54 protein-coding genes (2 of these 54 cut by a window edge) are annotated in these 56,502 nt (G+C 59.7%); 22 read left to right on the forward strand and 32 right to left on the reverse strand.

From position 1 onward, the window contains the following. The 5 genes from sufB to K0V07_RS15710 form a co-directional block, all read left to right on the forward strand. On the forward strand, window positions 1-307 hold the 3' end of the coding sequence (gene sufB / locus K0V07_RS15690; protein ID WP_220622336.1) for a Fe-S cluster assembly protein SufB. It extends 1,106 nt beyond the left edge of the window; only the last 307 of its 1,413 coding nucleotides appear in the window; its start codon lies beyond the left edge, outside the window; its stop codon occupies window positions 305-307. 40 nt (window positions 308-347) lie between these two features. Then, a complete protein-coding gene (locus K0V07_RS15695; RefSeq protein ID WP_220622337.1) occupies window positions 348-1,082 on the forward strand; it encodes a hypothetical protein in 735 nt (244 codons plus the stop codon). Between the two features lie 38 nt (window positions 1,083-1,120). Beyond that, the gene (sufD, locus tag K0V07_RS15700) at window positions 1,121-2,452 is read left to right on the forward strand and encodes a Fe-S cluster assembly protein SufD (protein WP_220622338.1); all 1,332 of its coding nucleotides are present in this window, start codon (window positions 1,121-1,123) and stop codon (window positions 2,450-2,452) included. Between the two features lie 6 nt (window positions 2,453-2,458). Beyond that, window positions 2,459-3,025 (forward strand): putative Fe-S cluster assembly protein SufT, encoded by a 567-nt coding sequence (gene sufT, locus K0V07_RS15705; RefSeq protein WP_220622339.1) that lies wholly within the window; start codon window positions 2,459-2,461, stop codon window positions 3,023-3,025. A gap of 211 nt (window positions 3,026-3,236) precedes the next feature. After that, window positions 3,237-3,887, forward strand: a complete 651-nt coding sequence (locus K0V07_RS15710; protein ID WP_220622340.1) for a DUF1573 domain-containing protein — start codon at window positions 3,237-3,239, stop codon at window positions 3,885-3,887. Window positions 3,888-3,896: 9 nt separating this feature from the next. Here K0V07_RS15710 and K0V07_RS15715 read toward each other — a convergent pair whose 3' ends face one another. Continuing rightward, a complete protein-coding gene (locus tag K0V07_RS15715) occupies window positions 3,897-4,247 on the reverse strand; it encodes a hypothetical protein (protein ID WP_220622341.1) in 351 nt (116 codons plus the stop codon). Window positions 4,248-4,533: 286 nt separating this feature from the next. On the opposite strand from K0V07_RS15715, the gene K0V07_RS15720 reads away from it, so the two are divergent. Both K0V07_RS15720 and K0V07_RS15725 read left to right on the forward strand, forming a co-directional pair. Beyond that, window positions 4,534-5,070, forward strand: coding sequence for an ATP-dependent Clp protease proteolytic subunit (locus K0V07_RS15720; protein WP_345778181.1), 537 nt, complete (start codon window positions 4,534-4,536; stop codon window positions 5,068-5,070). 289 nt (window positions 5,071-5,359) lie between these two features. Continuing rightward, window positions 5,360-6,901 carry an MFS transporter gene (locus tag K0V07_RS15725; protein WP_220622343.1) on the forward strand — a complete coding sequence of 514 codons (1,542 nt, stop codon included), beginning with the start codon at window positions 5,360-5,362 and terminating at the stop codon, window positions 6,899-6,901. A gap of 292 nt (window positions 6,902-7,193) precedes the next feature. Here K0V07_RS15725 and rplI read toward each other — a convergent pair whose 3' ends face one another. The 4 genes from rplI to rpsP all read right to left on the reverse strand — a co-directional run bounded on the left by rplI (window position 7,194) and on the right by rpsP (window position 9,147). Next, on the reverse strand, window positions 7,194-7,703 hold the full coding sequence (gene rplI, locus K0V07_RS15730) for a 50S ribosomal protein L9 (protein WP_220622344.1): 510 nt from the start codon (window positions 7,701-7,703) through the stop codon (window positions 7,194-7,196). Window positions 7,704-7,735: 32 nt separating this feature from the next. After that, entirely contained in the window at window positions 7,736-8,101 is a 366-nt protein-coding gene (rplS, locus tag K0V07_RS15735) for a 50S ribosomal protein L19 (RefSeq protein ID WP_220622345.1), read from the reverse strand. 41 nt (window positions 8,102-8,142) lie between these two features. Further along, complete coding sequence (gene trmD, locus K0V07_RS15740) at window positions 8,143-8,817, reverse strand: tRNA (guanosine(37)-N1)-methyltransferase TrmD (RefSeq protein ID WP_220622346.1); 675 nt, start codon at window positions 8,815-8,817, stop codon at window positions 8,143-8,145. 96 nt (window positions 8,818-8,913) lie between these two features. After that, window positions 8,914-9,147, reverse strand: coding sequence for a 30S ribosomal protein S16 (gene rpsP / locus K0V07_RS15745; protein WP_255568027.1), 234 nt, complete (start codon window positions 9,145-9,147; stop codon window positions 8,914-8,916). A 219-nt stretch (window positions 9,148-9,366) separates the two neighbouring features. Here rpsP and K0V07_RS15750 point away from each other — a divergent pair, with 219 nt between their 5' ends. The 5 genes from K0V07_RS15750 to ychF all read left to right on the forward strand — a co-directional run bounded on the left by K0V07_RS15750 (window position 9,367) and on the right by ychF (window position 16,258). After that, window positions 9,367-10,938 (forward strand): HlyD family secretion protein, encoded by a 1,572-nt coding sequence (locus K0V07_RS15750; protein ID WP_220622348.1) that lies wholly within the window; start codon window positions 9,367-9,369, stop codon window positions 10,936-10,938. Between the two features lie 22 nt (window positions 10,939-10,960). After that, entirely contained in the window at window positions 10,961-12,538 is a 1,578-nt protein-coding gene (locus K0V07_RS15755) for a DHA2 family efflux MFS transporter permease subunit (RefSeq protein WP_220622349.1), read from the forward strand. A 100-nt stretch (window positions 12,539-12,638) separates the two neighbouring features. Beyond that, window positions 12,639-13,010 carry a hotdog domain-containing protein gene (locus K0V07_RS15760; protein WP_220622350.1) on the forward strand — a complete coding sequence of 124 codons (372 nt, stop codon included), beginning with the start codon at window positions 12,639-12,641 and terminating at the stop codon, window positions 13,008-13,010. Window positions 13,011-13,133: 123 nt separating this feature from the next. Beyond that, window positions 13,134-14,738 carry a serine protease gene (locus K0V07_RS15765; RefSeq protein ID WP_220622351.1) on the forward strand — a complete coding sequence of 535 codons (1,605 nt, stop codon included), beginning with the start codon at window positions 13,134-13,136 and terminating at the stop codon, window positions 14,736-14,738. A 416-nt stretch (window positions 14,739-15,154) separates the two neighbouring features. Further along, a complete protein-coding gene (gene ychF, locus K0V07_RS15770) occupies window positions 15,155-16,258 on the forward strand; it encodes a redox-regulated ATPase YchF (protein ID WP_220622352.1) in 1,104 nt (367 codons plus the stop codon). A 65-nt stretch (window positions 16,259-16,323) separates the two neighbouring features. Here the strand turns inward: ychF and K0V07_RS15775 are convergent, their stop codons facing one another. After that, the gene (locus K0V07_RS15775) at window positions 16,324-17,067 is read right to left on the reverse strand and encodes a class I SAM-dependent methyltransferase (RefSeq protein ID WP_220622353.1); all 744 of its coding nucleotides are present in this window, start codon (window positions 17,065-17,067) and stop codon (window positions 16,324-16,326) included. A 33-nt stretch (window positions 17,068-17,100) separates the two neighbouring features. Beyond that, a complete protein-coding gene (locus tag K0V07_RS15780; protein WP_220622354.1) occupies window positions 17,101-17,982 on the reverse strand; it encodes a hypothetical protein in 882 nt (293 codons plus the stop codon). A 162-nt stretch (window positions 17,983-18,144) separates the two neighbouring features. Between K0V07_RS15780 and rplU the strand changes: the two genes are divergently transcribed. The 3 genes from rplU (at window position 18,145) to K0V07_RS15795 (ending at window position 19,222) form a co-directional block, all read left to right on the forward strand. Continuing rightward, window positions 18,145-18,459, forward strand: a complete 315-nt coding sequence (gene rplU, locus K0V07_RS15785) for a 50S ribosomal protein L21 (RefSeq protein WP_220622355.1) — start codon at window positions 18,145-18,147, stop codon at window positions 18,457-18,459. A 14-nt stretch (window positions 18,460-18,473) separates the two neighbouring features. Further along, window positions 18,474-18,734: a 50S ribosomal protein L27 gene (gene rpmA / locus K0V07_RS15790; RefSeq protein ID WP_220622356.1), complete on the forward strand. Its 261-nt coding sequence runs from the start codon at window positions 18,474-18,476 to the stop codon at window positions 18,732-18,734. 98 nt (window positions 18,735-18,832) lie between these two features. Next, window positions 18,833-19,222 (forward strand): hypothetical protein, encoded by a 390-nt coding sequence (locus tag K0V07_RS15795; RefSeq protein ID WP_220622357.1) that lies wholly within the window; start codon window positions 18,833-18,835, stop codon window positions 19,220-19,222. A gap of 157 nt (window positions 19,223-19,379) precedes the next feature. On the opposite strand, the gene K0V07_RS15800 is transcribed toward K0V07_RS15795, so the two are convergent. Genes K0V07_RS15800 through mce form a run of 5 tightly spaced genes read right to left on the reverse strand, consistent with a single transcriptional unit; the run spans window position 19,380 to window position 23,751 of the window. Further along, a complete protein-coding gene (locus K0V07_RS15800) occupies window positions 19,380-20,894 on the reverse strand; it encodes a sodium ion-translocating decarboxylase subunit beta (RefSeq protein WP_255568029.1) in 1,515 nt (504 codons plus the stop codon). Window positions 20,895-20,933: 39 nt separating this feature from the next. Beyond that, on the reverse strand, window positions 20,934-21,323 hold the full coding sequence (locus tag K0V07_RS15805; protein ID WP_220622358.1) for a biotin/lipoyl-containing protein: 390 nt from the start codon (window positions 21,321-21,323) through the stop codon (window positions 20,934-20,936). Between the two features lie 44 nt (window positions 21,324-21,367). Next, window positions 21,368-21,742: an OadG family transporter subunit gene (locus K0V07_RS15810; protein ID WP_220622359.1), complete on the reverse strand. Its 375-nt coding sequence runs from the start codon at window positions 21,740-21,742 to the stop codon at window positions 21,368-21,370. Between the two features lie 7 nt (window positions 21,743-21,749). Continuing rightward, a complete protein-coding gene (locus tag K0V07_RS15815; protein WP_220622360.1) occupies window positions 21,750-23,303 on the reverse strand; it encodes an acyl-CoA carboxylase subunit beta in 1,554 nt (517 codons plus the stop codon). 46 nt (window positions 23,304-23,349) lie between these two features. After that, the gene (gene mce, locus K0V07_RS15820) at window positions 23,350-23,751 is read right to left on the reverse strand and encodes a methylmalonyl-CoA epimerase (RefSeq protein ID WP_220622361.1); all 402 of its coding nucleotides are present in this window, start codon (window positions 23,749-23,751) and stop codon (window positions 23,350-23,352) included. A 178-nt stretch (window positions 23,752-23,929) separates the two neighbouring features. Here mce and K0V07_RS15825 point away from each other — a divergent pair, with 178 nt between their 5' ends. Next, window positions 23,930-26,068, forward strand: a complete 2,139-nt coding sequence (locus tag K0V07_RS15825) for a methylmalonyl-CoA mutase family protein (RefSeq protein WP_220622362.1) — start codon at window positions 23,930-23,932, stop codon at window positions 26,066-26,068. 46 nt (window positions 26,069-26,114) lie between these two features. After that, window positions 26,115-28,301 carry a methylmalonyl-CoA mutase gene (gene scpA / locus K0V07_RS15830; RefSeq protein ID WP_220622363.1) on the forward strand — a complete coding sequence of 729 codons (2,187 nt, stop codon included), beginning with the start codon at window positions 26,115-26,117 and terminating at the stop codon, window positions 28,299-28,301. Window positions 28,302-28,530: 229 nt separating this feature from the next. On the opposite strand, the gene K0V07_RS15835 is transcribed toward scpA, so the two are convergent. The 8 genes from K0V07_RS15835 to panB form a co-directional block, all read right to left on the reverse strand. Beyond that, a complete protein-coding gene (locus K0V07_RS15835) occupies window positions 28,531-29,274 on the reverse strand; it encodes a hypothetical protein (protein ID WP_220622364.1) in 744 nt (247 codons plus the stop codon). Between the two features lie 579 nt (window positions 29,275-29,853). Then, the gene (locus K0V07_RS15840; protein WP_220622365.1) at window positions 29,854-30,723 is read right to left on the reverse strand and encodes a hypothetical protein; all 870 of its coding nucleotides are present in this window, start codon (window positions 30,721-30,723) and stop codon (window positions 29,854-29,856) included. Window positions 30,724-30,757: 34 nt separating this feature from the next. Next, entirely contained in the window at window positions 30,758-32,284 is a 1,527-nt protein-coding gene (locus K0V07_RS15845) for a pyruvate carboxylase subunit B (RefSeq protein WP_220622366.1), read from the reverse strand. A gap of 119 nt (window positions 32,285-32,403) precedes the next feature. After that, complete coding sequence (locus K0V07_RS15850) at window positions 32,404-33,072, reverse strand: SET domain-containing protein-lysine N-methyltransferase (RefSeq protein ID WP_220622367.1); 669 nt, start codon at window positions 33,070-33,072, stop codon at window positions 32,404-32,406. Between the two features lie 185 nt (window positions 33,073-33,257). Beyond that, entirely contained in the window at window positions 33,258-34,664 is a 1,407-nt protein-coding gene (locus tag K0V07_RS15855) for an MFS transporter (protein WP_220622368.1), read from the reverse strand. A gap of 216 nt (window positions 34,665-34,880) precedes the next feature. Next, window positions 34,881-35,162: a hypothetical protein gene (locus K0V07_RS15860; RefSeq protein WP_220622369.1), complete on the reverse strand. Its 282-nt coding sequence runs from the start codon at window positions 35,160-35,162 to the stop codon at window positions 34,881-34,883. Then, window positions 35,162-36,166 (reverse strand): NAD(P)H-dependent glycerol-3-phosphate dehydrogenase, encoded by a 1,005-nt coding sequence (locus K0V07_RS15865; protein WP_220622370.1) that lies wholly within the window; start codon window positions 36,164-36,166, stop codon window positions 35,162-35,164. The genes K0V07_RS15860 and K0V07_RS15865 overlap by 1 nt, the downstream gene beginning before the upstream one ends. Beyond that, on the reverse strand, window positions 36,163-36,942 hold the full coding sequence (panB, locus tag K0V07_RS15870) for a 3-methyl-2-oxobutanoate hydroxymethyltransferase (RefSeq protein WP_220622371.1): 780 nt from the start codon (window positions 36,940-36,942) through the stop codon (window positions 36,163-36,165). The genes K0V07_RS15865 and panB overlap by 4 nt, the downstream gene beginning before the upstream one ends. 147 nt (window positions 36,943-37,089) lie before the next feature. On the opposite strand from panB, the gene K0V07_RS15875 reads away from it, so the two are divergent. Beyond that, window positions 37,090-37,350 carry a hypothetical protein gene (locus K0V07_RS15875; RefSeq protein WP_220622372.1) on the forward strand — a complete coding sequence of 87 codons (261 nt, stop codon included), beginning with the start codon at window positions 37,090-37,092 and terminating at the stop codon, window positions 37,348-37,350. Between the two features lie 274 nt (window positions 37,351-37,624). On the opposite strand, the gene K0V07_RS15880 is transcribed toward K0V07_RS15875, so the two are convergent. After that, complete coding sequence (locus K0V07_RS15880; RefSeq protein ID WP_220622373.1) at window positions 37,625-38,116, reverse strand: hypothetical protein; 492 nt, start codon at window positions 38,114-38,116, stop codon at window positions 37,625-37,627. Between the two features lie 80 nt (window positions 38,117-38,196). Between K0V07_RS15880 and K0V07_RS15885 the strand changes: the two genes are divergently transcribed. The 4 genes from K0V07_RS15885 (at window position 38,197) to K0V07_RS15900 (ending at window position 43,880) form a co-directional block, all read left to right on the forward strand. Next, window positions 38,197-38,871 (forward strand): metallophosphoesterase, encoded by a 675-nt coding sequence (locus K0V07_RS15885; RefSeq protein ID WP_220622374.1) that lies wholly within the window; start codon window positions 38,197-38,199, stop codon window positions 38,869-38,871. 21 nt (window positions 38,872-38,892) lie between these two features. Next, entirely contained in the window at window positions 38,893-39,456 is a 564-nt protein-coding gene (locus K0V07_RS15890; RefSeq protein WP_220622375.1) for an isochorismatase family protein, read from the forward strand. A gap of 10 nt (window positions 39,457-39,466) precedes the next feature. Next, window positions 39,467-40,828, forward strand: coding sequence for a magnesium transporter (mgtE, locus tag K0V07_RS15895; protein WP_220622376.1), 1,362 nt, complete (start codon window positions 39,467-39,469; stop codon window positions 40,826-40,828). 238 nt (window positions 40,829-41,066) lie between these two features. Then, entirely contained in the window at window positions 41,067-43,880 is a 2,814-nt protein-coding gene (locus tag K0V07_RS15900) for a thrombospondin type 3 repeat-containing protein (RefSeq protein WP_220622377.1), read from the forward strand. Between the two features lie 165 nt (window positions 43,881-44,045). Here the strand turns inward: K0V07_RS15900 and K0V07_RS15905 are convergent, their stop codons facing one another. From K0V07_RS15905 to mraY, 11 genes are all read right to left on the reverse strand, one after another. Beyond that, complete coding sequence (locus K0V07_RS15905; protein WP_220622378.1) at window positions 44,046-44,480, reverse strand: Fur family transcriptional regulator; 435 nt, start codon at window positions 44,478-44,480, stop codon at window positions 44,046-44,048. Between the two features lie 130 nt (window positions 44,481-44,610). Further along, window positions 44,611-45,909 (reverse strand): cell division protein FtsZ, encoded by a 1,299-nt coding sequence (locus K0V07_RS15910; RefSeq protein ID WP_220622379.1) that lies wholly within the window; start codon window positions 45,907-45,909, stop codon window positions 44,611-44,613. A 15-nt stretch (window positions 45,910-45,924) separates the two neighbouring features. Further along, window positions 45,925-47,136 carry a cell division protein FtsA gene (gene ftsA / locus K0V07_RS15915; RefSeq protein ID WP_220622380.1) on the reverse strand — a complete coding sequence of 404 codons (1,212 nt, stop codon included), beginning with the start codon at window positions 47,134-47,136 and terminating at the stop codon, window positions 45,925-45,927. 18 nt (window positions 47,137-47,154) lie between these two features. Beyond that, a complete protein-coding gene (locus K0V07_RS15920; RefSeq protein ID WP_220622381.1) occupies window positions 47,155-48,084 on the reverse strand; it encodes an FtsQ-type POTRA domain-containing protein in 930 nt (309 codons plus the stop codon). Between the two features lie 3 nt (window positions 48,085-48,087). Continuing rightward, window positions 48,088-49,017, reverse strand: a complete 930-nt coding sequence (locus K0V07_RS15925) for a D-alanine--D-alanine ligase (protein WP_220622382.1) — start codon at window positions 49,015-49,017, stop codon at window positions 48,088-48,090. Beyond that, entirely contained in the window at window positions 49,014-51,194 is a 2,181-nt protein-coding gene (murB, locus tag K0V07_RS15930) for a UDP-N-acetylmuramate dehydrogenase (protein WP_220622383.1), read from the reverse strand. The genes K0V07_RS15925 and murB overlap by 4 nt, the downstream gene beginning before the upstream one ends. Further along, window positions 51,191-52,291 (reverse strand): UDP-N-acetylglucosamine--N-acetylmuramyl-(pentapeptide) pyrophosphoryl-undecaprenol N-acetylglucosamine transferase, encoded by a 1,101-nt coding sequence (locus K0V07_RS15935; RefSeq protein WP_220622384.1) that lies wholly within the window; start codon window positions 52,289-52,291, stop codon window positions 51,191-51,193. Before K0V07_RS15935 ends, murB begins: the two co-directional genes overlap by 4 nt. Then, window positions 52,288-53,388, reverse strand: a complete 1,101-nt coding sequence (gene ftsW, locus K0V07_RS15940) for a putative lipid II flippase FtsW (RefSeq protein WP_255568030.1) — start codon at window positions 53,386-53,388, stop codon at window positions 52,288-52,290. Before ftsW ends, K0V07_RS15935 begins: the two co-directional genes overlap by 4 nt. A 52-nt stretch (window positions 53,389-53,440) precedes the next feature. Then, window positions 53,441-54,595: a LysM peptidoglycan-binding domain-containing protein gene (locus K0V07_RS15945; protein ID WP_220622385.1), complete on the reverse strand. Its 1,155-nt coding sequence runs from the start codon at window positions 54,593-54,595 to the stop codon at window positions 53,441-53,443. Next, the gene (murD, locus tag K0V07_RS15950) at window positions 54,565-55,890 is read right to left on the reverse strand and encodes a UDP-N-acetylmuramoyl-L-alanine--D-glutamate ligase (RefSeq protein WP_220622386.1); all 1,326 of its coding nucleotides are present in this window, start codon (window positions 55,888-55,890) and stop codon (window positions 54,565-54,567) included. Before murD ends, K0V07_RS15945 begins: the two co-directional genes overlap by 31 nt. Before the next feature lie 12 nt (window positions 55,891-55,902). Next, window positions 55,903-56,502, reverse strand: the 3' portion of a protein-coding gene (gene mraY / locus K0V07_RS15955) for a phospho-N-acetylmuramoyl-pentapeptide-transferase (RefSeq protein WP_220622387.1). The gene runs 501 nt beyond the window's last position; 600 of the gene's 1,101 nt are visible here — the last part of the coding sequence; its start codon lies beyond the right edge, outside the window; it ends in the stop codon at window positions 55,903-55,905.

A 56,502-nucleotide genomic window follows, 5' to 3' on the forward strand; every position in this document is an offset into this window, starting at 1 on the left:
GCACCTCAAGGGCTGCAAGAACAACACCGAGTGTGACGCGCTGCTGATCAACACCAACAGCCGCACCGACACTTACCCGGCCATCAATGTGCGCGGCGACCACAACAGCGTCCAGCACGAGGCCAGCGTCTCGAAGGTCAGCGCCGAGCAGATCTTCTACATGCAGCAGCGCGGCATGAACGAGGGCGAGGCCATGAGCCTGGCCGTGAACGGCTTCGTCAACGACCTCGTACGCGAGTTCCCGATGGAGTACTCTGTCGAGCTCAAGCGCCTCATCGACCTGGAGATGGAAGGAAGCGTCGGCTAACCCGGACTCATCAGCCGCAGTACTCTCTACTACCCATCGCATGAAAACATCCATCACCCTCTTGGCGCTGACCGCATGCCTGCTTTTTGCAGGCTGCGAGACGCGCTCGATCTCAGACTCAGGTTACCACCATGATCGTGGCTATCGAGGTGAGCTCAATGAGCTCTCTGTACTCGGAGTAAGCACCAGCGGAAATGAGATAACCGAGCAGGAAATCGCTGATGCCCTCAAAAACGGTTCCCCTGAGGTCGGGCTCAAACACGGTGATACGATCGTGTTGATTCAGTCTGGAGCATTATTCCCGGACGATGGCATGCTGGATGGGTTGAAGACTGCCTATGAGGTGATCCCGCTTAGCGGAGTTCCTGATAACGGCAATGGTCCAACATGGATGCGTAGCGACTCCAAACAAGAAGTCCCGCCGCTAGACAAGTCCCTTCGGCTGGTCGCTGCCAGAGGCGGCGCCTCCTACATGATCGTCTATTGGGGGCAACTCGAAATCTCGCAGGAAGCGTATGCGACCAAGGCCGTGTCATGGATCCCCATCGTCGGTGGAGTTCTGCTGGATGAGCAACAGGAGATGCGGATCCAGCTCAAAATTGCCATTATCGATGTACTCACAGGTGACTGGAATTTACTCACACCCGTTTCCTACGAGGACAAGACCAACACCGCCAGCTATACGCGCCATTCACAACATGACGATCAGGTCTCACTGCTGAAGACCCAAGCCTACGAGGAAGCTGTGAAGGACATCACCCAACGCTACAACTAAAGCCCAAAACAATTTTTCAAATTCTCAAAAAGTTAAAGATGCCAACCTTAGACAAACCCGCTTTTGACGCCGCCACCTTTGAGGCACACCTGGCCGAATGGGCCGACCTGCCGTGGCTGCAGGAGATCAAACGCAGCAACTGGGAAGCCTTCGAAAAGCTCCCCATGCCCTCCCGCAAGGATGAACGCTGGCGCTTCTCGGGCCTGCACAGAAACGGCTTCGACCTGGCGCAGTTCCGACCTGCCAGCGCGCCCGAAACCGAGCAGAAAGAGATCCTGCTGGAGCGCTCCAAGCTCGTCGAAAAGCCCGCCGGTCGCCTCGTCTTCGCAGACAACCACCTGATCGCCTTTGACCCGGCCTCTCAGGAGTTAATCGACAAGGGCGTCATCTGGATGCCGCTCAGTCAGGCCTTCAAGGAGCACCCGGAGCTGGTCCGCAAGTACTTCCTCGAAGAAGAGCAGAAGCTCGGCTCGGACAAGCTGCTCGCCCTGCACAACGCCTTTTTCCAGGACGGCGCGTTCCTCTACGTCCCCAAGGGCGTCGAGGTAAAGGACCCCTTTATCGCGTACTACTGGAGCAGCGACTGCGAGGAGACCGTCCTGCCGCACACCCTGCTCGTCACCGAGGACAACTCCAAGGTGGACTTCATGGACTACTACGGCTCGGGTAAGGAAGCGGCCTGCTGCCCGTCCCTCTCCATCGCCACCGGCACCATCCACGCCGGCGCAGGCTCCCAGGTCTTCCGCAAGATCGTACAGAACCTCTCGCCGACCGCGCAGTCCTTCCAGGTCGAGGCTAATGCCGCCGACCGCGACGCGCAGGTGAAGACCATCGCCGTCAACCTCGGCGCCAAGTACGCCCGTCTGGAGAACCAGACCCGCGTCGCCGGCTCTGGGGCAGACGTCAAGATGTACTCGCTCACCGTCGCCACCGGTGACCAGGAGTTTGATCAGCGCACGCTGCAGACCCACATCGGTGACCACGCCACCAGCGACCTGCTTTATAAAAACGCTCTCATGGACGACGCCCGCACGATCTTCTCGGGCATGATCCTCGTGGAGCCGACCGGTCAGCAGACCGACGCCTACCAGACCAACCGCAACCTGCTCCTCTCCCCCACCGCCGAGGCCTGCTCGCTGCCGGGGCTGGAGATCGAGGCCAACGACGTGAAGTGCTCCCACGGGGCCACCACGGGCGAGATCGACTCCGCACAGCTTTACTACCTGATGGCTCGCGGCATCCCTAAAAAGACCGCTGAGCAGCTGCTCGTCTTCGGCTTCTTCGAGGAGATCATCGAAAAGATCGACAACGAGGAATTGAAAGATAATCTCAGAAACCTCGTTCAGTCGAAATTCCAAGACATCTTATAAAACGCCATGTCTGCAGATAACCACCGTACCCTGACCCGCGAAGTCGAGGCCACCGTCATTCCCGCCGGTGACAAGATCAACCTGCCCGAAGGCATGGAGGTGGACATCACCCACCGCCTTGGCGGCAACTTTACCATCGTCTGCGACTACGGGATGTTCCGCATCCTCGGTAAGGACGCCGACGCCCTCGGCGAAGACAGCCCGGACGCTGCTGCTGCTGAGAGCGATGCAGCCGCCGCCAGCACTGAGCCCTCCGGCCCTCCCGAGGAAGGCACTCTGTGGGAGGCTCTCAAGACTGTTTACGACCCGGAAATCCCGGTCAACATCGTGGACCTCGGCCTCGTCTACTCGCTCGACATCGCCCCGCGCGAAGAAGGCGGCTACAAGGTCTCCGTCCAGATGACCCTGACCGCTCCCGGCTGCGGGATGGGCCCGGCCATCGCCGAGGACGCCCGCATCCGCTGCGAGTCCGTGCCCGGCGTCGGCGAGGCTCAGGTGGACATCGTCTGGGACCCGCCCTGGAATCAGGACATGATCTCCGAAGACGGCAAGATGGAGCTCGGCCTCATCTAGCAAACGCTCGGCGTTTGATCCGATTGATGGGGCTCTGCCCCATCGCTCACTGCAGTCGCTGCCCCGCAGGGCGAGGCTTGGGACCATGATCGTTCGGGTCACCTTAGTGTTTTCAGGGGAGAATACCGTAGCGCCTGTTCTGTAAAGCAGCGGCATTCACCTCTCCTCCCTGACTTGACGCTTTCCTCTGCCCGGCTTTCCTTATGTGCAGATGAAAGCTATCGCGTATCTACTGGCGTTGTGCACCGCCCTGCCTTTGTCGGCCGAACTCGAATGGGAGACGATGTCTCTGACGGTTCCGGCCTCGTTTGGGCAGGAGAGTCTGGAGGCGACCTACCCCTTTAAAAATACCGGCAGCACACCGGTCGAAATCCTGGAGGTAAAAACCTCCTGTGGCTGCACCTATGCCGCTGCCAGCCGCACGATGGTTGCGCCCGGTGAATCCGCCGAGATAGCCGCGTTTTTCGAGACCGAGGACCGCGAAGGTCCACAGCACTCGACCATCACCGTGCTGACGGACGAGAAAGACCATCCGGCCACCGTGCTGAACTTTCGCTCTGACATCCCGGTCGCTGCAAATCTGCCCACCCGTGTCGTCAAGTGGCGCGCCAGCGATACGGCCGAGACCAAGTCCCTCGACATCCCGGTCGAGCCCGGCGTGAGCCTTACCCTGCAAACCCCGAAGCGCCCGCTACCCGTATCGGCGGTACTCGAGAAAAAGCAGGACGGCGATCAGCGTAGCTACCACTTATCCCTGACTCCGCTCGGCGGCGAGACAGGCTCGGGGATTCTCCCCATCGAGGCCAACTGGGGCAGTGGCCAGTCGCGCGTTTATAATATCTACGTCCGCGTTGCTCAGTAGCGACGGCGCTCAGTCCACACAGGCCTGAACTTTGTACAGCTTCTCGCGACCGTTTGGCAACGTGGCGAGCAAACGCACCTCACCCTGCGCGAACTCACGCGTCGAATGCGGCCACACCTTGAGCTGGTAGTAGCCACGGGCGTCATCGAGCTTGCTGAGCTTCGCGCTGAAGCGGGGGTGGTCACGCTCCTGCAGCAGGTCCAGCTGCACACCGGGCCGGGTACGGACCAGTATCTTACGGGAGTGGACTTCTTCTCCCTCCTCCCAGCTGGTGAAGCGACTATCCAGTCGTACCCAGGGCTTCAGCCAGCTCAGTAAGCCTTGGGAGGTCGGGCCGGATGATTCTTGGGATTCGCTCACGGGAATGGCAGACGGGATCGTTGCTTGCATAGCCTATTATCGCCATAATCATCGGACCGTAAACCCGTCCGCTTATATATTCGTCCGTATTATATTAAACGCAAATGGCATTAGTAATGACTCCTCTGGACCATGCAGCGCGAGCAATCCACATTTTTGATTGGTAAATCCGCGCGTCATGCCTACATTTCAGCTCATTGCTATGAACAATCTCTTTAAAGATACGGTTAGCCCGAGCGCCGGGTGCGACGACAAGCCCAAGGAAGAGCCCAAGGGCGGCTTCCGCATGCTGGTGGAGAAGAAGTTTCTCGAGCAGCGTAAGATTTTTCTCTGGGGCGAGGTAAACGACGAGTCCATGCAGGAAGTCATGGAAAAGCTCCTCTACCTCGACTGCGATAAGCCCGGCGAACCGATCGACTTCTACATCAACAGCCCCGGTGGCTCGATCACGGCAGGGATGGCTGTCTATGACACCATGAAGCTCATCAGCTCGCCGATCCGCGCCATCGTCACGGGCATGGCTGCCAGCATGGGCTCTATCCTCCTCTGTGGCGCCGATAAGGGTAACCGCTTCATCTACCCGCACGCCCGCGTGCTCATCCACCAGCCGCTCATCATGGGCCGCATCGTCGCCCCGGCTGTGGATATCAACATCCAGGCCGAGGAAATGGAAAAGCTCCGCATCGAGCTCAACAACATCCTCGCCGCTTCCTCTGGCCAGCCGCTGGAAAAGATCGCCAAGGACACTGACCGCGACTTCTACCTGACCGCTCCCGAGGCTATCGAGTACGGCCTGGTAGACGAAATCGTCGAAAAGATCTAGGTCCCTGAGCGGACGCACCAGCGTCTTTCCCATTTCGCCCGCCGGTTGTCACACTGGCGGGCTTTTTTGTGCCTGCGCTAGCCGTTGGACCTGTTTTCTCCGGTTGTGCAAATGCATGATTCCCGGACAAATGCGAAAAGAGTAACGCATTTTTAATATGCACGAAAGATCGCAACATGCTTAGTGTCGGCTAATTACGATTAGAACTCGGAGTGTTAAGATTAGGTGACGCCACGGGATAAGGTTTGCGAAACGGCGGCAATCGCGCTGCTTATCAACCATCGCCGCTATGTCCGAAAATCCCGAAACACGTTTTCAGCCGGACCCGGGGCAGCCACAGCGGGCCCGCACCGTCCAAGAGTATATTGACGAATGCCCCCTGTGGGCAGACGGCACGCGTGCCCCCAACACGCCCATGACGCACATGCAGTGGCGCATCTGGTCGCTGGCCTGCGCGGGTAAGTTCTTCGAGGGGATGGTGGTCTTTATGACGGGGGTGGCCCTGCCGCTGATCTCGCGCGAGTTCGGCCTGAAGCCCTCGTCCGAGGGCTTCGTCACCGCTGCGACCCTCGCGGGCATCCTGATCGGGGCTACCGCACTGGGAGGACTGGCCGATGTCTTTGGCCGCAAGCGGATGTTCATCGCCGAGATGATTATCTTTACCGTGTTTCTCATCGCCCTGTCTCTGGCCCCGAGCTTTTTGTGGGTCGTGGTCTTTTTGCTGGGGATCGGGATCGCGCTGGGCTGCGACTATCCGACAGCCCATATGGTGATATCGGAGAGCATCCCCACCTCCGCGCGCGGCAGGCTGGTGCTGAGCGCTTTCGCCTTTCAGGCCGTGGGCGCACTGACCGGTACGGTCATCGGCTACGTCATTCTGGCAGAGAACCCGGTCGAATCCGCCTGGCGGTGGATGTACGCCAGCGCCGTGATCCCCGCCATCCTCGTCATCATCGGTCGCTTCTTCGTCACTGATAGTGGACACTGGCTGGTCTCGCGTGGGCGTATCAAGGACGCCGAAGAGGCCACCCACCGGCTGTTGCGCCGCCGCCCGCAGTATCCGCGCAGTATCCGCCTCGCCAACCCGAACAAAGACGGCCCCCGCCCTGCCGGCCACTACGGCGTGCTCTTCAGCAAGCCCTACCGCAAGGCCACCATCCTGGCCTCCGTACCGTGGTTTCTCCAGGATCTGGGCACCTACGGGATCGGGATCTTCACCCCGACGATTCTGGCCACGCTGATCGGAAAGAAATCCGTCACCGACACGCTCAACGAGGTCATCCACAACGACATTCTCGCCGCCAAGGGCTCCGCCCTGATGGACATCCTCTTTGTCATCGGCATCATTTTCGCCGTCCTGCTGGTGGATCGTCTGGGCCGGATCAAGCTCCAGATCATCGGTTTCGTCGGCTGCGCGGTCGGCCTGCTGCTCGCAGCACTCTCCATGCAGTCCGACGGCGGTAACAACATGCCGGTGCTCTTCATCGGGTTCATGCTCTTTTTCTTCATGACGAACCTCGGCCCCAACGCCATGACCTACCTCATCGCCGGGGAGGTCTTCCCGACGCACATCCGGGGTAAAGGCGCGGGCTTCGCCGCCTCCTTTGCCAAGATCGGGGCCGTCCTGACCGCATTCCTCTTCCCTATCCTGCTCAAAAGCATCGGCGACAAGGCCCTGCTCTTCGGGCTCGTCGGAGCCTTTGTGCTGGGGGCCATCATCACGACCATCTTCGCCATCGAGACCAAGGGCGTCAGCCTCGACAAGATCGGCCACCGCCCCACCGATGAGGAACTCGACGAAGACGATAAAGCCGACGCCGACCTCGCCTAACCAGGACCAGTCCTGGACCTGTGATGCTTGACCGCACAGGACATTGTTGGGGCTTTGCCCCATCGCTCACTGCGTTCGCTGCCCCTCTAAGATTGGTAAAGCCCAGCGAGCCTTTCGATACGGGGAAGAGTATCGGCATCAGGGCACCTTCACTTTCAAGACAACTCACTGTCGGGGTATTGGCATGCCGCGCCGTCATGGCTGCCCCCTCATTGTCTCCGGTGATCACCCACAAAAAAACCTCCGCCCGATACCGGACGGAGGTTTTTGGAAATTAATTCTGTCTCTCGAACTACTCAGCCTTGGGGGCTTCCTCTTCGGCAGCAGCTTCTTCGGTTTCCTCGATCGGATTTTCCGAAACGACTTCCCACTCGAACTCGACGGTCACCTCGGGGTGCAGCTTCACCTTGGTGGTGTGCTTGCCGAGGGCCTTGACCGGGGAGTACAGGTTGAGCTGCTTGCGGTCCAGCTCGACGCCGTCTTCCTTGAAGCGGTCGATCAGGTCCTGAGCGGTAACGGAGCCGAACATCTTGCCACCTTCGCCGGTCTTGACCGCGATAGCGATGCTGACCTTTTCGATCTTGGCGGCCAGTTCCTGGGCGTTACCGAGCTCCTGAGCTTCGCGCTCAGCGCGGCGCTTCTGGAGGGCGTCGATGTACTTCTGGTTGGCGCGGTTCACCGGCAGGGCCAGCTTACGCGGGAGGAGGAAGTTGCGGGCGTAACCAGCCTTGACGTTAACCTGGTCGCCTTCGCCGCCGAGTCCGGCTACGGGCTCAAGAAGGAGGATGTCTGTCGTTGCCATTGGGAAAGTCTGGGTTGTGGTGAATACGCGGTTTAGCGGCCGGCCTCGACGAGGCGCTTTTCCTTAACCTTGTTGGCCTGCTTACCGATACGGCCGCGCAGGTAGTACATGCGGGCACGCATGGTGATAGACTCGCGGTCCACTTCGATCTTTTCGATGTTGGGCGAGTTGACGGGGAAGACGCGCTCGACGCCTTCGCCGTAGGAGATACGGCGGACCGTGAAGGTCTCGGCGATGCCCCGGCCCTTGCGGCAGATAACGATGCCGGCAAAAATCTGGATGCGTTCCTTGTCGCCTTCGCGCACCTTCGTGTGAACGCGCACGCCGTCGCCAACCTTGAACTTAACGAGGTCGGTCTTGATTTGGTCTTTGGTGATGTTTTCGAGAATCGCTTGCATGGCGAAAGGTCTGTTAACGTGTATCCGGTCGGGTACAGAAATTATGGGTTAAGATCGGGCCTTCTCAGGCGGGTCTGTCTCCTTCTTTCTTCCTCTCTCCAGCGCTCGATGGCAGCGTGGTCGCCGCTCAGTAGCACTTCGGGAACCTTCATCCCACGGTACTCTGCCGGACGCGTGAATTGAGGAAAAGTGAGGAAATTGTCGTTGAAGCTGTCCTGCGTCAAGGATTTTTCTTCACCTAATACACCAGGAATTTGCCGTGCCACGCAGTCGATCAAGACAGCCGCCGGCAGGGTGCCGTTTGTCAGCACGTAGTCGCCGATGGAAACTTCGCGGTCCACGAGGGCATCGCGGACCCGCTGGTCCACCCCCTCATAGTGGCCACTGATCAGCAGCAGGTGCGGCAGTTCAGCCAGTTCACGCGCCATCGGGGTCGATAGCGGCTCGCCGTCCGGGCATAGGTAAATCGTTGTGGTATCGGGAGTTTTGATCTCCTCGATGGCCGCGAAAAGCGGCTCCGGCATAAGGACCATCCCTGCCCCACCGCCAAAGGGGCGGTCATCCACCTTGTGGTGCTTGTCCGTGGACCAGTCCCGCAGATTGTGGATATTGATGTCGAGCAGCCCATGCGTCGAAGCCCGTCCGAGGATACTCTCGGTCAGAAAGCCCTCCGCCATTTTCGGGAAGAGCGTCAGCAAATCAATTTTGCTCAACATGGGATTTTAAATAGATGGGCGAGATGCGCGCGGTCTGTAGAAACAAAAAAACGGCTCCTCGCGTGGAGAAGCCGTTCCTGAAAAACGTGCGGCTGCTTAGGCCTCGGTCTGCTCAGCGGCAGGGGCCGGAGCAGCGGCGGCTTCGCGGCGGGCGCGGTTGATCAGCGTCCGGGCGGTATCGGTCGGCAGAGCGCCAACGCCCATCCAGTAGTCAACGCGATCAAGCTTGAGCTTAAGCTCGACGTCCTGGCCACGTGCCTTCGGGTTGTAGTTGCCAATCACTTCGGAGTGACGGCCGTCGCGGCGGTGGCTGGATTCAGTCACAACCATGCGGTATACAGGCGAGTGGGAAGCGCCGTGACGCTGCAGTCTGATTCGGAGTGCCATGAAAAATGTGTCCTCTTATCTACGGGTTTTTACGGAAAAGCAGGAGAAAAAAGGCTTTTTACCCCCTCCTGTCAACCTTTCTTATATACCTTTTTCGCACAAGGCCTCTCATCAGGTATATAAGATTGCCTCTGAGGGCTTTGCCCGGCATGCGTATAGGTGATGGCTGAGAAAAACGAAAACGAGGCAAAGTCCAAGCCCAAACTGCATCCGCTGGTGGCCAAACTGCTCTGGCCGCTCGTCATCATCGGAGCCGCCGGCTTCGCTTGGTTCGCTTATGTGGAGGTCCAGCGCGCGCATACCCGCGTGACCACCGACAATGCCGAGGTCAAAAGCCTCGTGGTTAAAATTTTCTCCCCCGAGCAGGGCTATGTCACGGCGGTCGAGGCCCAGGAGAACGACCTTGTCAAAATCGACCAGAGCCTCGTCAAGCTCGACAACAGCTACTACCAGTGGGAGGTCGAGCGGGCGCAGGCGAACTTCGACCTCGTCCAGTCCAAGCTCGGCACAAACAGCCAGCCCGGGCTAAACGCCGCCCAGCTTCAGAGCGCGCAGGCCAACGTCCAACTGATCAACGCCCAGCTCTCCGAGGCTCAGGCCAATCTGAACGAAGCTCAGGAGCAGGTGAAGGACCTTGAAGCGAAAAAGGACAAGGCGGGCTTTGTCCAGTCCCAGCTCACCAAGGCTCAGAACAACGTAGAAACCTGGCAGGCCAGCGTAAACACCCTGCAGAAGCAGTCCCTCTTTTCCCAGAAACAGCTCGCCGAGCAGCAGGCCAACCAGCGCCTCAGCGGCTACAACCTCGACCAGGCCAAGGCCGAACTCGAGCAGGCCCGCCTGCGCCTTAATAATACCGACATCCGCAGCCCGATCGAGGGCTATGTCGCCCAGAACAACATCAGCCCCGGCGTCCTCGTCCAGTCCAACCAGTACCTGATGGCCGTCATCTCCAAGTCCGACACCTGGATAACGGCTAATATTAAAGAGAGCAAAATCGAGCAGATTCAGGTCGATTACCCGGTGATCATCTCTCTGGATGCCTTCTCGGGCGAAACCTTTTACGGCGAGGTCGAGAGCATCAGCCCGGCCGCCGGATCGGAGTTCGCACTCATCCCCCGCAACAACGCTAGCGGTAACTTTATCAAGACCGAGGCCCTTATCCCGGTGCGCATCCGCATCCTCGACCCCAAGCAAAAGGCCCGCATGCTTCCCGGCATGAGCGCAACGGTCACGATCATGACGGACCCGCTCGACGAAAACGACAAGCAGGTCGTCGCCTACCGCAAGGCCAAGGCAGCCATCGAGGCAGGTGAGAAAAAGGAAAAGTCCGCCACCCCGGCCCCCGAGGGCAGCCACTCCCCCACCTCGCAGGCCGCGGGTACCGCACCAGCCCCCACCGGGACCGAGGCCAAAAAAGCTGACGCTGCCGCCGACACGACCAGCCAAGATACTTCCCCCAAGGAGCCCGCCGATCCCGCCAAGACGGACACCTCTGCCGCTCCAGCCCCAAGCGCACCGGCCACCAACAGCTCTTCCACAACGGTACCGACACCGGCCCCCGCAGCCACGCAGGCTCCCGGTACGGGCTCGGATAATCAATCCCCTACCGATACCGCCCCGGCTGAAACTTCTACCACCGCACCTGCATCTACGGATGTCGCCACCACTACCAGCGCGGTGCAGGATGTGGCCGAGCGCAACAATCCCGGCTCCGTCGGCACCGACGGGCGCTAACCTTTGACCGACTCCAGGGGGTATGGAGAAACAACCGAAGCAGAACATCTACGGCGAGGACGGGCACCCGCTGCGCTACCTGATCGTGGCGGTGGTCACGCTGGCGTCCTTCCTGGAGGGACTGGACGCGAGCATCATTACTGTATCGCTGCCCGACATGATGGGCAGCCTCGATGCCTCGCTGGAGCAGATCAGCTGGGTCTCCAACGGCTACCTGCTGGCCAATGTCATCATCATCCCGATGACCGGCTGGCTCGCCCAGCTCTTTGGCCGCAAACGCTACTTCAACGGCTCACTCATCCTCTTTACGTTTGCCAGCCTGATGTGCGGCATGTCTGGCTCGCTGACGGAGATCATCATCTGGCGCGTGCTCCAGGGCATCGGCGGGGGCGCGCTCGTGGCCACCGCGCAGGCGATCATCTACGAGGTCTTCCCCCCGCGCGAGCACGCACGGGCCATGTCACTCTGGGGGCTCGGGTTAATGGTTGGCCCGGCCATGGGCCCGGCGATCGGCGGCTACATCACCGGTATTCTTTCGTGGCCGTGGATCTTCTACGTCACCGTCCCCTTCGGGGCTCTGGCCGTCGTGCTGGTCGGCCTGCTCGTACCGGACTCGGCCTACCGGGAAAAGGTCCAGAAGATCGACCTGCAGGGGCTGCTCCTGCTGACCTTTGCCATCGGCTCGCTCCAGTACATCCTGGTGGAGGAATCCAGCCTCGACTGGAGCTTCCTCGGTAACGGCATGAACCTCTCCGTCCTGTGCGTCGCGAGCATCATCATGTTTGTGATCCGCGAGCTGAATATCCCCTCCCCGATTGTTGACCTGCGGATTCTGAAAAATGTGCAGTTCACCGCCTGCTGCCTGTTCAGTTTCATGCAGGCGCTGTGTACGCTGGCCATCGTGTTTGTGACGCCGATGCTCCTCATCGACCTGATGGGCTTCTCCGCACTGGAGACGGGGATGATTATGTTCCCGGTGGCGGCGGGGACCGGGCTGAGCATGTACATCGCCGGTAAGGTCGCCCACCGCATCAACCCCTATGTCCTGATCCTGGCCGGGCTGGGGATTTTCTTTTTTGCCATGTTCAAGTACAGCACCTTCAGCGTCGAGACGCCGAAGGCCGACCTGTACATGCCCTTCCTGCTGCGCGGCATCGGCCTGGGGGTGATCTTCGTACCGCTCAATGCCCTGGCCGTGGCAGACCTGCGCCCCGATCAGCAGGCCAACGCCTGCGGCCTGCTCAACCTCACCCGGCAGTTCGGCAGTGGCGTGGGCATCGTGATCGCGGCCACCATTCTGGGTAAGGTGAAGGCGAACTTCGAGATGGTCCTCGCCAACGCGGTCGTCCCCAACGACCCGGCGTCCATCGTGACCATGAGTAATCTTGACCGCTACTTCGCAGACCAGGGTGTGCCCCTGGGCACCTCGAAGATGTACGCGATCAAAGTCATCGAGTACGTCAACAACGCCCTGGCCAGCAGCCTCGCCTTTGACCGCATCTTCGCTATCTTCGGGCTGAGTCTGGCCTGCGTCATCCCGTTGCTGTTATTCATGCGTAAGCGCCCCGATGCCGGTAAACCCGCTGCCGCCGGGCACTAGAGCACGGCAGCATGGGCGGAGATGAATCGTTCTGCCTATCCATATCGAAAAGCTGCATCTATCGATTGCAGCGGGGCCGCGATGCGTTAAAAATGCTCCCATGAAATTCTACAGCCGCAAATGGATCCGCCCGGCAGACCTCAACGCCCACGGGAACCTCTTCGGAGGCCAGCTCCTGCAGTGGATCGATGAGGAGGCTGCGATCTTTGCGATGTGCCAGCTCAACAATAACCCGCACATCGTCACGAAGTTCATCTCCGAGATCGACTTCAAGGCCTCCGCCAAGCCCCGCGACATCATCGAGCTGGGCATGGACGTGGTCGAGTTTGGCACCAGTTCCATCACCCTGTGCTGCGAAGTCCGCAACAAGGTGACCAAAGACACCATCATCACGATCGACCGCATCGTCTTTGTCGCCATCGACGCCGAGGGCCGCCCCATGCCCCATGGATGCAAGAAAGTGATTCCCTGAAATACACATAGCAGGGCATTTCCGCTCATTGGGGAAGCTGATTGTGTATTTTTCTCATATTAGCCATGACAATACCCCATAAAGGTCTTTAGAGTTAGCAGTACGTCATCTCCCTACTGCCCAATGAAGCCTTTCATTCACCTCCTCCTGCTCGGCTTACTGGCCGCGCTTGCGCCCTTAACTTCACGCGCCGAGACCTACGTCGCGTTGCCTAACAACAGCTTCGCTGTCCGCTACCCGATCAACCAGGGCAAGATTAAGCTCTACCCTTCGCAATCCTTCGAGATCGTCAGCGAGAACAAAGACGCGTACTACATCAAGTACGACTTCGGGGACGCCGTCCACATCATCGAGATCCCCAAGCGCAAGAACGGCCGTATCATCAGCACACGCGAGGGCAATACCGTCGACATCGCCGGGATGGTCGTCATCAACGCAGACAAGGGCATCATTCTGATCGAAAAAGGCAGCGCCTACCCCGTCACCGCCTCGCACGATAACAAGCTCGAGCTCATCGTCCCGGTCGGCAGCGGTCAGCGCCGTGTGCCTTTCCCGGCCAATCTTTTTCGCCTCGTCGAGGAGCAGCGCTACCGCGAAGCCACCGCCGAGGAGAACAAATCCGCTGTCGCTGCGGCGGACCAGGAGCCCAATCTTCCCACGCTTGATGTGGAAGAACTGGAAAGACTCGCCGAAGCCGAGAAGGCACGCGCGGCAAAGGTTCACGCCGCGGCCCGTATAGACAGCCACTCCCGCCCTCCTTCGCCCCCGGACGCCGTGGGGCTGGTTACCAACGCCCAGGGCTCCGGCACGGGCTTCCTCGCCCGCCTCAACGGTGTGGTCTACTTTTTCACCAACAGCCATGTGGTCGGCTCCGGGAGGGACCTGAAGATCCGCCTGCGCAACGGCACCGAGCTCAAGCCCCTGCTGGTCGAGCTGGCCGCCGACCGCGACCTGGCCCGCATCAGTATCGCCGAGCAGCCCCCGGCCCTCAACGTGACCGTCCATGCCGACATCGGCGACAAGGTCACCGTGTATGGCAACAGTGCCGGGGCGGGCGTCATTACCGAGATTCGTGGTAAGATCGTGGGCGATGCCTTTGACCGGATCGAGACCACCGCAAAGTTCGTCCCCGGTAACAGTGGCAGCCCCATCGTCAACAAGAAGGACACCGTCGTCGCCGTGGCCACCTATGCGATATTCAACCCCTCGGATAAGTTCGACTGGACCATGGCAGGATCCGGCTTTGACAAGGTCCGCCGCTTCGGGGTCAAGCTCGACCCGGCCATCACTTGGGTGCCCTTTCACCCGGAGGCGCTCGCCATGATCAACGCGCGCATCATCGCCGCCGAGGCCGCCCTGGAGCAGTCCTCGATGATCATGAGCTCCTACTACGACGACCCCTTCGCGCCCATCGTCATCCCCGGCATCGACAACCCACGACTGGCCCAGTGGATCACCGCTCACAATGCCGTGGTCAAAGAGTATGCATCCCTCGAAGGGAAACGCTACACCATGAGCGAGCGTAACAAGGTCATAAACATCATCCGTAATCGCGGCCGCGCCAAGGGCCGTTCGCTGACCGACTTTTTCCGGGAGCAGGCCGACGAAATGAAAAACCTGCCTCTCATCCCCCGCACCGGCCACCACGCCGACCGCATTGAAAAGCTGGAGCAGGGCTTCACGCAGCTGGCCACCGTTAACGAGTCCCTCAATCAGGGCCTCTGGTAGGCAGGGCCGGGTTGCACCCGCTGGCATTGACGGGGTCTACCCCATCGCTCGCAGTCGATCGCAATTTGCCTACAGGTTTCGCGCCGTACGTTGTGGGATGTGCGAAGTTCATTTGAGCAGGCGTCACCGCATTTGCTGATGCAGCCGCGTTGGCGGTGGCATCGGTGACCCGAAGGATCAGAGGTTCAGGACTTCTCCTGGTGGCGAGTCAGTTTTGATGCTTTGCTCAGCGTTTGTTGTAGGCAGAGTATCTGCCTACAACAAACGCATGACACGATGCGCAGCATCGAAAGTGCAGCCCCCGGCTGCCGCGGGTAGGGGCTGCGTAAGCCCGTATACGTATTAGCGCTTGGCGAATGCGCGTTTTTTGTTTTAGAGCTTGGGGTTTCGCACGGAAACACCTTTACACTATCACCATGCTCCAAGCCGGTATTGTCGGACTGCCCAACGTGGGCAAAAGCACCCTTTTCAACGCCCTTACGCGCACCCGCAAGGCTGAGGCCGCGAACTATCCGTTCTGCACCATCGAGCCGAATGTCGGCGTCGTGGAAGTGCCGGACGAGCGCCTCGCCCCGCTGGCCGAGATTGGCGGCACCAAGACGATCATCCCCGCAGCCATCGAGTTCGTGGACATCGCCGGGCTCGTCGCTGGAGCCAGCAAGGGTGAAGGCCTGGGGAACAAGTTTCTCGCCAACATCCGCGAGGTGGACGCCATCGTGCACGTCGTGCGCTGCTTCGAGGACGACGACATCATCCACAACATGGGCCGCATCGACCCGGTCAGCGACATCGAGGTCATCAACACCGAGCTGGTGCTGGCCGACCTCGAAAGCGTTGAGCGCCAGGTCAACACCTGGGCCAAGAAGGCCAAGAGCGGTGACAAGGAAGCCCAGGCCCACACCGCCCTGCTCAACCGCATCATCGCCCACACCGGCGAGGGCAAGCCCGTCATCACAATGGATTTGACGGACGAAGAGCGCGTACTGCTGAAATTTTATAACCTCCTCTCGGCCAAAAAAGTCCTCTACGCCTGCAACGTGAAGGAAGACGAGCTGGCCGACGCCGACAACCTCCCGCTCGTGCAAAAGGTCGCCGCCTGGGCCGCCGAGCACCACGGTGCCGGTTACTGCCCGATCTGCGCCCGCGTCGAGGAGGAGCTGGGCGAGCTCTCCCCCGAGGACGCCGCCGAATACCTGGAGAGCCTCGGCATCAAGGACAGCGGCTGCAACCGCCTCATCCGCGAGGCCTACAGCCTGCTCGGGCTGGCCAGCTACTTCACCACCGGGGAGAAGGAAACCCGCGCCTGGACCTTTTCGCTCGGCCTCAAGGCCCCTCAGTGCGCCGCCGTCATCCACACCGATTTCGAGAAAAAGTTCATCAAGGCCGAAGTCGTCTCCTACGACGATCTCATCGCCGCAGGCTCCATCCACGCCGCGCGCGAAGCCGGTAAGTACCGCCTCGAAGGCAAGGAGTACCTCTTTGAGGATGGCGACGTGGCTCTCTTCAAGATCGGCGGCTAGCCGACTCCTGCGTACGTACTGCGTCTAGCACCCGACGCCCGTATCTATAAAAGAGACAGTCGGGGCTATTTCTCGGGCTTCTGGGCGACCCAAAAGCGGCACTCATCGGCAAACTCGCGCACCAAAGGCGGCTCGTTGGCGAGCTGGTGGCGCAGCACATCGGCCTCGATCCGGAAGCCGGCGGACTTCAGGTCTTCGCGGATCTCGTTGCAGGTGGGCGTATGGATGAACATCATTCCACCCTCCGGCGGCTCGTAATAGAGGTCGCCAAACATTTCCAGGTCGGGGTGCTGGTTGCCGTCCTTCCAGAGCTTCTTCTGCTCTTTCCAGAAAGACTTGCGCCAGTGCGCATCCCGGTCGTGCGTGGTAAAGACAAACCATGAGCCCGGCACGAGCACGCGGTTGATCTCGCGCATGGCCCGGCGGCGATTCTCCCGGCCGGGGATCTGCATCAGGCCGTTGAAGCCGAAGATCGCCCCCTCGTAGGTCTCGTCGTCGTACTTGAGCGCAGTGGCATCCCCCTGGTGAAAGAATATGCCGTACTCGAACATCTCGTTGATGCGGCGGGCCTCGGTCACCATCTCGCGGGAATAATCGAGCGCAGTGATGTAGCGGTAGCCGATCTCCCACAGGCCTACCGCGATGCGGCCCGCGCCGCAGCCCAGCTCCAGCAGCGAATCGTCCCAGTTGAACAGGCGGGTAAAAATCTTCTCTTCGGAGTGCCAAAGTCCGACGCGGTTAGCGGCGGCGGCGTAATGCTCCACCACCTTGGGCTGTCGGAAAAACTTCTTGGCCGTTTCAGGTTCCATGCAAGCAAAGCTGTGTACCGAGCACGCGCCCGGTCAAGCTCCTTCCTGCTTGGCGGTAGAATCCTTGGACTCGGATGCCTTTTTATCGTTGTCGGTCGGCTCAGCTTTTTTGTCGGCTGGCTTCTGCTCTGCGGATTTCTTGGTATCCTCAGACTTTTTGCTGTCTTCAGATTTTTTCGTGTCGTCGGCCTTGGCAGGCTTGGGCTTATCCTCCTGCTTTTTGTCCTCAGCCTTGGGGGCCGGTTCCCTCGGAGGGCTCTTCTTCGGCTCGGGCTTCTTGGCCGGTTCGGGCTTGGGCGCAGGCGGTTTGGGCTTATCAGGCAGCTTCGTGTCCTTCTGTAGTTTGCGCCACTCCTCCAGATAGGGCTTGAGCTGCTTCTGGAGCCATTCTTCGTTCAGGGTCGACTGCAGAGCGATCAGAGTCGTACCACCGGAGCGCTGCTGCTGGCGCTTGATGTCGCGACTGATGGATTTGTCGATGTTGTCGAGCTGGCTGTCGAAGGTCTTCAGGGTCACAAACCGGAAATTGCGCTTATAGCGATCGTAGAAACCGTCTCCGGTGACCTCCAGGTTCTTGTCCGGCGGAACGCCTTTCTTTGGGGCCGAAAAGCTGAAAGAGTTACTCTCGCGGCGGTAAACGTCCTTACGCAAGGGAGCCGGGAACTTTTCCATCAACGGTGTAATGCCCTTTTCACGCTTGGTAAGGGCCTCCCAGCGCTTTTTCAGGTACTCCTGGTCCTGCTTATCCAGTTCGCCCAGCTTGAGCGTCACGCGGCTCATATTGCTCTTGAGCAGAAACTCGGCAGACTCCTTATCCTGGTCGATCAGCTCAGCAGCGATCTGCTGGCCGTCCTTGTTCGTCCAGACTTCCCAGTTATGCTCGTCAGCGACCGCTACCCACGGCAGCAGCAACATGACACCGATAACCTTGACAGAAACTGCCAGGTTTCTACTAAATACCCCATCCATAAAACCCGATCAGCGTAGATAAGATTAGGTAAAAAAAGCAAGCTTGTACACTTTTTCAAAAAAGGGCTTGAGTTTAGCTCAAAACACGCTTTCCTCCTCCCTTTTCCCATGAAAGCGATTATCAAAACCCAGGGGCGTCAATTTACCGTATCCGAAGGAGATATCCTGATCGTAAACCGTTACCCTGAAACCAATTCGGGCGACACCGTTACGATCGACACCGTTCTGTCTCTGGGCGAAGGCCAAGACGCCAGCATCGGTACCCCGACTGTAGAGGGCGCCAGCGTCACCGCCAAGGTACTCGAAAACAAGCGCGGCGAAAAGGTCCGTATCTTTAAGAAGAAGCGTCGCCACGGCTACGAACGTCGCCGCGGGCATCGTCAGGAGCTTTCCGTCATCAAGATTGAATCCATCAAGGGCTAAGGAGATTATTTGTCATGGCACACAAAAAAGGCCAGGGAACTTCCAAGAACGGGCGCGACAGCAAGCCCAAGATGCTTGGAGTCAAGAAGTACAGCGGCGAGCGCGTAATCGCAGGTAACATCCTGATGCGCCAGCGCGGTACCAAAATGCATCCGGGTAAGAATGTCGGCCTCGGCCGCGACTTCACGCTCTTCGCCCTCAAGGACGGCGTTGTTGCCTGGGACCGCGCCCACCGCAAGGTCAACATCGTCGAGGAAGTTGCCGCCAGCAACTAAGTTCCCTTTTATAAAGGATTTGTCAAAGCCCGGGTCTCCCGGGCTTTTTTGTTTTGCGGGGGTCGTACCCTCCCCTAGAATCCACGCTATCACGCAGCATGGAAATCTCCCGCGAAGACCTGCTCAAGCATAAGGCCGCACTCCAGCAACAGCTGGAGTGGATCGACCAGCAGTTGGCCAAAGAAGGCTCGACGCAATCGCCGCCCACTGGCACGCCGACTCCCCAGCCGACAGAGGACCCCGGACGCGAGTTTGCCGAGGCTAATCGACGCTTTCAGGCCGCCTCGGCCGCAGCCCCAACCCCGGCCCCAGTGCCGCCGGAGCCAGCCGCCACTGTCCAGCCCGCACACGTACCGGATCTGAGCAGTAAAGCGCCCATGGATGGCCTCAGCGGCACTCAGAAGCTCGGTTGCGCGGCTGTAGCCATCGGGATATGCCTCGGCATCCTCTTCGCGCTCTTCGCCCTGCCCTACTTACTGTACGACTAGGCAAAGTACAGCCTAATGACTGAGCCGCTCGCCACCATTTCTGAAGAGAGCTTACCGACGATCCGCTGGATCATTAGCCCCGAGTTTTATCCTGACACAAAAAAACCCGCCCGGCGTGGTGCCAGACGGGTTTTGAAAAACTTACCGTAGTCGGTACTTAGTGCTGAGCCAGCACGCTGATGAAGTACCCGGCCACGAGGGCAGTCCCGATAACACCGGCCACATTCGGGCCCATGGCGTGCATGAGCAGGAAGTTGTTCGGGTCATTCTTGACACCCTCCACCTGCGAGACACGGGCGGCCATCGGCACAGCGGAGACACCGGCAGAGCCGATCAGCGGGTTGATCTTGTTCTTGGAGACCAGGTTCATGAACTTGGCCATCAACAGACCAGCAGCCGTGGACACCCCGAAGGCGATCACACCGAGAGCGAGAATCTTCAGCGTTTCGGCGCGCAGGAAGCGCTCACCGGTCATGGTGATACCAACACTGGTACCGAGGAAGATCGTCACGACATTGATCAGCTCATTCTGGGCAGCCTTGGACAGACGCTCGGTCACGCCACACTCACGCAGGAAGTTACCCAGCAGGAGCATACCGATCAGCGGCGCTGCCGGCGGAACCAGCAGGATACAGAAGATCGTCACGACCAGGGCGAAGATCAGCTTCTCGAGCTTCGAGACCTTGCGCAGGGACTTCATGCGGATCTTGCGCTCGGCCTTAGTCGTCAGGGCATTCATGATCGGCGGCTGAATCAGCGGCACCAGAGCCATGTAGCTGTAGGCGGCCACAGCGATCGGAGCCAGCAGGTCCGGAGCCAGGGCGTTAGCCAGGAAGATCGATGTCGGGCCGTCAGCCCCACCAATGATCCCGATAGCCCCCGCAGCCTGTGCGCTGAATCCGAGCATGATCGCACCAATGAAGGTCGCGAAAACGCCGAACTGAGCAGCAGCCCCGAGCAGCAGTGTGCGCGGATTAGCGATCAGCGGACCAAAGTCGGTCAGAGCACCCACACCGAGGAAGATCAGCGGCGGGAACAGCTCCAGCAGGATACCCAGCGAGATGTAGTGGTAAAGACCACCCGTGTGCTCGCTGTAGACCTCCATCAGGGGTTCACCCTTTGAGACAACCTGACCGGCGCCGACAAAGATCCGGCTAACATCACCGGAGGCTTCGGCCCAGACCAGATAGTCTTCGGGGCTGACCTGGATCGTCGTATCGTTAAACGGCACGCTGATGCGCTTTTGCAGCAGCTCCTCGTCGCCCTTGTTGGGGCGAATGATGGCTACCAGCGTACGCTCTTCGATGTTCTCGATCGCGTTCTCTTCTTCAAAGAGATTCACCAGGCTGCCTTCATCCCCGAACTTCGTCAGGTGCCCGACGCGCTCAATGGGCACGGCTGGCATGATGACGTTTCGCTGGAGTTCAGCATTGATGGCGACCACCGTACCACTGACCGGCGAGATCAGCTTGCCGGCGGGCTTGTTGACCATGCCTTCGGTCGGCAGGTTGGCCAGCAGAGCGCCGAAGGCGATCGGGACCAGCAGGAGCGGTTCAAAGTTGTGACGTACTGCCAGATACAACAGCACAGCCACCACTCCCCACATGACCAGCATGCGCCAGTCCAGGTGGAAGAAGCCTGTGTTTTGTAATAGATTGATTATTTCGCTCATGAGCGCAGTTGCTCCCTAGAGTTGGTGAAGCTGCTGCGCTTAGCTCAGCGCCAGCAGCGGTTGACCTTCTTCGACAGAGTTACCGGCGCTCACGTGAATAGCCGAAACGGTACCGGCGGCCGGAGCGTTGACAAAGGTGTTCATCTTCATGGCTTCGAGCGTGATCAGCTTGTCGCCTTCCTTGACAGCCTGGCCGGGCTTGACGTCGACCGAGACAACCACTGCGGACAGCGGGCTGACCACATCGCCAGCGGCAGCAGCGGCGGGAGCCGCAGCAGGGGCAGCAGCCGGAGCGGGCGCGGCGGCTGCGGCAGCAGCGACCGGGCGGGCAACAGGGGCAACAGCCACCGGAGCGGCGTCGTCCTGGCCGATCACTTCGACCTCAACCTCGTAGGTTTTATTTTCAACCGTAATGCGTAGCTTCTTCATGGGCGTAAAGTCTTTCTAGTCTGAAATTTATAAAAAAGAATCTGTTAACGAACTTTGTGTGAACGGAAAATCTCGCGGCGACCTTCGGCGGCCCAGTAGCGGTCCGAAGCCGAGCGGATTGACAGGATGCGGTGCGGGCGCTCCAGCGTGGTGTGGACCGCAGCGGCGATCACAGCGACCACCTCGGGGCTGACACCTCCGGCCGGTGCAGCCGCAGAGGCGGCAGCCGGAGCCGGGGCCGCAGCAGCGGCAGGCTTGGGGGCCTCTTTCTTCATACGGAAGAAGAGACCGACAATCTGGGTCACGCCGGCCAGGATGGCCAGCACCACAATCACGAATACGAAGCCAAGCAGGATGTGAAGCGAGTCCTCAAACTCACCCAGCAGCGAGGCCAGTGAACAAGTTGCTGCAAACGTCATGATAAGATCAGAGCGGAATGTTGCCGTGTTTCTTCGGCGGGCGCGTGTCACGCTTGCTGAGGGTATTGCGCAAAGCAAGCGAAATTACGGCGCGCGTCTGCTTGGGCTCGATCACGTCGGTGATCATGGCCGACTCGGCAGCCTGATAGGGAGAGGCGAACTTGTGGCGGTATTCGTCACGCAGTTCAGCTTCCCTGGCCTTCGGGTCCTCGGCAGCCTTGAGCTCATTGCGGTAGAGCACCTTAACGGCACCTTCCGCACCCATGACAGCAATCTCAGCGGTCGGCCAGGCGAAGACCATGTCCGCACCCATGTCGGCGCTGCACATCGCCAGGTAAGCACCACCGTAGGCCTTGCGAAGAATCAGGGTGATCTTCGGCACCGTGGCGGAAGCGTAGGCGAAGAGCATCTTAGCGCCGTGGCGAATGATGCCGCCGCGCTCCTGGGCCAGACCGGGCATGAAGCCGGGAACGTCCACCAGCGTTACGATCGGGATGTTGTAAATGTTACAGGTACGGATGAAGCGAGCCCCCTTGTCGGAGGAGTCGATGTCGAGCGTACCGGCCTTGACCGTGGGCTGGTTGGCGATGATGCCGACCACGATGCCCTGCACGCGGGCGAAACCAACCACGATGTTCTTGGCGAAATCGGGCATGATCTCGAAGAAGCTCTCCTTATCGACCATGCGGTCGATCACGTCCTTGACGTCCATCGGGGTCTTCGAGCTTTCCGGGACGAGGTCGTTCATACCTTCGTCGTCGCTCAGGTCGATGTCTTCGGTCGGCGCGTGCGGCGGGTCCTGAAGGTTGTTCGACGGCATGTAGGACAGCAGCTGTGTGGCGAGGGCCAGAGCGTGCTTGTCATCCTCAGCGATGAGGTGGATGTTACCGCTGACCGAGGCGTGCGCATCGGCGGTGGCGAACTGCTCCAGCGTGGAGGACTCGCCAGTAGAGGCCTTAATGACCTGCGGACCGCAGATGAACATGTTCGCGTTCGAGCGCGTCATGATCAGGAAGTCCGTCAGAGCGGGCGAATAGGCGGCACCCCCGGCGCACTGACCGGCGATGATCGCGACCTGCGGCACAACGCCGGAGAGGAACACGTTCTTAAAGAACACCTGGCCGTAACCGGAGAGGGAGTCGACACCCTCCTGGATACGCGCGCCACCGGAGTCGTTGATGCCAACCACGGGGATGCCCATATCGTGGGCATAGTCCATCAAGTCGACGATCTTCTTGGCGTGGATGCGCCCCAGCGCACCCCCACTCACGGTGAAATCCTGGCTGAAGGCGGCCACGGGGCGTCCTTCGACATAGCCGACCCCACAGACAACACCATCATAGGGCATGTCCTTCTTCTCCATGCCAAAGTTGTGGCAGGAGTGTTGGGCGTGCTTGCCAAACTCTTGGAAAGTCCCCTTTTCAAAGAACTCTTCCAGACGTTCACGGGCCGTCAACAGGCCCTTTTCGTGACGCTTTTCGATCTTGGCCTTACCGCCGGCGGCATCAGCCTTTTCCCGGCGTTTATTCAGCTCATCGAGTAATTCTTTTGCGATAGCCATATTGCAAAAATAGGTAGAAGTGGTCGGTCGTAACGGACGGGCCGCTTTACTTGGACATGCAGAACTCGGTCAGCACGCCGCGGGTGGACTTCGGATGCAGGAAGGCCACGAGCTTACCGCCCGCGCCGTCAACCGGCACCTCGTTGATCAGACGCACGCCGGTGTCGGAAGCCTTCTTCAGCTGGCCTTCGATGTCATCCGTGCGGAAAGCGATGTGGTGGATGCCTTCGCCGTTCTTGGCGATGAACTTGGCAATCGGGCTGTCCTCACTGGTCGGCTCAAGCAGCTCGATGTGCACCTGACCACATTCGAAGAAAGCGGTCTTCACCTTCTGGGAGGCGACCTCTTCGGTGTGTTCGCATTTGAGGCCCAGCGCGTTTTCGTAGTACGGGATCGCTTCGTCCAGAGAACTAACGGCGATACCAAGGTGGTCGATTTGCTGTAACATGATTGCTTAAAGTTGTTAACCGCGTTGAGTTATTGGATAAGTTTTTCTAAAGTCAACCCATTTCTCGATAAACAAATTTTATTTTTCGCATTGACACTTTTACACGTCAGAAGCTTATCTGATTTGTAAAATATCCTACGTCGGGTATTAATATTTTTATTCCCTCAACCAGTCAATCATGAGCAACACCGATACGACCAACTCGTCCGTCGGCGACCAGAAAGCATTAAACCTGCTCGAAGAGTTCGCACCTGTCGATTACGCCACTTGGAAAGAAGCGGCGGAAAAGCTCCTCAAGGGTGCCCCCTTCGATAAGAAGATGCTTACGCCGACGCCGGAAGGCATCACCCTGCAGCCGATTTACCGGCAGGAAGACATGGAGGGCCTGGAGCACCTCGAGAGCTTCCCCGGTGAGTTTAACTTCTCCCGTGGTGCCACGGACGAAGGCTACCTGCAAAACCCCTGGAAAATCTCCCAGGAGCTTCCCTACGGTACGCCCGAAGAATTTAACGCCGCTGCCATGAATGACATGCAGCGTGGACAGGACGCCCTCAACCTGCTGCTGGACATCGCCACGCAGTCCGGTCAGGACCCGGCCGAAGCCGCCGTCGGTGAAGTCGGCGCCTGCGGGCTCTCCATTGCCACGCTCGGCGACCTTCAGACCGCTCTGAAGAACGTCGTCCCCGACGCCGTCGGCCTGAACCTTCAGACGGGTGTCAGTGGCCTGCCGCTGATGGCCCTCCTGGTTGCCTGGTTGAAAGAACAGGGCAAGGAAGCCAAGTGCCTCTCCGGCTCCCTGAACTTTGACCCGCTCGGCGTACTCGCCCGCAGCGGCAGCCTGCCGGTCTCGCTCGACGAGGCTTTCGCAGACATGGTTGCCCTCGCCAAGTACTGCCTGGCCAACGCTCCTGACTTCAAGCCCGTGGGTGTCTCCACCCTGCCCTACGCCAACGCTGGCGCAAGCGCAGTGGAAGAGCTCGCCAGCGCCCTGGCCACCGGTACCGTTTATCTGCGCAAGCTGATGGACGCCGGGATCGAGATCGACGATGCCGCCAAGTGCATCGGGTTCGAGTTCAGCCTCGGCTCCAACTTCTTCATGGAAGTGTCCAAGCTGCGCGCCGCCCGTATCCTGTGGTCGAAGATCGTTTCTGCCTTCGGCGGTGGCCGCGACGCTGCCCGCATGACCATCCATGGTCGCACCGGCCTGTGGAACAAGACCGTCCACGACCCCTACGTCAACATGCTGCGCACGACGACCGAAGCCCTCTCCGGCGTGGTCGGCGGTGTCCAGAGCATGCACGTCGGCGCCTTTGACGAGATCATCCAGCCCCCCTCCACCTTCTCACGCCGCATCGCCCGCAACACGCAGATCATGCTCCAGGAAGAGTGCGAACTGCGCGCCGTGATCGACCCGGCCGGTGGTTCGTGGTTCATCGAGAACCTGACCGACCAAGTCGCCAAGAGCTCCTGGAGCATCTTCCAGGAAATCGAAAAGGAAGGCTGCATGGTCGCCGCTCTTGAAAAGGGTTCCATTCAGGAACGCATCGCCAAGACCAATGCCGGTCGCATCAAGCTGCTGACTCAGCGCCGCGCCAACCTCGTCGGGACGAACCTTTACCCGAACCTGAAGGAAAAGCCGCTGACCGAAGAGAAGCCTGACTTCTCCGGCGTGAAGATCAAGCGCGTCGAGGCCGTCAAGGCCGCTGCCAAGGACGTTGACATCAGCTCCCTCACCGGCAGTGACGAGGGTCTGGTCGACCGCCTGGCCGCCGCCGCCTCCAAGGGCGCAACCCTCGGGGCCATCTTCAAGGCACTGCACAGCGGTAAGGGTGACAAGCCCGCCGTCACCGCCCTGCCCTCCGTCCGCGGAGCTGAGATATTCGAAGCGATGCGCGATGCCGCCGACGCCTACACCAAGGCTAACGGCCATGGCCCGAAGATGTTCCTCACCACGATGGGTCCGCTCCGCAAGCACAAGCTGCGCGCCGACTTCACCCGCGGCTTCTTCGAGGTCGGTGGGTTCGACATCGAGGCCGCCGATGGCTACGACAGCGTCGAGGACGCCGTGGCCGGAGCCAAGGCTTCCGGCGCCAAGGTGACCGTGATCTGCGGTACCGACGATGGCTACGTCGAGTTCGTCCCGGCCTTCTGCAAGGCTCTCAAGGCCGAGGCCCCCGACATGAAGATCGTCCTCGCCGGCTACCCCGGTGACAACGAAAAGGCCTACATGGAAGCAGGCCTCGACGACTACATCTTCATCAAGTCCAACGTCTACGAGGTAAACAAGAAGTACCTCGAAGCCATCGACGTGATGTAAGCGCGGCGATTGTCACGAAAGTTGAATACACGACACAGTACCTGTCATGAAAACACCTGATTTTACCAGCATTGACTATTCACCGGTGACCGAGCCGATCAGCCGTGAGCAGTGGGAAAAGCGCGTCGAAGCCGAAACCGGTAAGAGCGTCGCCCACTGGGTAACGGAGACCATGGAGCAGATCCCGGTCAAGCCGCTCTACACCAAGGACGACCTTGAAGGCATGGAGCACCTCGGCTACACCGCCGGTCTGCCTCCCTTCCTGCGTGGACCGTACGCGACGATGTACGTCTTCCGCCCCTGGACCATCCGCCAGTACGCCGGGTTCTCCACCGCCGAGGAGTCGAACGCCTTCTACCGCCGCAACCTCGCGGCCGGGCAGAAGGGCCTGTCCGTCGCCTTCGACCTGGCCACTCACCGTGGCTACGACTCCGACCACCCGCGTGTGATCGGTGACGTCGGTAAGGCTGGGGTCGCCATCGACTCCATCCTCGATATGAAGGTCCTCTTCGACAAGATCCCGCTCGACAAGGTCTCGGTCTCGATGACCATGAACGGCGCGGTTATCCCTGTCCTGGCCTTCTACATCGTGGCCGCTCTGGAGCAGGGCGCCAAGCTTGAGGAGCTCGCGGGCACCATTCAGAACGACATTCTGAAGGAGTTCATGGTGCGCAACACCTACATCTACCCGCCCGAGCCCTCGATGAAGATCATTGGCGACATCTTCTCGTACACCTCGCAGAACATGCCCAAGTTCAACAGCATTTCGATCTCGGGCTACCACATGCAGGAAGCAGGTGCTACCGCCGACCTCGAAATGGGCTACACCCTCGCCGACGGTCTTGAGTACCTGCGCACGGGTGTCAGTGCCGGCCTGAGCGTTGACGCTTTTGCTCCGCGCCTGTCCTTCTTCTGGGCCATCGGTAAGAACTACTTCATGGAAGTGGCCAAGATGCGCGCCGCCCGCGTACTCTGGTCAAAGATCGTCAAGCAGTTCGACCCGAAGAACCCGAAGAGCCTCGCCCTGCGCACCCACTCGCAGACCTCCGGCTGGTCGCTGACCGAGCAGGACCCGTACAACAACGTTGTGCGTACCTGTGTCGAGGCTATGGCCTCCGCCTGCGGCCACACCCAGAGCCTGCACACCAATGCGCTCGACGAAGCCATTGCCCTGCCGACGGACTTCTCCGCCCGTATCGCCCGTAACACGCAGATTTACCTGCAAGAGGAAACCGGCATCTGTAAGGTGATCGACCCCTGGGGCGGCTCCTACTACGTCGAAGCCCTCACCAACGAGCTGATGAAAAAAGCCTGGGGCCACATCCAGGAGTGTGAAGCTCACGGCGGTATGACCAAGGCCATCGAAGCCGGTCTGCCCAAGCTCCGCATCGAGGAAGCCGCCGCGCGCCGCCAGGCCCGCATCGACTCCTCGCAGGAAACCATCGTCGGCCTCAACAAGTACCGCCTCGATAAGGAAGACCCGCTCGACATTCTCGACATCGACAACACAGCCGTGCGCGAGTCGCAGATCAAGCGTCTGCAAAAGCTCCGCGCCGAGCGCGACGAGTCGGCCTGCCGTGCCATCCTCGAGGAAATGACTCAGGTCGCCGCCGGGGACAAGAAGGGCAACCTGCTCGCCCTCGCTGTCGAGGCCGCCAAGGCCCGTGCTTCGCTGGGTGAAATCTCCGACGCCATGGAAAAGCCCTTCGGCCGCTACAAGGCGCAAATCCGCTCGATCTCCGGCGTGTACTCGAAGGAGTTCGGCTCAAACAGCCAGCAGATGGAAGAAATCAGCAAGATGATCAAAACCTTCGAAGAGAAGGAAGGCCGCCGTCCGCGCATCATGATCGCCAAGATGGGTCAGGACGGCCACGACCGCGGCGCCAAGGTGGTCTCCACCGCCTACGCCGACATGGGCTTCGATGTGGACATCGGCCCGCTCTTCCAGACTCCGGAGGAAACCGCCCGTCAGGCCGTCGAGAACGACGTCCACATGATCGGGATGAGCTCGCTGGCCGCTGGTCACAAGACCCTGCTGCCGACACTCGCCGGTGAGCTGAAGAAGCTCGGTCGCGAGGATATCCTCATCGTCTGCGGCGGTGTCATCCCCGCTCAGGACTACGACTACCTCCTGTCCAATGGCGCCAGCGCCATCTTCGGCCCCGGTACCATCATTCCGGAAAGTGCGAAGAAGATGCTGGAGCTGCTCCTCGAGCAGCAGGCAGAAGCCTAAGTCCGAAGCTGGATTTCCAATCCTTTACACAGGCGTCCCACACCGGGGCGCCTGTTTTTTTATCGATACCGGACAGCCTCCGCACCTCGTCTTCAGTTGAACGATTTCCCCTGAGCACAGAGCCCGAGGCAAAACGATCCGACAATCAAGCGGTGCAGCAACGGTACAAAAAAAGAGCCGCACATACATGCGGCTCCTGGAAAAAATGATTAAGAAGAGCTAACGGGCTCTACATCGCCCGTGCCGGACGCTGGAAGTCGGGTTTGCGGGTGAACACTGGCGGCTTCGGCGCTCCATCGTCAGAGATGATCACCGGCATATAGACCACTCTGGTGTTTGGAGCGACAGGGCCGACCAAAGGACTTGGCGGCATCATGGACTGCTGAGGAGCAGCAGGCATACTGGCGTATTCGCGGGGCCGCGCCGGCGCATCGGGGCGGATGGGGCCGACCTTCTTCATGAAAGATGCTTTAGCGGGACCGCTTAAACCTTGCTCACCATGGAGTTCATTCGCTTTGACGTAGCTCATATCGTCGAGCTCGTGCATCAGGGTCGCCTCTTCCCTGGCTTTGCGCAGCATTTCTGCCAACTGTTCTTCAAAGCCATCGGATTCCTCCAGCTCACGCTGACGGCGGATATTGCGGACCAGCAGCAACAAACAAAAGGCCATAATCGCGAGGACCCCCTTAAAGCCGATCCACAGCAACCACTTGAAGGATCCACGAGGAGAATTCACATAGGAAGCCTGCTCCCCCGGAAACGCCTTAGCCATCTGGTAGTTACTCTCATCAACCTCGGCCCGTTGAGGCTCATCCGCCGTCGTCTCGCTCGCCCCAGGTACGATTGCGTTATAGGCGAGGATTCGATCGGTCAGACGCTTTTCGAGCTGCTCACGGTACTGAACCGTCTCATCGGACAGTTTACGCTGATCCTTCAGCTTCTGTGCCAGTTCCGTCGGCAGCTTCGACGTCATCGCGGGTAATGTCTGCTGAGCGGTCGTTTCACCGTCTTCAGAAATCGCTTTGTCACTCAGCCCCAGCGACGATCTTTCCGCTCCTGTCCCATCCGCTGCAGATGCGGTCTCTTGGGAGTCAATAGCGGGAGGCCCGGAAACGCCATTAGCCCGTAGTTCATAGTGTAACGCAAAGCCCATAAATGCGCATAATATAATACGGCAGACATGCTGCCTGAATAACCCCATACCACAGTGAGTGTTCATAGCATAAATTTTATGTTTAACCCCAATGATGCTCGTTGAGCACCATAACTTTCTCTAAGACCCAATGAAAGTGTAGCTTATTGCATGCCACTTGGCGGTCCAGTACAAAGCATGTCAAAATCCGGTAACGACATACATGGCAGATCCTGCAGCACCACAACCCAAGGCTACCCCAAATAGGGTAAAAAGCCCAGATTCGCAACAAATGACGCTAATCCTCAAACGGACAATAAAACGACCCCACAACAGGTGTCGAAATTGCCCATGCGACATGTGCCGACATGAGCATACAGCGAGTGCAGCTGACTTTGGTACAACCGTAACCGGCTGTCCCTATTGTTTCACTTCCGCTTCCTGCTCCTCAGGGAGTTCAACCGTGTTTTGCTCAGGTTGATACGGGAAGGGTGCTGGCGTAATCATCGGCATGAAAAAACCCGCGTTCTGGGGCATCGGACCGGGAGGGATATGATAGAGCACCGGACCGTAGGGAGGGGGCGGAGGGGGCATATGCCCGGGCGGGCATGGAAAAGGAGCACCGGAATGCGGTCGGCGGAAGGGGCGAAGGTCCGGCTTGATGGGTCCTTCTTTCTTCAAAAATTCAGTCGGCCGGGCAGCGGATCGGCGGTGGCGACCTCTACTGCTACTGCGGGCATGCTTTTTCCAACGATCTTCTTCCTGATCACGGTTGATCGTACTGCCAGCCTCGAGTGGCCGGGATAGCAATGATTTTTCCAGCAATGGCTCACGCTTGGATACACGGCCTGCGTGCTTATAGCCTTTGCGAACGCTGCGCCACAGCAACAGCAGGTAGACGATGAAGCACGCCGCTACGCCTGCCCCACCCAGCCAGATTCGCCACCAGAGCTTAGAGCTGGCATGAAGTACCGGCTTTGCATGACCAGCCTGCGTCGCTGCGGGCTCATCCTTTACCCGGCTGCCCCCATCGAGCTGGTAATACAGATCGTTGATTTTCGCAGATGCAGCTGCCTTCGACGCCTCGTCGATGTCTACCTGCTGGGCCCGGGAATCTGTATTCTCAGGCTCAGAAGAGGCAGGGGCAGGCTGCGCCCAGAGGCTTCCTGTAATAAGTACGAAGAGGGGTATAAACAGGAAACTCCTGCCACATGCTTGTGCCTTTAAAGGCGAAGCATAGCTCCGTTGGGGTATCATTTGTGAGTAGTCTAGAATCGATGCCTCGGGCAAGGCAAGCCTAGACTACTCACCCTAGATTCTGCTACTAAAGTTCTTCAATTGATACGTCGTGCTGCTTCCCCTCAATTTTCAGGCTCAGGCGCGTCACACGTCCGGGAACCGAAGTGTAGGAGGCCGGTGCAGCGGCGGGCGCAGAGACCTGAACCGGCTGCTGTGCCGGAGCCGGAGCGGCAGCCGGGGCCGGAGCTTCCTTCGGGGCGTAATGCTTTTCCAGCTGAGCCGGGAACATCGCGTGGATCACGCAGTGCTCGTCGTCGTTGGGAAGACCCTTTTCGGTGAGTTCCTTCTTCAGATCATCCATGTGCTTGTGGTTGGAGCCGGGGGCTTCAACCGGGCGGCAGGTGATCGGGTCCTTCTGGAACTGCTTGGCAGCCAGCATCTGGAGATCCTTATCCACCGGAGCGGGCGTAGTGCCATAATACCCTAGTGCGATATCGGCAGCCTGCGGAGAAATCTGCTTCCAGCGGCCAAACTTCACGTTGAGGAAGGCCTGCATACCGACGATCTGCGAGGTCGGCGTCACCAGCGGGATCCAGCCAAGGGCTTTGCGGACGACGGGGATCTCGGCAAAGACTTCCTCGAACTTGTCTTCCATCTTCTGCTCCTTGAGCTGGTTGCGGAAGTTCGAGAGCATGCCACCGGGGACCTGATAGATCAGGGTATCGGTGTCCACGATCTCGTTCTTGTGGCTGGTGAAGTCGCTCAGTTCGGCATAAACCTTGTTCAGGTGCGCACGTACGCGAGCCAGGCGCTCGTCATTCTCCGAAGACCACTTCGGGGCGCGCGGGTGGCCCTCCAGCAAAGCCAGCATACGGGAAGTGTCAGGCTGGCCGGTACCATTAGCAAAGGGGATCACGCCCAGGTCAACGGCGTCAACACCGGCATCAATCGCGGCCATGTAGGTGGCAGCGCCGAGGCCGGCGGTTTCGTGGGTGTGCATCCACACCGGGATCTTCACCTTGGACTTGAGTCCGGCGATGATAGCGGCAGCGCGCATGGGCGGGACGAGGCCGGCCATGTCCTTGAGGACGATACCGGTGGCCCCCATGGCCTCCAGGCGGCTACCCAGCTCGATAAACTTCTCCGTCGTGTGGACGGGGCTGGTGGTGTAGCAAATGGTGCCGTGCGCCTCTGCCCCGGCCTCACGGGCGGCGCGGATGGCCGTCTCCATGTTACGCGGGTCGTTAAGGGCGTCGAAAATGCGGAAAATGTTCATCCCGTGCTTGGCCGAGAGCTTGATGAAGCTGGAGACCACGTCGTCCGGGAAGTGCGCGTACTGCACGATATTCTGCCCACGCAGGAGCATCATGTGCGGGGTCTTTGGGCAGGCTTTTTTCAGAGCGTCGAGCCGGTCAAAGGGAAATTCATCCAAAAAGCGCAGCCCAGAGTCGATCGTCGCCCCACCCCAGGTCTCCAGCGCACCGAAGCCGCAGTTATCGAGATCTTCACAGACCGGCAGCATCTGCTCGGTCTTCATGCGGGTGGCCGCGAGGGATTGGTGCCCATCGCGCAGGACATTGTTGTTGAAAGTAACGGGAACGCTATCGCTCATGGTAGAGTAATAAACCCATTAACTTGCCCCTGACAACTCTTTGATCGCATGAACCTGCGATCATTAAGCGACCTTAAAGCCTTTCCAACCGTTGCCTCTGACTTTCGCCAACGACGGTGCTACTTCTTCTTGGACGCTTTCTTGGCCGCCTTCTTCTTCTTTTTCGCGGCTTTCTTATCAGCGCTCTTCTTTTTGACGGCTGACTTCTTGAGGGCCTTTTTCGCGGCTTTCTTTTTGCGCTTCGGCTTTTCCTCCTCGGCGGCCTTGGCTTTCTTACGACCGATCTTCTCGGCCTTTTTCTTGTTTTTCAGCAGCTTGCGCAGCTTGGGCCAGAACTCGCGCGCCACGATGTAGCCGATGCAGTTCTCGGATCCACAGCGGCAGGGGTGGTCCATGAAGTGCTGGATATCGTAGCCGTAGTCAAAGCCCAGCTCCTCGCCTTCCTTGATGTCCCGCATGGAGACGATCCAGATCTCGCCGTCATAGTTGACTGCTTCGCAGTTGGGGTCACAGGAGTGGTTAACGTACTTGGCCGGGTTGTTGGGCACATTCCCGTCCAGATCGTAGCGCTTGTTCAGATCAAAGATGTAGACCAGCCCTTCGCCCTTCTTGCGGGCTTTTTCCTCCCACTCGAGCGCACGACGGGTCGATTCCTTTTTCGGGATCTTCTCGCCGATGTACTGGATGACGCGCGTCCCCGCCTCGATGTCGGCAGTGGCAAACATCCCCTGGTTGTGGATGCTGGACTTACGCAGTTCCCAAAGCTGGCCCTCTTCTTTTTTTGCCATAAAGCCTCCAACATTCAGATGCCCTGCCCCGTGGCGCAAGCCCCAAGCACCGCACCGCCTCGTTTTTATTCACACAAAAAAGCAGCACCTGAGGTGCTGCTTCGATAAAGGCCCCTCCACCAGCTGCCCCCGGCCAAAGCCGGGGACAGGGGTGAATGAGAAATTGCGAGTCACGCTCGGTGTGCTTAGCGCTCGACCTCGGTATCGCCGGGAGCCACATAGTTGTCCAGGCCACCGTAGTTCTGCATCTTGCGGTAGACTGCGAGAGCGAGAACCAGCGAGATAACCGCAAGCACCAGACCACAGCCGTAGATCAACTGATACCTGTCGCCACTCACATCAATAATAGTTCCAACAAAAGGTCCGATCGCGATCGCACACATCGAGGTAAAGATCCCCCCGGCCGAGGAGAACTGGGCGAACTTGCTGTGCGGGTAAAGGCGCATCCCCAGTGAGGCGTCCGTCGTAAAGAAGCAGCCCGAGGTCACCCCGTGCGCCACCCATGCGATCAGGTAGCCCTCTTGACTGTTTGAGAAGAACAACCCCCAGAGAGTCGCCAGGATGTACATGACAAAACAGATCATGATCATGCGCAAGGGGTGAAACAGGTCCACCAGCCAGCCCAGGAAGTACGACAGGCAGAGCGAGATCGTAAAGGTTAGGGCAAGCGCCTTACCGTACATATCCATGCTCACATTCAGATGGTGGGCATAGGGCAGTGCAAAGAGATTCACTGGCATATAGGTCAGTGTCCCGAAGGTGAAGAGCAGGAAGATCAGCAGATAGTAAGGGTTGGTAAAACATTCCTTCACATACAGCTTTGCCCCGCGCCAGAACCCTACCATCAGGTTCGGCTTATCCGGATCCTTGGGGGGAGGCGGCGGATAGTCGCCCTCCTTGACCTTAAAACACACAACCATGAACGAGCAGCCGTAGAACACGCCGACAATCGTCAGAATCAGCGTAAAGTACTCCGGCACATGCCCCATGATCCAGTAGTTGAAGACAATCCCGTCGATCAGGCTGATCGCTCGGAACAGTCCGTAGAAGCGCCCGAGAAGCTCCCGAGGAACAACGTCGTTAATCAGACCACCAAACACCGCGCGACCTGCGATCGTCGCAAACTCGAAGAAGGCCCAGAACACTGCGAAGCATATCACCGCCACGACCCACTCAGGCTCATCCGGAAAGTGCGAGTGCACCCACCTGGCAATCAGCGGCGTAATAGCGATACCGAGGATACCCACCGCCGCGAACGGCGTCGTGATCATCAAGAAGGGAATACGACGGCCCCACTTCCCGCGGTGACGGTCGGATTTCACGCTGATGATCGGTCCGAGGATCAGACCGATAAAAGCCGGGAAGGAGCTGACAATCAGGCCGAACACCCAATTGGGAACCTCCATCTCGCTGAGGTACCACTGGGACATCGGTCCCACTGAGCGGTCACGCGTCGACCAGGCAAAGTCCCCGAGGAACAACCACCCGAAAAGCGCGAGCAGCCCCCCGAAGGTATACGTTATGGTCCCGACTTTCCAAGTCTTGTGACCGTGCTTCTTATGGATATTGGAGGGCAGTAGTTTTGAGATCATCGAACGAGTAAAAATGCGCAGTATGATTCCCGGTTAAACATGTTCAAGGGTTATCAACGTGGCCTTTATAGTTAAAACTAATCATCTACATGAATGATAGATTTACTTCAGCCACAACCCCAGTAAACAAGAGGGGTTCAGGGATTTTCTACAGCCGAGGTTTTCCCGAATCGTATTTTACTAGCACAGTATAGTGCCCCTCTCGGAAGCATCCCATCAGAGGGAAAAACGGTGGGCAGGGATCCCCGCCTCCACCGAGCGGTGGAAGAACTTTTCGGCCTGCCCGACCAGTCGCGAGCACTGCTTATAACCACCGACCCAGGAGTTCTCCGCGCAGACGCGCTTAAGTACCCCACCGGTGACATTCCCCGAGCCATCCAGACGCGGCTCAAACTCGACCCACAGGCGGGGCTTATCCAGATGGTGGACGATGACGCTCACCCGCTCGCCTTCACGGTGCTCGACCATGAGGAAGCGTGGTGTGTCCGGTGCGTTCATTACTGGTGTTCTGGCTTAAGGCTCCGGGAGAGTAAGGCACCCAGCGCCTCTCGTGGTTCGACTCCGTTATAGAGGATTTCGTGCAGCTGATCAAGAATGGGTGTGCGGGCCCCGCACTTTTTTACGATGCGCGAGTAGCCCTCGGTCGCACCGTAGCCCTCGACCACCGTGCGCCGGTGGTCCAGCAGATCAGCAACGAGTTTGCCCTGCCCCACAGCTTCCCCAAAACCGCGGTTGCGGCTCCAGGCCCCGAAGCTCGTGGCCATGAGGTCGCCGACCCCACTGAGGCCATAAAAAGTCTCCGCCTGGCCCCCCAGAGCGATCCCGAGGCGTACCATCTCGTGCAGCGAGCGGGTCAGCAGAGCGGCCTTGGCGTTATCGCCCAGCTTGAGCCCGTCGCAGAGCCCCGCGCCGATGGCGTAAATGTTTTTTAAGGCGCCCCCCAGCTCGACGCCTCGCAGGTCTCCCGAGCGGTACACACGCAGGGCATCCCCGTTAAAGGCTTCCTGCATGCGCGCGGTCAGCTCGTCCTCCGCCTCAGAGGCCAGCACAACCGCCGTCGGGCTGCCAGCAGCGACTTCGGCCGCATTCGAGGGACCGGAGAGTGCCCCCACGGCAATACCGGGAACCAGCTCGGCCACGATCTCACTGGGCGCATGCAGCGACTCCATCTCCACCCCCTTACAGAGGGTGACGATCATCTGCGCCTGCCAGGCCGACTCACGCGCCTCGGCTATTTGCTGACAAAAATCACGCAGACCCCGAATCGGGCAAGCCAGCACGATCAGCTCGGCCTCCATCAGGACGGGCTTGAACTCGCAGCCGATCTGCAAGTCCGGCCCCCAACTGAAACCGGGCAGGTAGTCGCGGTTCTCGCGGGCACTGGCCAGCTCAAGCGCATGCTCGAAGCGGCGCGGGCACAGCGTGACGCGGTGGTTTTGGCGGGAAAGATGCAGCGCGAGGGCCGTGCCCCACGCCCCGGCTCCGAGGACAGCGATGTTCATGAGGGAAATTTTCTTTCGCGCACGTCTGAGGCGTACGACTTAAAGGCGTCGGCGATGGTTGAGCGCAAATTCGCGTATTGCTTGACGAAAGACGGTACATAGCCGGAGGTGAGCCCCAGCATATCCGTGGAGACGAGCACCTGTCCGTCACAGCCGACTCCACTGCCGATGCCGATCGTCGGCACGCCAATGGCTTCGCTCACGGCAGTCGCAGTCTCGGCGGCAACCATCTCGCAAACGATGGCAAAGACACCTGCCTGCTCCAGCGCCTGAGCGTCACGGATCAGCTGCACACGCTGCTCCTCGGTCTTGCCAAACTTGCGGTACCCGCCCAGCTGGTAAACCTGCTGCGGGAGCAGACCGATATGGCCGAGCACCGGCACCCCGGAGGCGGTCAGCGTGGCAATCACCGGGGCCAGGTCTTCGCCGCCCTCGATCTTGACCGCGTCAACCCCGGCCTCCTGCATGAAGCGGCAGCAGACCTCCAGCACGTAGTCGGTGCTGCGCCGTACGACGCCAAAGGGGATGTCCGCGACCACGAGGGAATTGGGCTTCGCGCGCACGACAGACGAGGCAGCCTGCAACATCATGGGAACGGTCACCGGCACGGTTGTTTCAAAACCCAGCTGCATCGGCCCCAGCGTGTCGCCGACGAGAATCAGGTCGATACCGGCCTCGCTGGCCAGTCCGGCCATAGTGCTGTCGTAAGCGGTTACGCAGACCACGGGTCGCGTGCCCTTGAGCTTACGGATGTCACGGGTGCTCACTTTTCCCATACCCGTTTATCGCAATCATTCCCCTCCCCCCTTGCAAGCTTGTATGTCTGCCAGACTAAAGGACTTGGGCCACCTCAAACACGATGCGGGCGCAGTCACAGCGCAAAAGATTGCATTGCGCACCGGGCTCGGGATAATCGCGCTCCTGTGATCGGTCGATTTTATCGCTGGCTTTACCACCACCGGCAGCAGCGCAACTCGCGCCGCCGCCTGTCTGGTCGTACCCGCCCGAAGAATCGCTTCCGGCGCTTCACCTACACGGCGTTCACCCGCGAGGGCTCCAGTAAATATACCCCCTCCGAGCTGCGCAGAAACTGGCTGCGCGTGCTGGGCATCCTCGCCCTCGTCGTAGGGGCTGGTTGGATCATCTGGGAGAGCGCCCACGCGCTTTTTATGTTCCAACCCTGACCGGCGGGCGGAATGCCTGCTCTAGCATTGATGGGGCCGACCCCATGAAGAGCGTTTGAGAGTTCCGGGTTTGAGAATTTGAAAGTTGGATAACAAACGACCGGGAGACTCTGATGAACTCGCAGAAATGGTGGCGACCCCAGTTTTGATGCTTTGCTCAGCGATTGTTTGAACCAGTAAAACTGGTTCAAACAATCGCTGACACGATGCGTAGCATCGAAAGTGCAGGCTCCGCCTGCCGCGGGTGCGGGGTGCGCAGCCCCGCATTTCCCCCTCACACCAGCAGTTGGAGCTGTTCCTGGACGCGGGTGAGTTTTTCGGGATCGAGATCGCCCATCGGCACATCGTACTCGCGGTCCTGCTTCGGGTGGCGGTAGCGCTGCACGCCATCGGCCATCGGGCCTACCCGGCGGAGGATACGCTTACGCTCCAGCATGAGCCCCAGGAGCTGCTTGAGCACTGCCCGGTCTTCCTCGCCCTCGGCGTCATTCTCCTCGTAGAGCGAGATAAACAGCTCCTCCGTGGTGGCCATGAGCTGGCGGCGGGCTTCTTTGGCCTCCTCATTGGGAGTCTTCACCTCGCGGCGCCAGCGCCCGAGCACACCGCCCGGCGCGGAAAACTCCTCGGCCTCTGCCTCACGCAGGTCTGTGCGCTGGAGCTGCCTCTCCTCATCCAGGTGAAGGATACAGACGACGATCTCGCCTTCAGAGAAAGCTTCGCCGGAGACGGTTGACTCGCGGGCCGGGGGTTTAAACTGCCAATCCATAGTTTTTTGTTCCAGTCGAAAGGAATTGTTTGCATGGTAGGGGCCGCTACAAGGAAAAAGCCTGTTTTAAATAAGGAACTATGGGGGACGAACAAGGAAGACTCATTGCGATCGGCGACGTGCACGGCTGTGCGGACGAGCTGGAGGAAATGCTCGACAAGATAGCGCCGAGCGTTGACGACACCCTGATCTTCCTCGGTGACATCGTAAACCGCGGCCCGGCCACCTCCCGCGTGCTCCAGCGCGTAAAAACCCTCGGTAACGCCCGCTGCCTGCTCGGAAACCATGAGCTGCGCCTCCTGCGCTACCGCCATGAGGGCGACCCCACCGTCCTGAAGGACTACGACTGGGAGACCCTCAAGCAGATCGGCCGGGATGACTGGGCCTTTCTGGAGAGCTGCGAGCTGACCATTTCCTACCCCGAGCAGGAGACAGTCTTCGTCCATGGAGGGTTTCTCCCCACCACAGCTTGGTCCGAGCAGGGCGCCGAGATCGTCACCTCCATCCAGGTGATCAACCCGGACAACCCCTCCGAGTACGGCAAGCGCTCCAAACTATCCAATGGCGTCAGCTGGGCCGAAGCCTGGAAGGGACCGCCCTTCGTCATCTACGGCCACACACCGCGCCCCGACATTTTCCGCCGCCCCTGGTCCCTGTGCATTGACACCGGCTGCGTCTACGGCGGCAAGCTCACCGCCTACGATGTCAAAGCTGAAAAATTCCTTCAGGTCCCCGCCCGCAAAACCTACATTTAGACACCACTAGCCACCACTTCCATGAACGACGATACCGGCCAACTCTCCCGCAAAATCATCCTGCTTGTCCTCGATATGCAGGAAACCTTCCTCAAGGTCATGCCCGACCGAGAGAGTGTCATGGCCCGATGTTCGCTCGCCGTGAGCGCGGCTCACCTACTGGGCATCGACGTCGTCTTTACCGAGCAGATGCCCGACAAGCTCGGCCCCACCCTGCCCGAGCTGCTCGCGCTGGCCCCCGATGCCTCCGTCTTCGGTAAAACGTCGTTCTCCGCTTTACAGGCCCCCGGCCTGGAAGCCTATCTGCAGGAGGGAGAGACCGAGCACTTGCTCATCGCCGGGCTGGAGACCCCTATCTGCGTTTACCAGACCGCTCTGGCAGCCCAAAACGAGGACTACGGCGTCACCCTGCTCTCGGACGCCCTCACCTGCCGCCGCTCTGATGACGGCGAGCAGATTCTGCGTGCACTCCGGCACGCCGCCTGTCATATTCTCCCCACCGAAACCGTTTTCTACAGCCTGCTCTCCGATTCGCGACACCCCGCCTTCCGGTCCTTTACCCAATTGGTCAAGCAGTATGGCTGATGTGAACGACATGCCCGCTCCCCCCGCCAACGTCGAGGCTTACACACTCGACGAACTGCGTAAGCTTTACACCGAAAAAGGCGTTGAGGGCCTTGATGCGCACCGCATCGAGTTAACCTCGCCCTACACGGTCGGCAGTTTCCTCTCCCGCCTCGATGTGGATGGCCGCCGCGATGTGCTGCGCCTCATCCCGCTTGAGCACACCACGGACATTCTATCGGAGATGGACGCCGAGGATGCCGCCGATGTCGTCGAGGCCATGCGCGAAAAGCGCGCGGTCAAGATCCTGGAGGAACTCGACCCCGACGACAGCGCCGACATCATGAACGAGATGGAGGACGCCGACCGCGAGCGCCTCCTGGGCAAGGTGGACGACGAGACAGCCGCTACCATGCGCGAGCTCATCGCCTACGAGCCCGATACTGCCGGTGGTATCATGACGACCGAGGTCGCCACGGCCCGCCCGAGCATGACCGTCATCCAGACCGTCCGGCACATCCAGCGCCTCAATGACGAGCTGGAGCATATCTTTTACGTTTACGTGGTCGATGAGGAGAACCGCCTGCTCGGTGTCGTCTCCATGCGCGACCTGGTCATGCATGGCCCGCTGGACTACCTGCGTGACATCATGAACAGCGACCTGCAGGGCATCTGCTCCGTCGATATGGACCAGGAAGACGTGGCCCGCACCATGGCCCAGCTCAACCTCAACGCTGTGCCCGTGGTCGACGTCAACAACCGGCTGGTCGGGATGGTCACGCATGATGACGTGCTCGACATTGTCCAGTCCGAGGCCACGGAGGACATCCAGATGCTCATGGGTGCCGGGGGGGACGAGGCCGTGAACGACCCGGTCTTTCAGAGCATCCAGCGGCGCAGCCCCTGGCTGATGATCAACCTCGTCACGGCAATGCTGGCAGGCAGCGTGGTCTACGCCTTTGAGGACCAGATCAGCAGGATGGCCATCCTCGCCGCCTGCATGCCCGTGGTCGCAGGGCTCAGCGGTAATACCGGGGCTCAGACCCTCGCGATCCTCATCCGCAGTATCGCCCTGGGGGACATCCACAGCGGTGAAGACCGCCGTGTGTGCATGCGGGAGATGTTCAAGGGCCTGATCAACGGCCTGTTCATCGGCATGATCGCCGCGGTCAGTGTCGGCGTCTTCACCGGTAACCCGATGATCTCCGTCGTCATCTTCAGCGCCATGGTGGTCGCCATGTGCTTTGCGGGCATGGCCGGGGCCTTTATCCCTCTGATGCTAAACAAGCTCGGATTCGACCCGGCTCAGTCCAGTAACATCTTTCTAACGGCCTCGACGGACATCTTCAGCTTCGCCGTCTTCCTCAGCCTCGGCACCTGGATACTGCTTTAACGCAAGCAGTGGCAATAAACCGCATCCCACAGGCGGTTGCCCGGCAACATACACGGATTCGTGTGTGCAGTAACGTGTGCCGCTGGCCAGTCCACTTTGATCCCTAACATGAAGGACATGCCCCACATGCTAATGTTACAATTAGAATATCTAATTTGAATAAAAACAATATTAATAAAGTATTTGACACCCGCCTATATCACAGCATGAACATAATCTTCCCAAACGCCGTCTTGCCATGAAGCAATTAATACTCGTCTCACTCTGCCTGTTCTTATGCACGCTCGGCCTGAAGGCCGAATCCTATCACGGGATTTACCGGGGGGACTACGAATTAACGACCTATAAATACGGCTATTACGCCGAAGATGGATTTTTCATCGTCTATGTGGACGCCAGAAACAAGGCAACGGTATGGCTAGCCAATAATGACGAAGAAGACCAGTGGGTTGAAACGGTTAGGTTCAACGTAGATGACGAAGGCTACGGAAAGTTCAAGACCCACAACAAGTATTTGGTCGGATGCCAGGTCAATGATGACGGCAGCTTCACCATTAGCAGTCTGGAGCAGGACACAATGGTCAGCACCAGTAATACTGAGCGAGTCAACTGGAGCCCATACTACGGTGATGCTGGCAGGTACTCGGTCTCGGGGAAGGGCTACTACATGGGTAGCACCATATCAGTGAGAGGTGAGGCGTACCTTTTACCCGATGGAGATGTCTATATGTATCTCCGCAGTGGAAGTGAGGTCGTCATGGAGCGCATCCCCAGCGTCAGCTCCTACGCAAAGAGCAGCACCTCGGCGCCCTCGATTGTCTACACAGACTTAACGCCCGGCAGATACAAACTCACCTACGACTACATCGACGATGACGGAGTGCATGTCGTCCTGGACATGACGCAGAACCTCAACTTTTTCGACAGCGATGCAGACGGACTCTGCAACTACGTCGAAGCGTACTACGGCACAGACGAAACAACGGCTGACTCCGACAAAAACAGAGTCTATGACGCATACGAGTATCTCGCGGATTACTTGGGTGTTGAAGATCTCTCTGACAATATCCCCCAGCCGGATATCTACTCTGTTGAGCTCGATGGCTACTCACTGCTCATGGCTCCCGTATCTTCATCCTCGGCCATGGTATTCTGCACAGAGGACCTGAGCGAGCTGGACAGCGACTCTCTGCAGGCCGTGACAAGCTATCTGGAGAAGAAGGGCTATCTCGTCGCTGATGACGGCACCGTCTCGTATTCCTTCACGCTCACATGGGACAAACAAGGGATCGGAACAGCAAAAGATATATACGGAGACACTTTATATTCCCTCATGACCGAGGGCAATAAAATGGGGCTGGTCACGACGGCATCCTACGGGGTCTTTGACGCCCAAAGCCTTACCCTGGCAGGAATGCGGCATGAACCAAGCAGCGAGTTCGGCCTCTATAAGGGAAAGGTCCGTGTCGCCGGAATAACCAGCAATGCCTATATCATCCTCAATGGCGACGGAGAGTACATCCTTTACACGCAGACGCAAAAGAAGGGCTACGACTACATCTGGGGCCAATATGGAATCGGTTATGAGAATGGCGAAAGCGTAATCATTTTCAACAATTCACCGGACAGCGAAGACAACTTTTTGGCAGGAGTCAGCGCCAGCCTCGCCGTCACGGATCGATACGCGAAAATCGCTTTTGATTCCAGAAAGTCCGATATTGAGACCGAGGTCGAGAACATCACTTTCTCGCGTTTGTACGATCTGTACGACTCGGACTCAGACGGCCTCTCAAACTGGGCAGAATCGAACACCTACGGCACCAATCCCCTCCTGAGCGACTCCGACAAGGACAGAATGAGCGATGGGGCTGAGATTGAAGCGGGAACCGACCCGAGTGATTCGGCTGTTTTTCCGGCCAGCATTAAGATCTCCGCGAAAATGGCCAGCCGCGTCAAACTCGACATCCCTCAGATATTTAATCTCTATATCGACGGCAAGGCCTACGACGCGGGCCTCATGATGGACACCAAAGGCAGCCTGACCACCACCGTCTATCTCCCCGCCGGTTCCACCTACAGCATCTATGCGACCCTTTCGTCCATTGATGAAGAAAACATGGGCCTCAAGGTCTACTACGATACCGGTGCCCCCGTGGACGTAGCTCTCACTCGCAACACCAGTCTTTCATTGGTTTTTGACGGTGACCAGGACGGTGATGGCCTGCTCGACAGTGAAGAAGCCAAATACAAGAGCGACCCCAAGCTGGCCGACACAGACGGGGATGGTCTGACTGACGCAGAGGAGATAGAGTTAAAACTAAAGCCCTACATGGCTGACTCCGACAATGACGGCTACAGCGACTATATGGAGGTCGTACTGGGCACAAATCCGCTCCAGAAAAAGGACGCTCCGGTCGCCTATGCACAGCAGTCAGTGACCGCCTCGCTTACTCTGATCTACGTGGACGAAGATGGTCTCTCCAAGACGAAGGTACTCGACACCGTAGCCTTCTGCGAATTGCTGGCTGAAATCGCCGACGTAGAGAACCCCACGGGTGAGTTGAAGATCCGTACGAACTTCACGGAGGATGGCGATGGTGCCAGCTGGATGCTCTCGACGGCGACCGGGCCGGTTAACATCAACAAGTACATATCCGCAGTCAAAATCGCTGGCCAAAAGAACTACTTCTCCACCGCCATCGACGAGGATCTCATCACACACCACATCGTCGCCTACTCAATCGAGAACCGTAAAAAGAAGATCTCACTGACACTCATCGCCGATGGTGACTATGAGTATGAGCTCAATCAGATGGATGGGCTCTCGCTACTACTGATGACTGAGCAGGACACTCCCACCCGTGTGAGCGGCATCATCGAGCACCCCGATTATACCGCTAAGGACCAAGCGGGCATCATTCGCGGCAGCCTGCGCTACGGAAGTGAGAGCGCCCACTATCCCACACCTGACTCTGGGAGTAGCGTCTCGAGTGGAAGCATGGGGAGCATTGTATCACCTGAGCAGGACTTCGCGGTAAGTCCTGCTATGTAGCGGGGCAACCTAGAACACTCTTTGGTCAAAGCCGTCATGCGACATGCATGGCGGCTTTTTATATCCACATAGCTGTGCCTATCAGTGTTACCGATATAACACGAGAGGCATGAGTTTTCCACCAGATCAGGCTGGCGTGGCGAAAAGTCACAAGAGCTACGATACCTACTCCTTGGTGCGGCAGTCTTCGCAGACACCGTAGAGCTCAAGTACGTGGTGGACGTCTTCGTAGCCGAGGTTTTTCGCTAAAGCTTCGAGTTTTTCCGCCTCACAGAAATCGAGTTTCTCGGCGCGGTGGCACTTACGGCAAATGATGTGGTGGTGATGGTGATTTTCCTCCACCAGCTCGTAGAGAGCCTTACCGGACTCCAGGGTGAAACGCTGGACAATCCCTGCCTTTTCAAAAGCTTCCAGACTGCGATAAATCGTTACCAGATCGGCCTTTTCGGCCCCGACCATCTGGTGGACCTGCTCAGCCGACAGCGGCTTCGACTCCTGCACGAGCACGTTCAGCATGGCCTTGCGTGGCTCCGTGATTCGGTAGTGCTCACGTCGAAGGACATCCAGTGCGTCGTCGATTCGGGGTTTCTCGTGTGTCATGGGAATAAAACAGTATACCTCGAATATGGATTCATCCACGCCTCATGGCAAGGGCGCGAATCGCTTTATTTATACCCATTCTAAAAAGCGCTACTTATCCCGACGTGAGGCTAACGCTCACAAGATAGCATCAAACAGCAATCCGTACGCCCCGCCGCATAAAGGTCGGCACGTCCAGATCCTCGCCCTCGAAGATGTTTCGCTCGGTCTTCTCGAAGTAGCCCCGCTGCTCCTCCTCGGAGACAAACATAAACTCCTCCTGGCAATCGGTTTCGCGGCCGGGCTCCCCCTTCTTGAGTTTCGATTTGTGGACCGGGTGGACGGTCTGGGTGGCGGAGGCCGTCCGCATGATGGGCTCTTCCGGTTCCTCTTCGTCCTCGATAGCGGGCGGAGGCGTCGGAGCGGCCTTGCGAACCGGCTGGCGCACATAGCGGCTCCCGGCCACATCGGTCGTACCAATCACACAAATGTCCACCGTCTGCTGGAGGCTCTCGTCGATCACCGCCCCCAGGATCGTATTCTCACGGCTGCCGAACTGCTCGCTCACCACGGCCATGATCTCGTTGACCTGGCGAATGCCCAAGTCTGTGCCGCCCACGATGTTGACCAGCACGCGGTCAGCCTTGCGGGCGTACTCGGGCAGGTTGAGCAGTGGGCAGGCCTTAAGGTCTTCGATGGCCGCGGACACGCAGTTTTCGCCTTCACCATGGCCGAGCCCAAAGAGCGTCTTGCCGCCCTGGTTATAGAAAGCCTTGCGGAGGGTGGCGAAGTCCAGATTGATCAACCCGGTCTGGGTCAGCATGGTGCAGATCGAGCGCACGCCGCGATCGATCCAGATATCCGCCTGGGCAAAGGCGTCGAGCACCGTCGCGTTGTCATCGAGCATCTGCATGAGCAGGTCGTTGGGCAGCGGGATGACCGCATCGCAGCTCTTGCGCAGGTCGCCGAGCGCATCCTCTGCCTGCTCGTGACGCTTGGCTCCCTCGATGGTAAACGGCAGGGTGACAAATGCGATGACGAGCGCGCCCTCTTCGGCGGCCAGCTTGGCCACCACGGGAGCCGCACCGCTGCCGGTGCCACCGCCCAGACCGACGAGCAGAAAAACCAAGTCCACCCCACGGAGCACGCCACGGATGGCATCGGCGTCCGCCTCGGCAGACTTCTTACCCAGCTCGCTTTCGCCCCCGGTGCTCAGGCCACGGGTGACATTGCGGCCGATCATGACCTTTTCGGGAAGCGGTGAGCTGGCCAAGGCCTGCGCATCGGTATTGAGGGCCGCGAGCTTGACTGAGCCGCCGCTGTCGAGCTGGAGCCGGTCCACCGCGTTGGTGCCCGCTCCGCCGATGCCGACGATCTTGATCCGGATGTTCTCGCCTTCGAGTTCGCCGCTGAACATCCCACCCTGCTTGCTGAAATTTTCGTTCTCCATCGCGCCTGCTCCCAGTTAGATTGAAAAGAGTTTGCTCACCTTTTTCATCAGCCCCTTCTCCGGCGGGGGGGCGACGAATTCCTCCTGATGCTGGCCCGTCAGTGCGTAGTGCATCAGGCCAAGCGCCGTGCTGTAGCCGGGGCCGCGCAAGTCCTCGCGCACCCAATCCGGGTTACTGCCCATGCGCACCGGCAGGCCGAGCACCTTACCGGCCAGCTCAGGCAGGCCGGGCAGGACCGAGGCCCCGCCACTGAGCACCACGCCGCACGGGAGAAACTCCTCGGTGCAGGCCTCGCCCAGCTGTTTCTTTAAAATCTGGAAAACCTCCTCCAGTCGCAGCTGCATAATCTGCACCAGTGACTGACGCGAAAGGTAGCGATCTCCGATCATCTGATCCCCGACCATCCAGACCTTTTCGCCCTTGTCATCCTTTTCCACAAAGGCCTTACCGAACTGCTTCTTGAGCTTCTCGGCGTACTTGCGGTTGACCCGCAGGCCCAGCGTGAGGTCGTTAGTCAGGTGGTCGCCGCCGACCGGTACCACACCGGTGCGCTGGATGACTCCCTCGCGGTACACGGCCCAGTCCGTCGTGCCGCCGCCCATGTCGAGCACGAGCGCACCCCGGCGCTTTTCCTCGGCGGTCGCAATCATGCTGGCGGTGGCGATACTGGAGAGGATCATGTCCTCCACCGGCAGCCCAAAGCCATTGATAATGTGGATGTGGTCGCGCACGCGGGCCTCGTCCCCATGGACGGACCAGTAGCTGACTTCGAGCTTCTCACCGACCTGCCCCAGTGGTTTCTCCACCGGTTGCCCGTCTAGCCGGAAACCATGCTTAATGTGGTGAATGTAAACGCGGTCGGCAGACACTTCCTTGCCCTTGGCATCCTCGATCACGCGCTGCACATCGGCGCGAGACACACGGTTGTCAGAGGCCGAGACATTGACCGAGCCCACGTGCCCGAAGCCCTCCAGATGCGCCCCAGTCTGCGAAAGATAAACCGCCTCGACCTGAACGCCCGCGCTTTTCTCAGCGCCCATGATGGCAGCGTGCACGCTGTTACTGGCCGCACGAAAGTCCACGATTTCGCCCTTTTTGACGCCCGAGCTCGAGCACTCCGCCATCCCGATCAGGTTCAGGCTGCGCCCGTTGACGATCTCTCCGATCAACGCCACCACATGGGTGGTCCCGATTTCGACGGCTCCAACGATTTTGCTCTGGCTCATAGGATCATGCGTTATCGGTTAGCGGTAGCGGCGGGTACGGTCCTGCCCCTGGGCGAGTTTGATAATGGGCTCCTGAAAGCTCAGGTCAATCCGTCGCACCGGGCCGATCTGTTTTTCTTCCAGATGGGCATAGATTTTACGCAGGCGCTCCAGCTGCCCATCGAAACCCGTGGGCGAAAAGATGATCTCGTGTTTGTCGCGGGTGACCACGCGGATGGTCGCGCCCAGCTCCTCGGGGTCGCCCGAGAAATCACGCAGCGAGATAATCCTCCACTGGCTGTAAATCTCCGGGTAGCCGATCTGCGCCTGGTTCATCAGCTCGCAAACGGTTTCAACCCCCGGCACAGGCCCGTAGCGGTTTCCCTGCCGGGCGACCTGCGCGACATCGAGAAACGGCAGCGGCTCAAGCTGGTCGATCGCGTAGTGCGCGCCGCGGTAGACCACGCCCTCGGCATCCACGAGCCAGAGGCCCTTGCGCCCGGAGGCATCGACGATGACCAGCTTCTGCACCGGACGGCGCTCCTTCACACTGACCATGAGAGCATCGGGGAAGCGCTTCTCCACGGAAACTTCGCGGGTCTGCCCCTCCTCGGCGAGCTGGCTGCGGATCGCCTCAATATTAACATCGGCCAGCGCAATATCATCCGGCAGGTCGAGCCGTTCCATCAACCACTCGCGGGTCAGCACGCCGTCGGTCTGGAAATAGATGTTCCGGAGTGGCCCACTCGCACCGACCACGGAGAGCTTGTCGCTCTTAGTGTTGAGCAGGTACAGCCCGCCGCCGATCGCCCACAGTACGACGAGGATCGCCAGCACGGCACCGGTCATGCGCAGGCTGATCGCCCAGCGTCGCTTGCGGGCGACCTTGGTCTGGCCGCGTCCGGCCGAGCTCTGCTTGATGCTGTGCCAGGAGGAAGCTTTTTTCTTGGCTGGTTTTTTCTTGGCCATGGCTCAGGTGAGTTGAGGGTGCTTGCCGCGTCGCAGCGCCGGCTCAGTCATGCGCAGCGCCAGCGTCTCGAAGTCCAGCCCGCGGCAGGATGCGCTCTTCGGGAGCAGGCTGGTCGGCGTCAGGCCGGGGATGGTGTTGATTTCTAAAAAGTACGGGATGCCCTCCGGGGTCAGGATAAAGTCCACGCGCCCGAAGTCCCGGCAGCCACACGCCGCAAAGGCGCTCTCGGCAAAACCGCGGATGCGGGCGGCGAGTTCTTCCGGGACCTTGGCAGGAAACAGATACTCGGTCGAGCCCGGCGTGTACTTACGCTCGTAGTCGTAAACGCCACCCGTGGGAACGATCTCGACAATGCCCATCGCCTCACCACCAAGGATGCCGACCGTCATCTCGCGGCCGGCGACAAAGGCCTCAGCCATCCAGCGGCCCGGCGTCAGCACGGTCAGTGCATGGGTGATTTCGGTCAATCCCCTGCACAGGTGTAGCCCCACGCTGCTCCCCTGATCCACAGGCTTCAGCACGAGGTGCTCACCGACTTCATGGGCAAGGTGTTCTGCCGTGGGCGCGTCAGCAGCGTCAAAGATAGCATCACCGGCGATGGCGAACCCCGAGTCCTTCACCGCTGCCTTTGTCGCGGTTTTGTCCATGCACAGGGCGCTGGCCTCTGGACCGGAACCGGCGTAGGAAAAGCCGCTCGCCTCCAGCAGGGCCTGGATCTGCCCGTCCTCGCCGAAGCTCCCGTGCAGCGCCGGGAAGACCACGGTCTTGTCGGCACGCAGCCCGGCAGGTAAGGCGGCATCTGCGAACTCGATCAAGGCCACGTCAAAGTGTTTTTCCAGCGCGGCGGCAATGCTGCGGCCGGAAACGAGCGAAACCTCGCGCTCGCTCGAAGGTCCGCCGCACAGGACGCTGATGTGGGCACGCGTGCTCATAAAAGCTCCTCCCACTTCTGCCCGGCCAGCAGGACCTCGGGCTCCAGCTCCACTCCGCGCTCCCGGCGTGCCGTCTCGCGGATGCGACGGATAAGCCCGACCACGTCCGCCGAAGTCGCTCCGCCAGTGTTGATGATGAAATTCGCATGCACGGAGGAAACCTCCGCCGCCCCCTCGCGCAGCCCCTTCAGGCCCAGCTCGTCAATGATCTTGCCAGCGTGCCCGCCCTCGGGGTTTTTAAAGATGCAGCCCGCACTGGGTTCGCGCGGCTGGCTCTCCTTGCGGGTGCTCGCATAGCTGTCCATCCGCGCGCGAATGGCCGTATCCGGCTCCGTCTTTTGACTGGAAAAGACCGCTCCGAGCGCAAGGCCATCGGCGATTTCGCAGCACTTGCGGTAGCCAAAGTGGAACCGCTCGCGCGGCCAGACCTGTACCGTCCCGGCGGCATCAACGAAGATGACCTCCTCGACCACATCAAAGATCCAGCCCCCCATGGCTCCGGCGTTCATGCGCAGCGAGCCGCCCACCGTGCCGGGGATGCCTTCCAGAAATTCGAAACCGCCCAGTCCGTGTTTGGCCGCAAAGCTACAGAGCTGCTTCAGGCGCACGCCAGCCCCGGCCAGGATACGCTCCTCGCCGTCGAGCTCCAGCCGCTGCCACGCAGCCTGCTTAAAGCCCAGCGCCAGCCCGTCGAATCCCTCGTCGGGCACGAGCAGATTAGAGCCACGCCCCAGGGGAAGCACCGGCAAGCCCACTTCGCGGGCCTCCCGCAGCAGGTAAGCCATATCGGCCTCATCAGCCGGCTCGGCATAGAAGCGGGCCGGACCGCCGATGCGGATCGTGGTTTTGCGGTCGAGGGGCTCGCCCAGCCGGATCACGGCCTCGGTTGACAGGCCCTCCTTCCAGCGCAGGGAAAGCTGGCGATCGCGGACAAAGCGCGCTGCCATCCGGTCAATATCACCCGCCCCAACAAAGAGCAGCGTGCCGGGCATTTCCTCGGCCATGGCGCGGTCGAGCACACCGTTGAGGTCGCCGGGGGCGACAGCCTCCAGCTTGGCGGAACCGGCTTCCTGAAAGATTCGCTCCTCTGTCCCGCCTTGATCGAGCGGCTCACTGGCGGCATAGACCGGCAGCACCCACGCGCGATCAGCAGTATCGAGCACCTGGGCAAAATCCCGAGCAAACTGTCGCGTGCGGCTATAGCGGTGTGGCTGGAAAACGACCCAGACCGGCCCCTCGGATTCGCAGCGCATCATGCTGAGCAGAGCGCGAATCTCGGTGGGGTGATGCGCATAGTCGGCGATCACCTGCAGGGTTCCCTCGCGGTGAATCACATCCTGCCGGCGGCAAATGCCGGGAAAGCTCGACAGCGGATTTTCCGGGACGGTCCCGGCGATCAGCCGGCACGCCTGCAGCGCGGCGTTGGCGTTATCGAGATTGAAGTTGATACCGGGCGCCTCAAAGCGGATCACCTCGGCCTTGATCTCCTCGTCGAAGGGAAACGCCTCGGGGAGCAGCACCCGCTCACTCGTACGGGCAAAAAGTCGTGCGAAGGCCGCCCGCAGGTCGGCCTCGGTGCGGTAGCGATCCGCGTGGTCCCAGTCGAGATTGACAACCACGGTGACGGCTGGGTCAAAGCCCTCAATCGTCCCGTCGCTCTCATCCACCTCGGCCACCAGCCAGGGTGAGCTGGCCGAGTAGTGGGCAGGCGACAGCGTCCCGCCGCCATTAAACAGTCCGCCCAGCACATAGCTAAAGTCGAACCCCACGCTGCGCAGCATATCGATCAGCATACCAGTCGTCGTGGTCTTGCCGTGGCTACCAGCGATCGCGACCAGCTTCTTACCCGCAGCCAGCCGGGCCAGAAGCTCGCCACGGCGCAGGCATGTTGCCTTCCCTTCTGCGACGGATTGCGCCAACAGCGGGTGCGCCAGGTCAACCGCGCTGGAGCGCACGATCAACGGCTTCGAGCCCGGAGCGGGCGTATTGGAAATTTCGATACCGTGCGCCTCCAACAGTTCGCGCACCGGGGCCTTCAGATTATCATCCCAACCGCGCACCCGACAGCCGGCCTGCGCCAGACAGATCGCCAGCGGGGCCATGCCCATGCCACCGATACCCAGCAGGAACACCTCCTCGGGGAGTGCCGTATGCGGTTGTTCGGGTGCCGTCATCATGCGTGCTTGTGCTGAGCTGCGACACTCTCAAGATCGCTGACCATCAGCTCGATGGGGTTAATGCGGTCAAGACGCGCCAGATTATCGCGAATTTTGTTCAGCAGCCAGTCGTTGAAAATCGTATCGACGACCTCGTCCGTCAGGCGGCTGATGTCCTGCTGCTCGACGACGATCGTCCCGCCCTGCTGTTCGAAGAAATGGGCGTTGGCGCGCTGGTGGTCGTCCGCGGCATAGGGAAAGGGGACGATAATCGAGGGCACATGGCAGCGGATAAACTCTGCGATACTCCCCGCCCCCGCTCTGGAAACGACGAGGTCAGCCGCGCTAAGCACCTCCGCCATGCGGTCGCAGAAGGGTACGAAATAGCAGCGGGCCACCTGCCCGTCTTCGAGCTTGTGCTCCACCGTCCCCTGCGAGCCATTACGAAGACCGGTCAGGCAGTAGACGCTGATATTTTCCTGGGCGAGGCGCTCGAAGTTTTCCGTCACCCATTTATTCAGAGCGACAGCGCCCTGGCTGCCCCCAAAGACGAGGAGCAGCTTACCGGAGACCTGGATGCCGAGCTTCTGCCGGGCCACATCCTGCGGCAGGCGGCGGATCTCCCGGCGCACCGGGTAGCCCGAGTGGCGGACGGTCTGCGGCGGCAGGCTCTTGAGTTGGGTCCCCTCTGGCAGGTAAATACGTTGGGCCATGCCACTGAGCATGCGGATGGCGCGCCCGGCCCGGCGATTGGCCTCGTGCAGGACGATCGGATAGCCGAGGAGAAAACCTGCCAGCACCAAGCCCACGCTGAGAAAGCCCCCGAAACCCACGATGGCCGCCGGTTTATGCTTACGGATCAGGCGCAGGGCGAAAAGGAACGCGCGAGTCTGCTCCCACTGGAAACGCAGGAAGCCGAGCGGCTTCCAGGACATGCCGCAACCCGGCGAGCGCACGAAGTTCAGGTTCGGGTAGCTGTTCACCAGCCGCGAATCCACGTCCTTTTTGCTGATAATCAGACAGCATTCGTGCCCGGCCTCACTCAGCCCTTCGGCTAACGCGATCCCCGGTGCAAGATGCCCGCCCGTTCCGCCACATGAGATCAGGAACAGGCTCATAGATGTCGTGGCCGCTTCAGGGCCGGTTTTTGCCAGTGACGGAAACAGTTTAAAATCAGCCCGACCAGGATGAACATCACCACGAGGTTAGAACCCCCGTAGCTGATAAAGGGCAGGGACATGCCCTTCGTCGGAAGCAGGCCGGTCACGACCCCCATATTGATGAGGGCCTGAAAAGTCAGGAACCACAGGGCTCCACACACCAGCAGGAACTGGTACATATTCGGCGCACGGCGCAGGCTCCACACTCCGCACAGAAAGACCGTCAGGAACAAGGCCACCACGGTTGCTGTGGTGATAAAGCCCAGCTCCTCGCCGATCACGGGAAACACAAAGTCCGTGTGCGACTCGGGCAGATAGGAAAGTTGCTGGCGGCCATTACCGAGGCCGACACCGTCCACCCCCCCCGCTCCGAAAGCCAGGATCCCCTGCCAGAGCTGGTAGGCGCTGTCGGACTTGTTCGCCTCCACATCGAGAAACGACGTCACGCGGCGCAGCCGGATCGGGTCCAGATAGACGGCCACGCCAAAGAGCATGAGCGCCATCAGACCACTGGGGATCAGGAAAAGCAGACGCGTCCCGGCGACGAAGAGCATACACAGGCCGACGATGCCACACAGCGCCGTCGTCCCAAAGTCCGGCTCCAGCATGATCAGCCCGCAGAGCAGCCCCAAGCCGGTACATGGCAGGACAAATCCCCACCAGAAGCTCTGTATCCGCCGCTGGTTCTGCGCCAGGAAGTGCGCCATCCCGAAGATCAGGGCCAGCTTACCCAGGTCCGAGACCTGCAGGCGCATCATGCCCAGATCCAGCCAGCGGCTCGCACCGTTCACTTTTACACCGATGCCCGGCACCAATACCGCCACCAGCAGGAGCAGCACCGCCCCGACGAAGACCCATGTCCCCTTGCGGACGGTATCCAGGTTCAGAAATGCGGTAAAAATCCCGGCCAGCAGCGCAAGAGCCAGCCAGAGACTTTGCCGTTGGAAGTAGAAGTACGGATTAGAGCTGAGCGACTTGCCGGCGCTGGAGAGTACCACCAGCCCGAGAAAAGTGAGCACTGCCACGCAGAGCGTCAGCACACTGCCGGCGCTCACCACTCGGATATTTGTCGCTCGCGGTTTCAGATCCGTAATTCAAAGGGGGTTCTTAATTCGTGCTCTGGACCTCGGCGGCAGGGATGTCATCGAGGTTTTCCAACAGGAGGGCATCCGCATTGTACTCCTCGATCACAGCAGGCTGCGAGGGAGCGACTTGAGGAGCCGGGGCGGGGGCCGGAACAGCGGCCGCCGGAGAAGATGGTGCACGCGGTGCGGGCGTGGGAGCCGGAGCGCTCGGGGCCGGGTTACCGCCGACACCGGGGATGACCAGGGTCTGGCCGGCACGCAGGCTGCGCGGGTCGCTGATACCGTTGGCGGTCATCAGGGCCGAGACCTTCACGTCGTAGCGCTTGGCGATGGCGCCCAGCGTATCACCCTTTTTCACCAGGTAGCTACCCTCGGGCACGGAAGCCGAGCTGGAGGAAGCAGAAGGAGCCGAGTAGCTCGCGCCACCGGCGGGGATCAGGAGCTCCTGCCCCACATAGATCGTGTTCGAGCTCAGGTTGTTGGCGCTCTTGATGGCGTTGACCGTGGTGCCGTTACGCTTGGCCAGCGTGGAGAGATTGTCACCGGGCTTAACCTTGTAGGTCTTGGCCGCGACATCAGCCGAAGCGGCTGCCCCGCCACTGAGGTCGTTCATCGGAGGCTCGAAAGACGCCGCACTCGATCCCGGGATGACCAGTACCTGGCCCACCTGGAGGACGGATTTGCGGTTCAGGCCGTTGGCATCCATCAGCTCGGAGAGGGTCAGGTCGTTGGCACGCGCGATGGTGGTGAGGTTGTCACCCTTCTTCACGATATAGGTCGAAGAAGCTGCGGTCGCAGGCGCACCGGACGCGTCGACCGGCTCAAGCACGGCGACCTCCTCGGTCCCCTCGATCACTTCGGCGGGCTGCTGCTGGTTCAGATTCCAGCTCGGGCGCGTCGGCTCATAGCGCGGACGGGTGACCTGAGTGGTGGATTCCGATTTGATGGGAGTGCCGCCCACGGTGTATTGCTCCTGGCGGTAGTTCTCGTTCGCCTCGGAGACAACGGTCTCCTCAGGCGGGCCGACAACACCCTCCGAACCGGTGGTTTCGGGTTCGGGGCCGCTATTACAGCCGGGGGTTGCAAAGAGGAATGCGATAACGGCCAGGTGCAGACCGATCACGCAGAGGAATATCTGACTGATTTTCATGACGACTTTTCTCCAGTTTTTGCGCATGCGCTGTTCGTATCAGTGGCCATTTGTTTCTTCAAACTCAAAACCGCCTGCTCAAAGGCAAAACCACGCTGAGTGTAGTTCTCAAACATGTCCAAACTCGAAAATCCGGGGCTGAGCAGGACCACACCCGGGGTCTTTACCCGATTACGGGTCGCGGCAACGGCTTCGGGCAGGGTCTTACAGACCTGACAAGGGACTTTGGCGGCGGCCATCTGTTCCGCCAGAGCCGGTGCGGTCTCACCGATCAAAATAGCTGAGTCGATCTGCCCGGCAACGGCCTGGGCAAACGCCTGGAGGTCGCCCCCCTTCGATTTTCCACCACCGATCCAGCACACCGGGTCCTTAAAAGTCTTCAGAGCAGCCAGGGCAGAGGCGTAGTTGGTCGCCTTGGAGTCGTTCCAGTACTCCACCCCACCCCATTCTGACACGAGCTGCAGCCGGTGCCGGGGCAGCCGGAACTGGCTGGCCGAGGCCTCCAGCGCGTTGAGGTTCATGCCCTCTTTTTCCCAGAAAGCCCGCACGAGCCGGTAATTCTCCTGCTGCGGGTAGCTCTGGAAGGGCGAGGTGGCAGGCGGGCCGCCCAGTTTGTCCTCACGGCGAACGACGCGGGTGAAGGACGGCAAGGTCTTGCCGAACTTCTCGGCCCAGCGGACAACGGACTCACCCACAACGAGGCTCGGGCGGGCCAACTGGTCAACCAGTCGCCACTTGGCCTCGAAATACTCCTCCATCGAGGTGTAGCGGTCGAGATGGTCCTCCTCAAAATTCGTCCAGATAAGCGACTGCGGACGGAAATACTTCAGGCACTCGGACTGGTAGGAGCTGACTTCGCATACCGCGAGCGCGCCCTCGTGGTTGCTCAGCTCAAAGAGTCGCGACATCGGGTAGCCGATGTTACCCACTGCCACGGCCTTGTTTCCGGCGCGCTTGAAAGCGTAGGCGAGAAACTCCGTCACCGTGGTCTTACCATTGGTACCGGTCACGGCGATACAACCGCCCCCCCAGAACAACGAGGCAAAGTCCAGCTCACCGAGTACCAGGCAACCGGCCTTGCGGGCAGCCTCAAACCACGGATGCGAGGGCGGGAAACCGGGGCTGTGGACGACGAGCCCATGCCGGGCAGCCTCCTTCGCGCCGAACTTTCGATGCGCATACTGCCCGCCGCGCTCGTCGAACACCTCGTACAGCCACCCCTGCGAGCGCAGCAAGTCCCCGGCGGCCGCGCCGCTGACCCCCGCGCCGAATATGGCAGCGGGTCGGTCGAGTAAGGGCTTGAGTAGATCGGGGGTTTCCATCGGTAAATAAGTTTAGCGCAGCTTAAGCGTGGCCAGTCCGGCAAAGGCGCACATCAGGGAGATAATCCAGAAACGTATCACGACTTTGTTTTCATGCCAGCCGAGGAGCTCGAAATGATGATGCAGCGGGGCCATGCGAAAGATGCGCTTACCCCGGAGCTTGAAGGATCCGATCTGCAGAATGACAGAGGCGGCCTCGGCCACGAAGATCCCGCCCACGATCAGCAAGGTGAAGGGCTGGTGGATAATAAAAGCGATCGTCCCGAGGATACCCCCGAGTGCGAGCGAGCCGGTGTCCCCCATAAAGACGGAGGCCGGGTGGCTGTTGAACCACAAAAAGACCAGGCTCGCCCCGACCAGAGCCGAGCATATCACGGCCAGCTCACCGGAGCCGGGCACATAGCTGATCAGCAGATAGTCGGAGATGATGACGTTACCCGCAGCGTAGGCCATCAGACCGTAGACGAGTGTAGCGGTCACCGTACAGCCAATTGCCAGCCCGTCCACGCCGTCGGTCAGGTTGATGGCGTTACTGGAGCCCGCCATGACGAAGAAGAAAAAGATAAACGCGAACCAGATCGGCATCTCCGCGATGAGTGCTGACTTCAGGAA

The sequence above is a fragment of the Ruficoccus sp. ZRK36 genome (assembly GCF_019603315.1).
Taxonomy (GTDB): domain Bacteria; phylum Verrucomicrobiota; class Verrucomicrobiia; order Opitutales; family Cerasicoccaceae; genus Ruficoccus.

Coding starts and splice junctions, on each gene's coding strand:
- K0V07_RS15695 (WP_220622337.1), top strand. CDS start 348: ATGAAAACATCCATCACCCTCTTGGCGCTGACCGCATGCCTGCTTTTT.
- sufD (WP_220622338.1), top strand. CDS start 1,121: ATGCCAACCTTAGACAAACCCGCTTTTGACGCCGCCACCTTTGAGGCA.
- sufT (WP_220622339.1), top strand. CDS start 2,459: ATGTCTGCAGATAACCACCGTACCCTGACCCGCGAAGTCGAGGCCACC.
- K0V07_RS15710 (WP_220622340.1), top strand. CDS start 3,237: ATGAAAGCTATCGCGTATCTACTGGCGTTGTGCACCGCCCTGCCTTTG.
- K0V07_RS15720 (WP_345778181.1), top strand. CDS start 4,534: ATGCTGGTGGAGAAGAAGTTTCTCGAGCAGCGTAAGATTTTTCTCTGG.
- K0V07_RS15725 (WP_220622343.1), top strand. CDS start 5,360: ATGTCCGAAAATCCCGAAACACGTTTTCAGCCGGACCCGGGGCAGCCA.
- rplI (WP_220622344.1), bottom strand. CDS start 7,703: ATGGCAACGACAGACATCCTCCTTCTTGAGCCCGTAGCCGGACTCGGC.
- rplS (WP_220622345.1), bottom strand. CDS start 8,101: ATGCAAGCGATTCTCGAAAACATCACCAAAGACCAAATCAAGACCGAC.
- trmD (WP_220622346.1), bottom strand. CDS start 8,817: ATGTTGAGCAAAATTGATTTGCTGACGCTCTTCCCGAAAATGGCGGAG.
- rpsP (WP_255568027.1), bottom strand. CDS start 9,147: ATGGTTGTGACTGAATCCAGCCACCGCCGCGACGGCCGTCACTCCGAA.
- K0V07_RS15750 (WP_220622348.1), top strand. CDS start 9,367: ATGGCTGAGAAAAACGAAAACGAGGCAAAGTCCAAGCCCAAACTGCAT.
- K0V07_RS15755 (WP_220622349.1), top strand. CDS start 10,961: ATGGAGAAACAACCGAAGCAGAACATCTACGGCGAGGACGGGCACCCG.
- K0V07_RS15760 (WP_220622350.1), top strand. CDS start 12,639: ATGAAATTCTACAGCCGCAAATGGATCCGCCCGGCAGACCTCAACGCC.
- K0V07_RS15765 (WP_220622351.1), top strand. CDS start 13,134: ATGAAGCCTTTCATTCACCTCCTCCTGCTCGGCTTACTGGCCGCGCTT.
- ychF (WP_220622352.1), top strand. CDS start 15,155: ATGCTCCAAGCCGGTATTGTCGGACTGCCCAACGTGGGCAAAAGCACC.
- K0V07_RS15775 (WP_220622353.1), bottom strand. CDS start 17,067: ATGGAACCTGAAACGGCCAAGAAGTTTTTCCGACAGCCCAAGGTGGTG.
- K0V07_RS15780 (WP_220622354.1), bottom strand. CDS start 17,982: ATGTTGCTGCTGCCGTGGGTAGCGGTCGCTGACGAGCATAACTGGGAA.
- rplU (WP_220622355.1), top strand. CDS start 18,145: ATGAAAGCGATTATCAAAACCCAGGGGCGTCAATTTACCGTATCCGAA.
- rpmA (WP_220622356.1), top strand. CDS start 18,474: ATGGCACACAAAAAAGGCCAGGGAACTTCCAAGAACGGGCGCGACAGC.
- K0V07_RS15795 (WP_220622357.1), top strand. CDS start 18,833: ATGGAAATCTCCCGCGAAGACCTGCTCAAGCATAAGGCCGCACTCCAG.
- K0V07_RS15800 (WP_255568029.1), bottom strand. CDS start 20,894: ATGAGCGAAATAATCAATCTATTACAAAACACAGGCTTCTTCCACCTG.
- K0V07_RS15805 (WP_220622358.1), bottom strand. CDS start 21,323: ATGAAGAAGCTACGCATTACGGTTGAAAATAAAACCTACGAGGTTGAG.
- K0V07_RS15810 (WP_220622359.1), bottom strand. CDS start 21,742: ATGACGTTTGCAGCAACTTGTTCACTGGCCTCGCTGCTGGGTGAGTTT.
- K0V07_RS15815 (WP_220622360.1), bottom strand. CDS start 23,303: ATGGCTATCGCAAAAGAATTACTCGATGAGCTGAATAAACGCCGGGAA.
- mce (WP_220622361.1), bottom strand. CDS start 23,751: ATGTTACAGCAAATCGACCACCTTGGTATCGCCGTTAGTTCTCTGGAC.
- K0V07_RS15825 (WP_220622362.1), top strand. CDS start 23,930: ATGAGCAACACCGATACGACCAACTCGTCCGTCGGCGACCAGAAAGCA.
- scpA (WP_220622363.1), top strand. CDS start 26,115: ATGAAAACACCTGATTTTACCAGCATTGACTATTCACCGGTGACCGAG.
- K0V07_RS15835 (WP_220622364.1), bottom strand. CDS start 29,274: ATGACGTCGAAGCTGCCGACGGAACTGGCACAGAAGCTGAAGGATCAG.
- K0V07_RS15845 (WP_220622366.1), bottom strand. CDS start 32,284: ATGAGCGATAGCGTTCCCGTTACTTTCAACAACAATGTCCTGCGCGAT.
- K0V07_RS15850 (WP_220622367.1), bottom strand. CDS start 33,072: ATGGCAAAAAAAGAAGAGGGCCAGCTTTGGGAACTGCGTAAGTCCAGC.
- K0V07_RS15855 (WP_220622368.1), bottom strand. CDS start 34,664: ATGATCTCAAAACTACTGCCCTCCAATATCCATAAGAAGCACGGTCAC.
- K0V07_RS15860 (WP_220622369.1), bottom strand. CDS start 35,162: ATGAACGCACCGGACACACCACGCTTCCTCATGGTCGAGCACCGTGAA.
- K0V07_RS15865 (WP_220622370.1), bottom strand. CDS start 36,166: ATGAACATCGCTGTCCTCGGAGCCGGGGCGTGGGGCACGGCCCTCGCG.
- panB (WP_220622371.1), bottom strand. CDS start 36,942: ATGGGAAAAGTGAGCACCCGTGACATCCGTAAGCTCAAGGGCACGCGA.
- K0V07_RS15880 (WP_220622373.1), bottom strand. CDS start 38,116: ATGGATTGGCAGTTTAAACCCCCGGCCCGCGAGTCAACCGTCTCCGGC.
- K0V07_RS15885 (WP_220622374.1), top strand. CDS start 38,197: ATGGGGGACGAACAAGGAAGACTCATTGCGATCGGCGACGTGCACGGC.
- K0V07_RS15890 (WP_220622375.1), top strand. CDS start 38,893: ATGAACGACGATACCGGCCAACTCTCCCGCAAAATCATCCTGCTTGTC.
- mgtE (WP_220622376.1), top strand. CDS start 39,467: ATGCCCGCTCCCCCCGCCAACGTCGAGGCTTACACACTCGACGAACTG.
- K0V07_RS15900 (WP_220622377.1), top strand. CDS start 41,067: ATGAAGCAATTAATACTCGTCTCACTCTGCCTGTTCTTATGCACGCTC.
- K0V07_RS15905 (WP_220622378.1), bottom strand. CDS start 44,480: ATGACACACGAGAAACCCCGAATCGACGACGCACTGGATGTCCTTCGA.
- K0V07_RS15910 (WP_220622379.1), bottom strand. CDS start 45,909: ATGGAGAACGAAAATTTCAGCAAGCAGGGTGGGATGTTCAGCGGCGAA.
- ftsA (WP_220622380.1), bottom strand. CDS start 47,136: ATGAGCCAGAGCAAAATCGTTGGAGCCGTCGAAATCGGGACCACCCAT.
- K0V07_RS15920 (WP_220622381.1), bottom strand. CDS start 48,084: ATGGCCAAGAAAAAACCAGCCAAGAAAAAAGCTTCCTCCTGGCACAGC.
- K0V07_RS15925 (WP_220622382.1), bottom strand. CDS start 49,017: ATGAGCACGCGTGCCCACATCAGCGTCCTGTGCGGCGGACCTTCGAGC.
- murB (WP_220622383.1), bottom strand. CDS start 51,194: ATGATGACGGCACCCGAACAACCGCATACGGCACTCCCCGAGGAGGTG.
- K0V07_RS15935 (WP_220622384.1), bottom strand. CDS start 52,291: ATGAGCCTGTTCCTGATCTCATGTGGCGGAACGGGCGGGCATCTTGCA.
- K0V07_RS15945 (WP_220622385.1), bottom strand. CDS start 54,595: ATGCGCAAAAACTGGAGAAAAGTCGTCATGAAAATCAGTCAGATATTC.
- murD (WP_220622386.1), bottom strand. CDS start 55,890: ATGGAAACCCCCGATCTACTCAAGCCCTTACTCGACCGACCCGCTGCC.